This window comes from Halalkalibacter okhensis, from assembly GCF_000787375.1.
GTDB classification, from domain to species: Bacteria; Bacillota; Bacilli; order Bacillales; family Bacillaceae_D; genus Halalkalibacter; species Halalkalibacter okhensis.
Genome location: NZ_JRJU01000003.1, coordinates 115,343 through 173,013 on the forward strand (window position 1 = coordinate 115,343; position 57,671 = coordinate 173,013).

Sequence of the window (57,671 nt, forward strand, 5' to 3'; positions counted from 1 at the left end):
GTCAAGTTTTGAAATATTTTCATATAGGGGTTGATAATGAGTGTGGGGAGACTCTTTTGTGGTAAACATTTCATCAAAAAAAGTGGTTGAAACATCATAATTTTTTATCAATAGGAGCACCTGCCTTTGAAGTTTGCTATATATAATTCGACAACAAATTCCGATCCCCTTTGCAGTTTTTTGAAAATTATGTGAGATAATCACACAAACAAAAATAAAAAAGCTTTCTTTAACAAGATTCCTTTCTACTTTCTGTTAGATAAGGTAATAGAGTATCAAAAGTTGATTTTGTTAACTTATTTCACAAAAATACTCTGACTCAAGCTGACCTTATCTAGCAAAGTGAGAAGTGTTCCCATTCCTTTGATTAGGGGTCCATACAATGAACCAAATAAAGAGCAGCGAAGTCAACTTTGACCTCACTGCCCTCTCATTAAACCCTAAAGACCTTATTTCTAACTACGCAACAAAGAGGTTCCTTTACGAACGACTACACATATCATAATAATAACCTCTTTTTGCAAGTAGGTTATCATGGGATCCCTTTTCAAATAGTTGCCCTTCTTTTAACACGATAATCTGATCTGCTTCTTTAATCGTATTTAGGCGATGGGCAATGACAAAACTCGTTCGTCCTTTCATAAGCCTTTTCAGCGCTTCCTGTATATTAATTTCCGTAATGGTATCGATGCTACTTGTTGCTTCATCTAAAATTAACATAGATGGATTTGCTAGCATCACTCTCGCAATCGACAACAGTTGTTTTTGGCCTTGACTAATCCCGCTGCCATCTTGATCTAATACCGTTTCATATCCATCTGATAAGGTGGCAATAAATGAATGAGCATTTGCCTGCTTCGCCGCATCCTCTACTTCCTCATCACTTGCATCAAGTCTTCCATAACGAATATTTTCTCGAATCGATCCCTGAAACAAGTGTGTATCTTGAAGCACAAAGCCAAGATGTTGACGTAAACTTTCAATTTTCACATCAGTAATATCATGGCCATCAATCGTAATAACTCCACTTACCGGTTCATAAAACTTGGAAAGTAAATTAATGATGGTTGTTTTCCCTGCTCCAGTTGGCCCAACTAAAGCAACGGTTTCTCCTTCGTTCACCTTAAAGCTAACGTTCGAAATCGTGTTCTGATCATCCTCATATGAAAAAGACACATTTTCAAACGAAACAGTCCCTTTGATTTCGGACAGTTCCAAAGCCCGGCCTTTGTCTCTTTCTTCCTCTTCATCAATCACTTCAAACACTCGCTCTGCACCTGCAACAGCAGACAATAATGTATTAAATTGATTAGCAAGATCATTTAGTGGCCGCGTAAATTGTCTCGAGTATTCAGCAAAAATAACAATGACCCCAATTGTGATGACGTTGTTAAAAGCGAGAATCCCACCTATTCCAGCAATAAGGGCAAAGCTCATATTATTTAATACATTCATTAATTTTGGGATAAAACCAGAATATGTTTGCGCCCAAAATCCAGCTCCCCTCAATCGTTCACTTTTCCCTCTGAACGCAGCTACTACATGTTCTTCCTTAGAAAAAGCTTTTACAATTCTCTGACCAGAAATGGTTTCTTCAATATAGCCATTCACTTCTCCTAAGTGCTTTTGCTGCTCTTTGAAAAACAGGCTAGTTCTTCTCGTAATCCATTTCATTCCAAAGATCATGAGCGGGATAACCGCTAATGTGATGAGAGTTAATATCGGACTTAGCCAAATCATCACCACAATAATCCCAATAAAGGTCAGAATACTTGAGAAAATTTGAATAACAGAACTATTTAGCGTGGTGCTGACATTTTCCATATCATTAGTCAGCCTACTCATTAGTTCACCGTGTTGACGCTTATCCAAATAGGAAATTGGCAGCTTATGAAGTCGCTTGAATAATTGCGACCTCATCGCATAAACGGTCTTTTGAGCCACCCCTATCATCCAAAAGTTTTGCAACCAGATACTGATTGAATAAAAAACATAGATAAAGAATAAGAAAAATAATAGTTTCCCCAACCCAGTAACATCATGGCTGACTAAAAACTCATCAATAGCCATTCCCACAAGAAATGGTCCTAATAAACTTAATCCAGAACTAAGGACAATCATTAATATAACAAGAACGATGTATTTGTTATGAACAGCAAGGTAAGACCAAATACGTTTGATGGTACTTTTCCAATTTCTTGGCTTTGTTTTCGTTTTTAAGTATGTTTTCTCACCGGAATCAGTTAATGGAATTTTTTTATAACGAAAAGGTCTCGTCAACTGATTAGACATTTAACTCCTCCTCTCTCAACTGAGATTGAAGTATTAGCCTGTAAAGCTCACAATCTTCGAGTAGTTCTTCATGATTTCCTTTAACTACTAATTTACCTTCTTGTAATAAGATGATTTGATCTGCTTTCATCGCAGAGCTCACTTTTTGCGTAATCATAAATGTCGTACATGAATAGTTTTTTAGTGCTTGCAGAAAGCTAGCTTCCGTCTTTACATCTAAAGCACTTGTGCAATCATCTAAAAGCAATATTCTCGGTCTTCTTACCAACGCTCTGGCAATAGACAGTCTCTGCTTCTGTCCACCAGATAAATTCACACCTTTTTGTCCAATCTTCGTCTCATATTGGTCTTTGAGACTCTCAATCACTTCATGAATTTGAGCATGTTTACACGCTTCTATTATTTCATCTAAAGTTGCCTCTTCATTGCCCCATTGAATGTTTTCTCGGATCGTACCAGAGAATAGGAATACATCTTGAGGGACATAGCCAATTTGACGACGCAAGTGTTCAGAATCTATTTTGTTTGCATCTAAATCATCTATTAAAACTCGACCTTCGCTTGGCTCGTATAGCTTTGGAATAAGTTGAAATAAGGTCGTTTTTCCCGAACCGGTTGCTCCAAGCACCGCTACCATCTCTCCTGCATGTGCTTTAAAAGAGAGATCCTCTATTGCTTTATTCCGTTTAGTAGGATACCTAAAATCAACATGTTCAAATTCAATGGAACCATCTATGTGTTTTGTCAAAAGGTCACTGTCGTTTCCACGTTGTTCCACTCCATGTTCTAACACTTCGGATATCCGTTCAGCCGATGCACGTGCTCGTGAGAAGACAATAATAATCATTGAAAATACCGTTAACGCAGAGGTAATACGAGTTGCATAGTTGACGATCGCAACAACTTCCCCCACTTGCACTCCACCTGAATGAACCTCAAAGGTTCCAAACCATAAAATAGCCATAATACCCACATTCATAAGAAACAACAATACAGGCATCGCAATTTCCATCAGTCTTAGTGCCGACATTGTTTTTTCCATCAATGCTTCATTGCTCTTTTTGAATCGATTATTCTCATAGTCATGACGCACAAAAACCTTCACTAACCGCATAGCCGTTAAATTTTCACGCATCACATGATTCACACCGTCTAATTTCGCTTGAACAAGCTTAAATAAGGCTCCCCCCTTTTTCATCATCCAAATTAAAAAGATCACAATCACAGGAATGGCCACAGCTAAAATGAGGGCTAACTTAACATTGATGAAAAAAGCCATAATGGTCCCACCAATGATGAGCAAGGGAGCTCGCATCATAATTCGTAAACTCATAAAAATGGTATTTTGAATTTGAGTTACATCATTAGTCAATCTTGTAATTAATGATGAGGTTTCAAACTTTTGCAACTGGGAAAAAGTAAATTGTTGGACTTTACTATAAAGACCCGAACGCAAGTCAAACCCTGTACTTTGGCTAACATGCGCTGCGTAAAATGAGTTAATGACTCCGGCTGCAAAAGCAAGAAAAGACAAAGCAACCATCATGCCGCCCCAGCGTATAATAACAGCAACGTCCTCTTGTAATATTCCATCATCAATGATTTTAGCCAGCAATAATGGGTGGAGCAACTCCACAAAAAGTTCAACTAACATTAAGAACAACGCTATCGTAATTGGAAGTTTATATGGTTTTAAAAATGAAAATACGTTGGACACAAAAACATCCCCTATTGAAAAGTTTTTTCGATATCCGAAATAACGTTGATGAGGAGGCAAAAAAAAGCATTCTTCTCCTTTTTCATACCCTCTAGCCAACCGTTTCTTTTCATAAACTTTTTATTTAGTTGCGTTTAATTATAGCTTATTTTTTCTACTTCCACTAATATTATTTAGAATTATTTGACATATAAACATACCAATAATTGTAGACATACAAGTGGGGTAAGCTTCGTAAAGTCAAAACGTAACATTATATACTAAATGGCAAGCTAATTTGAACATTCGTTCCCTTTCCTTCTTCACTATCAATTCGCAATTTCCCACCATGTTCTTCGATAATATGATTGCTGATCATCAAACCAAGCCCTGTTCCATTTTCCTTTGTTGTATAAAATCTTTTTCCAATTTTCGCTAACTTCTCTTTTGGAATTCCTTTCCCATGGTCCATAAAAGAAATCTCAACGAATGTTTGCTGTTGAGAAACAGTAATTACAATGATTCCTTCACGCTTCATCGCTTCAATGGCATTTCGCAAAATATTAATAAAGACTTGTTTCAGTTTACTTTCATCACATTGAACATGAAGTTGCTTCAGGGAAGAATCCATCTGAAGTTCAATCTCAATATTATGAATGATCGCTTGTGTCTTCGATAAAGTAACGACCATCTCAATGATCTCAAAGAGGTTCTGGTTTTTGATCGATAATTCCTTTGGCTTTCCTAAAAAGAGCAATTCACTCACGATCATATTTATTCGTTCAATCTCAGATAACATAATTTTTGTATAGGATTTAGAACGAGTATCCGAACTATCTAACAACTGTAAAAAACCTTTTAAACTAGTAATCGGATTTCGGATTTCGTGAGCAATTCCTGTAGCGAGCTCCCCGAGTAGCGATAACTGTTCAACATGCTGTAGCTTTAATTGATTTTCTTTTTGCTCACTTATGTCTCTCAGCAATAAGAAATAATGGCCAAATTCTTCGTTCGACAGCGTTTCTTTATAAAATTCTACGTCTATTGTTTTTCCATTTTCATCTGTAACGATTCCAAGTCCACTATCACTTTTATGTTGCACCTCATTAGTAAAGGCTACATACCTTCCTATGCCTTTCCCCCTTATTTGAACCAATGATGTACCAAACATCTGTAACCCAGCCCTATTAACATAATCAATTTGGTCATTTCTTACAACAACAATGGGAAATGGCAGATGCTCAACGATTAGTTGTTCATCCTTTCTCCCATGGGCACTTTTTTTCTTATTCAATTGTAAATAAAAGAATAAAAGAACAAGACTGATCACCCCTCCTTGCAACAGTACACTTTCAATATAATGAGTGAGTAACACAATACCTATACTAACTGGTAGAATGACGAAAAGTAATTTTAAAAAGTTCTTAACCATAGCTCCCCCTTTTTAGAAACAAAAAAAGACCTAACTCTCCCTTTTACGGTTGAAGTTAGGCCATGCGAGACTTTTTAATTCCCACATTTACCTTGTTGTTCTATTGTAAAATAAAGACCATGTACGATTTGTCTTCATGCACATCCCAATCAATAAAAATATCACGCACATTCCGTGACAAGATCTCAGTAAACTTACTATAGCGATGAAAATACTCTTTTTCCAATTGATCTTTCGTGATCAATAATTCATTTTTATACCCTTTAGCTATTAACGCCTTCTCAATCTGAATTAAAATCCCATCTCTTCTTACTAACAAAATTTTATCAGATAAAGGAATGGTTTCCATTTCATCTGGGACTTTTTGAACGAGAGCACTAATACGCGCAATTTCCTTCTCAAACTCTTGGACGTTGTTAATTTTCACAAAATTTTCAGTATGGTTCAGTTCCTCCTCAAATACAAGTATAATTACTCCTGTATTATTAGGAAAATTCCAATCGTGATAATACTCGATAACATCTACGTCCAGAGATACCTGCACAACCCCTTTTAGTTCCTCTAGTACATTTGCAACAACTACCGCTCGGGCATTATCTACATCATTTGACTTGCCTTGTTGAAGAAGAACTTCTTCCATTGGTGATATAAAGCCACGTATATGTAATAATAAATATCTCTTTGAGAGTGTTCCAGAACAAGATTCAGGCCCTCTCCCAAATTTCTTTCTTAATAATTTACTCGTATAACTACTAATATGATTGACCTGATCTAAAACACCTGTCATAAAACCCCTCACTTTAAAGGGAACAGCAATCAATGTCATTAAGACATCAACCAAGCTCATTATATCACAACGCACCTACATTGGACACTAATCTAATGGCATACGTCCCTTGCTTTTAATGTCATTGAAAAATCTTCACTTTCCTATCTAGCCAATACCCTATTCAAACTAAGAATAGTATTTACTGTTCCTTTTCAAATTAAACTTAACGAATTATTTCTATTAACAAGCTTCTTCCTAAGTCGATTAAGTACTTGATCGTAGTCGTATGTTCTGCTGTTACATGACGTAAAAATGATTCTTGTGTCATTTGTAATTGTAGTCTCGTAAAGAAGGTGTTTTGAACACCAATCAATTTCACGATTTCAGCACCCCACTCAATAATGGAAGATCGATCATCCCCTCCGCCATCTAGTACGTTATTCAGTCTATTCAAATTCGCCTTTTTTTCTGTTATTATTTCATTTAAAGAGTAGTCAACATGTCCACCTACTACCTTTCTATTTGCAATAATAATTCTGTCTATCTCCTCAACAACTCTATTCAATTCTGGTCTTTTCTCCTGCAGTCTCTCCATGATCTGTACACTATACTGATATTCGTAATTCGAATAATCAACCGTTTTTAAAAAGTTATGTATATTATTCATGTTCATACTCCTATTATCTAAAAATTCAAAATCGGCTAAAAACAAAAAAACCAAAACAGAGAATCAACGTATTTCATTTCTGCTTTGGCTTATGTTTAGTGATTTATCTAAATCATTTCTACCATTATGTATTAATTTAATGTTTCTTTAAATTGTGTAGCCTAATAATAAGAAACTCAACTTTCGCAAGCTGAAATAGGCAGGCAACCCTTGATCTAGCTAGTCAGACCCACAACCCATTTCTGCAATTGACTTTTGATCACTCTTTGTATTCGTTTAGTGGTGTGTTTTAGGAGATCCTCAAGTGTGTGTTTAAAATGGACAAACTGGTGGCACCGCTATCTTCAGCGGAAGAAATGCCGCGTAGACTCCCGCGGGAACTAGAGGCAGAGCCGAGATCCACTGGCGTAGCCAGTTAGCTCGGCGCCTCCCCGCAGGACGCGGAGCGAGCATTTCTGCAGCGATCGGTCGAGCTCCGGATTCGAGCTTTTTTTGCGTGGTTCTCGTCACTCAATGAAACGTCAGGGTGAGATGTTTTTCATAGGTAACGTATTGTCAAGGAGAAAACTTTAATGTCACAAGCTCTTATATACCTTACATTAATTAGGGATTTATTGGTGCGAAAGTTGAGTAAGAAATATTTTCTTTTCTAAGTTAATTTTATTGAAAGTATACTTCATTATTTTGAAATTGTACATTTCATTTCACAAAAAAGATGAGATAATTTTTATTGCTTTCGTAATCCCACGTTACGAATAGTTGACGAATGGATTGACCAAGAATGGACTCAAATTCATCACAGTAGTCATTATAATTTTTTCTTATTTCCTGGCCCCGCTCAAGTAACAAATCTTCATATCCATTTTCAAACAGGAGACTTTCCGTTTTTATAAGAACATCATTACATTCAATGACTTGTACAACGGGGTCAGAAAGAACCCATTTTACACTAGATGGTCTTTTATGTATTCTATCACTTATAATCTTAATTTTATCAATAAAGGAGTCTTCCAACATAGTATTTGCAAAAGGGCTAGTATGAAGCGATTCATTTCCAACAAACATCATTATTCCTACATTTTTTTCATAGTCCCAATCAAAAAGTGACTTTGTAATTTCAACCCTTGTCACCTTTGTAATATCAGCTTTCACCTCTTCAATAATCGCTTTCACTAGTACAGATCGAAATTTCAAAGCAAGACTTAGCTCTTGTTTATGACAGAGGACTTCCTCAGCTGGTGTAATAAAATTGTGGATCTTTACAATTACAAGGTTATTCTTCACAACAATATTGCATTGCTCTGGTCCTTTCCCCAATCTTCGTTTCATGATCTTACAAATAAAGCTACTTAAATACGTTAAATCTTGCTGCTGATGACTCTCTTTAATCATCTGTTAAAATCCCCCTTATCCGAACAAAACTACCAAAAAAATACAAAAATGGCCTAACCTTCACACTAGTGAAAAGTTAGGCCATGATTAAGACTTCTATACCTATGTATATATTCTTTCATTTACCATTAAATATATTATTTTATAGATTATGTTTTCGACGTTGAAATAGTAATAGGTGACTACTGACAGCTAGACAGTAATCACCTAAATCGTAGCATATCCGTAGCGATAATTCAATCCATATCCACTTTTCACTATGACCGTTACTATCCCATACCCACTTCTCCCTTTTTCAAAACGTACATTTAAATCTTTTTTCAATTATTTTCTTACTTTCTTCATAGAAAAAGAGAAGATTCTCTTAAAAGAGGGCATTGAAAAAGTCATTTTTCCCTTCTCAGCGGCCTCACCTTAAAAACCTTCTCTCTTACCTATTAAGCTTTTACTACCGTGCTTCTCAATGATTCAAATCCTGAAATCTGGCATTCAACGACATCTCCCCTACGAATCACACAAGCTCCTGGTGTACCAGTCATTATGACATCACCTGGCAACAGTGTCGTTACTTTAGACAAAAAGGAAACAATATAATCAGGAGAGCAAATCATGTTTTCTACTTTATTTTCATGTTCTACAGCCCCGTTTAGGACGGTTGTCACTTGTAACGATTCGACGTTTTTCATTTCATCCTTCGTTAACATCACCGGGCCAAAAGCAAAGAAGGTATCAAAACTTTTCGCTCTTTGAATAAACCGAGGATTTTCTGCGTGGATATCAGCAGCTGTTACATCTATGGCTGTTGTATAGCCACTAATGACATCTTGGACCTCATCTACACCTACATTTTTACATTTCTTGCCTATGATGACAGCTAATTCTGCTTCGGCAGTCGTTTTCTTTGATTGACTCGGGATTTCAATTGCATCATTTTGACCAATAATACTTGTATCAGGCTTCATAAAGAACACAGGATCTGACGTGTCCACCCCACCTAGTTCAGATCTCACAGCAACATAATTCATCCCTATTCCCCAAATTTGATGAGGGGTACGGTATAGAGGAGCATACTCCACTTCATTTTCAGAGAGAAAAAACTCTCTATTTATTCGATTAGTACCGCCATTGATAACCCAGTCCTCCACTTCACCTACTTCCTCTGACTCAATAAGACCCAAAATGGACGTTGCCCAGTTTTGCTGTTCTTGTTCGTTGATATCTTCTACTAATACAATCCCCTTATCTGTTACAAGTCCAGCCACTTCTTCTCCGGCTTTTCTTATTGTTGCAAGCTTCATGCTATCACCTATCTATCTTTTATTTATTCTTATTTTTTAAACAGGTTTGCATATTCATTCACCCATTGCAATAAACGCTTATCCTGATTCGGCCCAGCAATAACTGAGAGAGCAAGTGGTGCCTCATTGTTTCCTTCAATTGGAATGGTTACTTGTGGAAGGCCATTAAGACCAGCAATACAAGAAAGTTGCATCGTTTGTGAGCGTCGCTTCTCAATCTCACTCCCTGACAAATTACAACGTGGTGCTTCACCAGGTGTCGTCGGGATCATGAGCAAGCGATCTTCTCCTAACAATTCAACCATCTTTATCCGGATGCTTTCTTTTAATTTTAGTTGTTCAGGCTTCTCTTCTTCACTTAATGTACTAGCCCATTCAAACCTTGCTGCTATATCAGGGCCAAAACTCGGTTTTATTTCTTTAATCCACTCACCATGGTTCTTCCAAATTTCTAGCCCTTGAAGTGTTCTAAAACAACTTGCCCATCTTGGCAAACCTTCTTTTGCAATCGTCACCCAAGTAGATTTTTGTGATTTCTCAAGTTGTTCTTTATATTTCACTAAAATTTCCATGCTTTTCTCATCGGCCAACTCCCAAGCGTCGGTCCCAAACATGATGGAGTTAAAAGGTTTTTCTACTAAAGAAGGTGTATTTTCATTAATTAAAACATCTCCTACTTCCACTAACAATTGTGGATCGGCTGTCATCCATCCAACGGTATCAAAACTTTCAGCCAGTGGGATAACACCATCAATAGACACGAGCCCATGAGTAGGACGGAAACCGTAAATGCCACAATAGGCTGCCGGAATACGCACCGATCCACCCGTATCTGTCCCCAATGCAAAATCTACGACTCCTGATGAGGCCGCAACAGCCGATCCACTTGATGAACCACCAGGAATATGGCCTGGTACTTTCGGATTCACCGGTGTCCCGTAGTGATAATTCTCTCCATTTAAGCTATACATCAACTCATCGGTAATCGTCGTCCCTTTTAACGTAGCGCCTTTTTGTAACAACAGATCTATAGATGAAGCGTTTTTTTTCGCCTTTGAATGTGTACGCAACCAATCGGGATTTCCCGCACTTGCTGTTACTCCTTCAATATCAAATACATCCTTTACAGCAAAGGTACGCCCTGAGAGGTTCCCTGTTTTCACTGGTTTTACCATGACTTTCTCATCAACAAACGCATTAAAACGATCCATCACAATACCCTCTCCTTTTATTACACACTCTCAATTCGTTCCTTGCTTTGGTAAACATCTAATGCTGCTTGTACTCCTTCTCCAACATTTAGTTTCACCTTATGACGCAACAGTACGGCTTCTAGTGAAGCAAGCGTTAGTAGAACATTGCGCTGCTGGCAACTGTAACCCATCGTCCCGATCCTCCAAATCTTTCCGTGTAATGGACCAAACGAACTTGCAATCTCAATTCCAAATTCCTCTAACAGCATCGACCTGACTGAATCGCCATCAACCCCTTCAGGAATGTTAACACACGTCACAGTTGGTAATTTATGATGAGGGTCCCCAAAGAGAGAGAGTCCCATCGCTTCAATTCCACGAACCAACGCTCTTTCATTAAGGCGATGTCGTTTGAAACGTTGGTCTAACCCTTCTTCAAGAATTAAGCGTAACCCTTCATAAAGTCCATATAACATCGTAGTGGCTTCTGTATGATGATTTAGCCTTGCAGGACTCCAGTAATCTTGCAATTGACTAAGATCTAAATAGTTACTACGAATTTTTCTATGGTTGTTGGAAGCTTGTTGGTCTGTTACTAATCCTTTTTCAATTGATTTTCTTTCTAATAAGATTGCTTCAATTCGATCATTGTATGTTAACGGAGCCATTCCCGCAGGAACAGATAAGCATTTCTGTGTACCGGTAATGAGTCCATCAATTTTCCACTCATCCGTTTTCACTTCCGTTCCTGCCACTGTAGCCACCGCATCTACAATGAGTAAAACATCTAGCTCACGACAAGCATGGCCTATTTCCTCTAAAGGCTGCATTCTTCCTGTCGATGTGTCACCATGAACCATTGCTACCACTTTCGGACGAACGTTTTTAATCTCAGAAATTACCTCTGCAGGGTCAAACACACTTCCCCATTCACAGTGGATCGAATGAATCTCGGCTCCGCAACGCTCGGCAATCTCCGTTAATAATCCACCAAATCGTCCAAAAGAAGGAATAAGAACTTTATCTCCAACTTCGAGAACACTGCAAAGCATCGCTTCAATCCCTGCTCTTGAAGTCCCATCTACCGGAAAAGCCCAGTGATTTTCAGTTTGCAACACTTTCCGCAGTTGGTTCATTGTTTCATTCATCAAAGATGTGAAACTAGGATCGAATTGCCCTAAAATCGATGAAGACATAGCTTGCAATACTCTTGGGTCAACCTCCACTGGTCCAGGTGTCATAATTGTTCTTGCTGGTACTTGTAATCTATTAGATAGTTGCATAGTCTCTTCCCCCATTATGTTCAACTATTTTGCTAATTTTACTAATGCCTGTAACAAAACTTGGGTACCAATGACACAGTCTTCTTGATCTGTCCATTCTTTTGGATTATGACTAATTCCATCTTTTGAACGAACAAAAATCATCCCCATCTCTGTCACTTTCGTCATCATTAAGGAATCATGTCCTGCTCCACACGGTAGTTTCATCGTCGGAATATCCAACTCGTCACATGACTCTTCAAGAATATGAACAATCGATTCGGAACAAATAGCTGGATCGACTGCTTTTTTCATATCGATTTCTGCTCCGATTTCTCTTTGTTCACCTATTTTTTTAACCGCGGTTGTGACTTCTTCCATCATTTTCGTACGTAATTCTTTGTCACCATGCCTTAAATCAATAGAAAATACAGCTCTTCCAGGAATAACATTCACTCCACCTGGTTCAACATGGATTTTCCCTACTGTACCGACTCCTTGATAAGTGGTTGAGATCCGTTCCACTTCAAGCATTACTTCAGCCATGGCGAGCGAGGCGTCTTTTCTCATATTCATCGGTGTAGCCCCAGCATGGTCTGGATAACCATTTAAGGTAACCTCTAACCAAACCGGTCCTTGAATATTTGTAACGACCCCAACAGCTAATTCGTGTTCTTCGAGAACTTTTCCTTGTTCAATATGCATTTCTAAATAAGCTTTTAATTCTTCGGGTTTCCGAATTGCTTGTTTATACTGTTTTGAATCAAAACCAGCTTGCTTGAATGCCTCTTGATATGTGATTCCATTTGCATCTTTTAATTGAAGGGTAGCTTGGTCTAAATAACCGGTCATTGCCTTACTGCCAATATAACCTGTTCCAAACCGAGTCCCTTCTTCATCTGTAAAAGAGACAACCTCAATCGAATGGCTAAGTTCAATTCCTGATTCTTTTATGGAACGAACAGCTTCGATCGCTCCTAGTACCCCTAGAGCTCCATCAAACAATCCCCCTTGATAAACCGTATCAACATGGGAGCCAGTCATCACAACGGGTGCAAACTTGTCCTTTCCTTCTAGCTTGCCAATAATATTTCCAACCACATCGACTCGAACATCTAATCCAGACTCTTCCATTAGTTCAATTATATATTGTCTTGCCTCTAAATCTTCTAAGCTAAGAGCCAGTCTTGTCACACCTTCAGCGTCATTTGAACCAGCACCGATCTTACCAAGTTCATGAATGGTCCTCCATAAACGTTGTTGATTTATTTGAGTTGTTATAATCATCTAGAATCAATCCCTCCTTGTAAATTCCAAGCTTCTAATTGGTTTTATTGTAGAGAATAGCAAGGAGTTAGTCATTGTTCATAATGTCTAAAAACGAAGTCTTTTATTGTTCGATTCAACTAATCATTTAAGGAGTTTTCTACTCTAGTCATAGGGAGAATTGATTTATGTACTTTTTTGATTGTAAGATCTTCTCTCTTTATTTTTTATCCTGTTCTATTCTTTTTCAGAACAGAATAGCAACGACCTTGCCTTTTCAAAAGGCTTGTTTGGCATACTTCGTTGTTTTTATGGGTTAGGTGAAAGAAACAGGAAAACCATTTCATAACAACATTCTTTACGAAAACAGCCTTTTAAAAAGAGGCTGCCCCAAAGGTCTGTATTGGACCATTGGGACAACCCCTTCTTTCTCCACTTTAATGAGATGGTAAAAATTCAGTTGTAAAAATCTCATTTGCATCGAACTGATCCTCTAACAACCCTAATTCATATAACTGATCAATAAGCAATTGCCAGCGCTCCTCTGACATATAACCGAAACCATGTTCTACTGCATCACCGCCATAGACAAAATCCTTTTGAGAATCTGTTTCAAATTCTAAGTCTTCAAGAGCAAGGTCTGGATTGGCTTCATGGATGACTTCGTTAATTTCATATGGAGACTCCTTATAATAATTCCAACCTTCTACAAACGCTGTTACAAAGTTCCCCACCGTCTCTTCGTTATTTTCAACAAATTCCTTTGTAGCAAATAACACGACATTATATGGATCAAAACCAGATTCAGAAACTAGTATGGTTTCAGTCTTAACCCCTTCCTTATCTAAGAAAAATGGTTCTGACGTGACGAATGCTTGACTAACAGCCTCGGGATCCTCAATGAAATTGACGTGTTGTCCAGTGTACCCCATTTCTGTTACTCCACTTAAATCATACTTATTCGTTAAGAAATCCCAATATGGAATTCCTGGTTGAATGTAAGCTGTTCGCCCATTCATATCTTCAAAATCTGTTATTTTTTCACCTTCATGAAACATTAATGCGGCTGGACTATTTTGCATAGCTGTTGCTAATGTAACTAATTCAATCCCTTCATTTCTTGCAATCACAATTTGGTCTGCATGAGCTAAACCAAATTGTGCATTTCCTGAAGCTACGATTTGAATAGAGGAAACTTGCGGCCCCCCTGCTTCAATTTCAACATCTAGGTTATGCAAAGCAAACATACCTTGTTCTTGTGCAGCAAAGACACCACCATGTTGACTTTTCGGAAACCAGTTTAGTACTAGCTTAGCTGATTCAGCGTTTTCTCCATCTGAGCTTTCCCCGCCTGATTCTTGTCCTCCACAAGCTGCAAGAACTAAAAGCAAGAACGCTCCCATCAGAATGAATATTAAATGTTTTTTCAAAATCATATTTATGAACTCCTCTCAAACATATTTTTTATTCAATGATTAGCTACCTCTATATGTACTGTATCCCCCTGGTGCTAGTAGCAACGGAACATGGTAGTGCTCCTCTTCATTTGAAACAACAAATTGAATCGGCACTATTTCTAAAAAATATGTTTCTTGCTCTAGCTTGTTTGAACGGTAGTAATCGCCAACATGAAATTGTAGTTGATAGGTTCCTTTTTCGAGTTCATTCTCATTTAAGAGTGGCTCAGAAACTCTTCCATCCGAATTTGTCCTAGCTTCTCTTATTTTCACAAGTTGATGATCTTCAATTAATTTGAAGAGTTCAATACGAACTTGCTTGGCAGGTTTTCCTACACTAATATCTAAGACATGGGTTGTGAGCTTCCCCGTTTTTATCTCAATAAGATCGTCTAACCTAAATTTAGCAATCTTGCTTACTTGTATAAGGGCTGTTTCAAACTCCTCTTCATAACTATTATGAATTCTCTCTTTCATATTGTTTTTAATTGTAAGCTTATCTTGGCCTTTTACAGCCATAATAAAAGGGAATCCAAATTTATTCGTGTACTCTTTGTTCATCATAGAGAACTCTTCAAACTCTTCTTCTGTTAATTGACTCAATCCAGCATTTTTTTGTTCGTCTCTAGATGATTCAGAAACCTCTAGCCTTGTCCCTAGATCTGGATGAGCTCTTAAAAGTGATCGTTTCAAAGATGAAGGAGCTGCATGCATTTCCTTTATCATTACATTGTACATTTGCTCGAGATGATCAAAAGGGTGGTTTTTCCAGGACCTTTCTGCAACCCAAGGAGAATGTTCAAACACAGCTCCTACAACCTCAACAAATTCTGATTGATCCATTTTATTAACGTGATCCATTGAAATGCTAATCTGAAACACCTGCTTTCCTATTTTTAACTTAATAATTATTCCTCACTATGTTATAGCCACATCATAAAATGTAAAAGCTTGCTAGTCATTGTTTACCTTAACCCAAAAACACCAGATAAATTGTTCAAACAACCTAACAAATACATTCAAGATGAACAAAAAAACAAAGCGATTTGCTCGCTACTTAATAAAAGAAAAAGTATAGAAAACTTGTTTTTCGCCACTTTTACAATAGGCCAGACATAGAAAAGGGTTTATTTCGCCTGTATTTAAAGGATGTTAGAAAACATCACCGTCAAAAACACCAAAGTTAAAAATCCGGCCGCTTTTACCTGAGCCTATTTAATCCGTTAGTAATCGTCGGTACCATTTCTCTTCCCATCCTCCGATCGATTTTCTTGAACCTATTTTGTATGAAATAACTAACTAATAGATAATTTTTGTCAGAAAACCTCACGAAAAAGTTTCAGAATTATAGATTTTCTTGTACATTGTTCACAACGATAGTTTTTTTGCGAGGAGTGAATACAATGAGGTTATTAGATATACTAAACTTACCAACGTTTAAAGAAGCTACGGTTGTGGCTGGAGAAGACGGCCTTACAAAAAACGTTCAGTCCGTCAACCTTATGGACGCTCCTGATATTATTGATTACTTAAATGATGAGCAATTGCTTTTGACAACAGCCTATTCCATTAAGAATAACCCCAATGCATTAATAGAGTTAGTTACACAAATGGCTAACCAAGGTTGTGCCGGGCTCGGACTAAAGACGAAACGCTTCATTGATGAAATTCCTGCTGATGTCATTGAAAAAGCAAATGCTTTGAACTTCCCCATTATTGAAATCCCTCTAAATTACTCTTTAGGTGAAATGTTAAATGAGGCTTTAAGCTGCATCCTAAAAGAGCGGACACATGAGTTAAACTATGCACTTACTATTCATCGTGAGTTTACCGATATTGTTGTTTCAGGCGGAGGCTTTTCTAATATCATTGAAAGTTTAGCAACCATTTTAAACTTACCTGTTATTCTATTGAATTACCGACTCGACATCATGGCCTATTCACACGATATTGATAAGGATGTTTTCTTTGATATTTATTGGTACATTCACGAAAAGATCCACCACGAAAACCTAGACACGTATAAAGTTTTAACCCTTCCAAAAGAAGGAGGAATAAATGAATTTACAGAAGTTTCCATTTATCCTATCAATACAACAAATCAGCAGAAAGGCTATATCATTATTTTTGGTACAGCATTATCAAATCAACCTTCTTTTACACTTGCCGTTGAACAAGCAGCAAATGTCATTTCTTTTGAATTTATGAAATTACATGCTCTTGAGCAACATTCGCGCAGGTTAAAAAATGAGTTTTTTGCAGACCTTGTAGAAGGGGCTATTCCAACTGAAGAGGAGATCATCAACCGGGGCAAAACATACCAATTAAATAAGTCATTACAATACATTTGCATTACTTGTAAAATGGATGACACATCTGACCTTTATCAAGATACTCATCCATTGCAAACAGAAAAAGAAATTAGCTTACGGAGAGATCGCATTTACGAACTTTTCGAATCAATCTTAACAAAGAACTTTGAGAACTGTATTGTTTTTACAAAGGGGGATTTATTCACAACCTTATTAGGTTTTGATTTCTATAATGATGATGTCGAAAAAAACGTCCTAGATTCGATTACAGACTTACAATCTGATTTGTATCAAGCCATCGACTCTTCTATGTCATTTGGAATTAGCAATTATACAGAAAACATAACGGACATACCAACGGCTTTCCAAGAAGCCGTCGATGCATTACGTGCTGGTTACCGCGAAAACAAAAAACGTTTTATCAAAACGTATCGCATTAAGGAGTTAGCAGAAATATTTAAGACGATCCCTTCTCAAAAATTAAAAGAGTTTTACCGATCTACTTTACGAGAATTAGCCTATCCGAAAGATAAAGAAAAAGAAGATCTAGTCCAAACCCTTTCTGTCTTCTTAAATCACAATTGCCAAATATCAGAAACAGCCAAAATCATGTTTATTCATCGAAACACTGTTATTTATCGAATTAAAAAGTGTGAAGAAATACTAGGCCTTGAAATCAAAGGGTCTGACGAAACCCTCACATTACGAATCGCCTTATTTATTCGATCTTTCTTTAATAATAAAATTGAACGACAAGTACTTTAATGTCTATACCTAATATAGGATAGGGGATGACTCAGCAAGTTTAGAATACCTGTTGAGTCATCCCCTTTCTTGTAATGCCCGATGATAATCTTCTGGCGTGTCAATGTCAAAGAGAATACCAGCATCATTAACGATTAACTTCACTTTTTTTACAGAACTCAATATCCCCCTTCCTCCCAAATCTCCTGTAAGCCTCGAGAAGTCCACATCCTTTATATTCCCCCAAAAAATAGGGTGACCTGGCTTCTGGTCATAGTATGGTCGGACAACAAAAGGAGCCGAATTTACTTTCACTCGCCTCCTACCCTCATTGATTACGTTCGTTACTGTGGCATTTTTGATAAAAGGTTGATCACTTAAAAAGAACACGACGGATGGACATGCAGAATCTATATGTTCGAGTCCCGTTAAAAAAGAAGTACTTTGCCCAAGTCGATAATTGGAATTATAGATCCAGCTCACCTTCTTTGATGTGATCTTCATACTTTCTTTAATTTCTTTGGACTGATGTCCAAGAACAACAACCACTTTTTCAAATGGATGAAGTAAAACTTGTTCCAGGACACGTTCTAACAAAATCTTCCCATCTATCTTTAATAGCTGTTTTGTTGTTCCCATGCGAGAAGAGGTTCCAGCAGCTAAAATAACTGCACATACCTTATGATCCACCACACTTGACCTCCCTGATCTAAATTTAATGATCCATTAAAATGTAATTGTCTTTGCATTCCCTTTTTTACGTTGCTTATTTAATACCCGCTTTTTGTTCCTCACTTTAATTAACTCACCAACTATACTTAAACTAATTTCTTCAGCTCCTTCAGCATCAATATCTACACCAATTGGAGAGTGTATCCATTTTGGGACTGGCATTGGATGCATAAGTCGTTCTGTCCGCTTTTTCGGGCCTAGAATCCCAACATATTTCGGTCGATGTTGACTAAAAAAAGCAAGAATCGATTTATCTCTAACAAAGCTATGTGTCATGATTAATATATAGCTATTTAAAGGGATTGAGCGACTTTTTAAAAAGTGTTCAGGATGCTCTTGGATGCAGTGGATGGCATCAGGAAAAAACTCAGCCTTACACCTACTTTCCCTAGGATCAATAACCACTGGTAAAAAGTTAAACTCTGCCGCTCTCTTTACTACAGGTTCAACATCAGGTCCAGCTCCAAAAATAAAAATTGTATCCTTTGATTCATGTAATTCAAATAAAAATTGGGTATTTAACTCAAGATTCATCTGATAATCAAAAATCCGATTTTCTTGATAAAACCGGATGACATCCCTGCTTAACAAACGATCTTTTTCTACTGGGCCTTGCTCGCCTAGCACCTTTCCTGCTTTCGTAAAAAAAAGTCGAGATTTCATTTTCTCCCCAGTAACCTCCCGCACTGAAATAACCTCTTCGCCCATTTCAAAAGCTTCCAATACCGGCGCCCAAGAACTACTTTTATTTGCACTTATCTCTGTCCACTCGATCGGCTCTAATAACACCTTGATCTTGCCATTACACCCGGCTCCTTGTCCCCAGCCTAGGTCATCCTCTGACTGTAAATCATATGTGATCGTTTCTGGCTTCTTATCCTTCATTACTTCATTTGCACGAATTCGTAAATCCTCCTCAAGACACCCTCCGCTAATCAACCCATATTGGTTGCCATTTGCTAAAAAAAGCATTTTCGCCCCTTCATGACGATAACTAGAACCCTCAACTTGGATCACTGTTGCTAATGCACAAGTTTGATTAGGGTGTTGTTTGATAATTTTGAGATACTCATATAGTTCTTTCATGTCAAACACCCCTTCATTTACTTGTTTTGGTGATCTGTTATTCTTCGTAACACTCTGTAAATACCACCGTATCCTGTACATCGACAGAGATTGCCCGTTAACCCATCCTTCAATTCATCCATAGTCGCTTTGGGATTCTCGTTTAATAGCGCTTTAATTGAAACAATCATACCTGGGGTACAATAGCCACATTGAAACCCCCCCTCTTCCAAAAAGGCTTGTTGAACAGGATCGATCATCTCTGTACCGATACCTTCAATTGTCTCAACCTTTTTCCCTTCACACTGATAAGCCATCGTTAAACATGAATTTTGCTGCTTTCCATCAACAAGCACCATACACGCACCGCATCTACCAATTTCACACGATATCTTTGTTCCTGTTAAGTTTAAGTCTGTTCTAATGATATCTACCAACCGACGTGAAGGATCTACCGTAAGTCGAATCGGTACTCCATTTAAGTCGAAAGAGAGAAGATCCTTCGCTTCCTGCTCAACTCCCATTAAATTACCTTTTTGACTCATTCTCATCCCCTCCTAATGGTAACTCTACTGCTCAATGAGAAAAGGCGCTTTTTGCAGCTGCTCTCGATTTACTGGTAGTTCTGTAACCCAAACACCCGTTGCCTCTTTTATCGCCGCAACAATCGCAGGGGCTAAAGCAACAGAGCCTACCTCTCCTACACCTCGAGGGCCAAAAGAGTCTCCATCAGGCAACTGTTCTATTGCCTGCACATGGTGTTCTTCTGGTACATCAAAAATAGTTGGCACTAAATACGTATCTAAGTTTTTCGTTACATATTTCCCATCATTCATCACGGCATCCTCTGTAAGGGTAAAGCCTAATGCCATGACACTTCCTCCTTCAATTTGACCAACATAGCCCATCGGATTAATAACAGGACCTGCTGCAACTGCGTGATCCATTCTCGTTACTTTAACTGAACCTGTTAGTATATTCACTTCAACCTCTGCAATAACCGACGTACTTGTATACAAATAGTGTCCACCTACAAATGGATCTGGAGTAACCGGAAAGTGAAAATCGGTTGAACATTCAAGCTCTCCTACACCACTTTTAGCAATATCTACATAGGTCATCACCTGCTTTGGCCCTTCAAAAGCATCGACCCAAATTCCGCCTGGACCCGTTTTCAACTCTTCCTTCGGATAACCTGTTAACTCATTTACTTTCGTAAACAACCCTTCTAAAAAAGGTCCTTTCAAACGATTAAGTGCTTGCCAAACCATATTTGTTGTTCTAGAGGCCGTCGATGATCCACTTGAAGGGACACGGTCCGTATCCCCAATGACAATACTCAAATCATCCTGATTGCACTGAAAGTGATCTTGCAACAAAATTTCTAATGTCGCGATTAATCCTTGGCCAAACTCTTCGTGCCCGAAAGCAACCTCAATTTTTCCATCTTGATTCAAGCGGATAAGTCCCCCTGCATGATCAGGAATCCCATACCCTAACCCTGAACCATGCATGGCCAGCGCTGCTCCGATGCCACTTTTTAACCATGGCTTTGCACTATTTTGTTTTGTCTTTTTCTTCTCCCAAAGTGGCGATTGCTTGATCGCATCCCACACTTGCTCAGGTCCATTTGTCGGAACCACCCTCTGCCCCATTGGACCGAGATCATTCAGTTTCCTTAAATTCCTTTTGCGTAATTCCCAAGGATCCATCTTCAATTTCTCCGCTAATCGATCAAGCTGACCTTCTAATGCAAAGATCACTTGATTTCCACCAAATCCACGAAACTCTCCAGATATGCCGTTATTCGTATAAACGGCTTTCCCCTTCACATCTACATGAGGAATTTGATAAGGCCCTACTGCATGTTCCGTAGCAAAGTTTAGAACAGGTCCTCCTAATGTAGAATAAGCCCCCGTATCAGACAGAATTTGAACTTGATGAGCCATCAATTCTCCGCTAGCATTTACTCCTGTTTTCATCGTAATTTTCATAGGATGCCTTTTTAACCCAGCCTTAACCGATTCCCATCTTGAATAATGCATCTTTACTGGCTGATGACAACTTAGAGCAAGCAGTGCCCCATATGGTTGCACATTGAGTTCATCTTTTCCACCGAAAGACCCTCCGATCGGACTAGAAATGACACGAACCTGCTCTTCCTCACAACCTAATATTCTTGCGAGCTGCATTCGGTCCTTATACCCGTGTTGTGTCGGAGCATAAACCGTTAGCTTCCCCTCCTGACTAGGGACAAAAATGCCTCCCTCCGTTTCAAGATACGTATGCATTTGCCTTGGGGTCTTGTAAGTTTCTTCAATCACATACTCACAATGCTTAAACCCCTCATCGATGTTCCCACGCTGATAGTCTGTCTGATGCAAGATATTTCCTTGATTGTGTAGTTTAGGTGCTTTAGGTTCGAGTGCTAGTTCGGGCGTGTCTAATGTGAGTAATGGTTCATATTCAACTCGGATAAGCGATAAAGCCTCGTCGGCAATTTCTTCTGTCGTTGCCGCTACCGCTGCAATCGCATCCCCCTCAAAACGAACAAGATCCTGACAAAAGACTGGCTGATCAGGTGTGCTAATTCCAAATCCATTTAAACCCGGAATATCACGATAGGTCAGAACAGCAACTACACCAGGGTAACTAAGTGCTACGGATGTATCTATTGAAACAATTCGAGCGTGTGGAACCGTACTTCTTAGCACTCTTCCATAAAGCATATTTGGAAACGTCATATCCGTTAAATAGCGTAGCTCCCCGGTCACTTTCTCTTGTCCATCTCGTCTTACTTTCCATTTATCACCGCTCGACTTACGATCTAACCACATTCGTCCCACCTCCCTCTTTGTTCCCTTCCCATTGTTCAAACAACTCACTGACTATTAAATTAGCAACCATTGTTTTTTTGTATCCTTCTGATGCAAAGGGGTCTGATGCGGTCTCATACTCATTCGTAATCAATGAAAAAGCTTCTTGAAATAATTGCATAGAGCAGACTTTATTCTGAAGCTCCATTTCCGTATTGGATAGCCGGAGTGGAATAGGTCCACCACTAGCAGCTAAAAAAACATCTTGAACCTCTCCTTGATGGTTCATCCTTCCCCTTCCAGCCACTGTGATTAGTGACGCCGTAAACGTTTCTCGTCGACCTACTTTTTGAAAGAAAGTGAACTGCTCGTTAAACGGCTCTTCAATCTCAATGACAATATCAACTAAAATACGTTGATCTCTTTGAAATCCATTTGCTTGTAGTTTAATCAACCACTCTTCCAATAACTGCGTCTCTATTTCCTCTCCATTAAACCAGCGTAGTTTTGCGTTGTGAACTAAGAACACAGGAATGGTATCTCCTGCTGTTGTATAGATATTTCCTCCAATGGTTGCTACATTTCGAATCGACGGAGCTGCAATTTGGCGACATGCCTCCACCAGAGGAGAAAGATGCTTAGTAATCAACGAATGACGGATGCAGTTTGCTAACGTCACTTGTGAACCAATGGAGATCTCCCTCTTCCCATAAGATAGCCTTTCTCTCACTTCGTTCATTTCTTGTATCAGTTCTAAACTGATCAAATTAGAAGGCATCTTTTTTAAACCAGCCTCCCACTGCGTCCTAAGCCATGTTCCTCCAGATACATAACAATATTCATTGGGCTGGAGAGTCTGCTGAATCTGCCATGCTTCTTTTACATTGTTTGGTCTCCAGATCTTTTTCGTTGCAATCATGACGAGACACCTCTTTCTATAACGAACTCCTGATTTAGATCACTATTAAAACAGTGACTAAATATTCAATCTATTCAAAGCGTACTATTCGATTTCCACGTCGTCATTGTACAAACTAGCTAAAAAACTCCATTGAATTTGTTAATAAAAACTAACGCAAACACTCTACCAATCGCTGAAAACCTAAGAAAAACATAGGAAATAGTGCCGTGTTGCAGATTGTTAGATTTACTTCCTAATTATTTAGAATCAGAAATGATGTTCTTTTTCTATTCACCGGTTACACTTGTTTAACATAACTGAACATGAAGATACAGAATGGTAATTCTATTTTGTACGATTTAACTAATGTTAACAGTTAGTTAGTCAGATTTTATAACTAAGAAGTTTTTTTAGTTAGGCTCAAAACAAAAACAGACCAGGTTATGTAATGTATTAAGAAGGATATAAATGGAACTAGGTAAAAATGAGTAGCGGTCAATGACTTTTATATGCAATAATTAGGGATATGTAGTATTTTTATACTATGAATTCTGGATCGAATTTTATATAGAAAAGAAGTGAAAAACATGGGGAAACTTTTTTCAAAACGAAAAACTAATGTTCAAACTAGCATATTGGCCACTATCGACCGTTCCAATAATAACGTGTGTATTGACCTTCCAAGCTCAAGTACTGTTCTTAAGCAAATAGAACTAATAGATTTGAATATTGAAGACCTTTCCATCATTCGTGCATTCCAGCCTGTTGTTCAAGAACACCTAGAAGGTATCGTTGACCAATTTTACAAAAACCTAGCTAAAGAACCATCTTTATCGTCAATTATTAACGAAAATAGCACCGTCGAACGCTTGAAGAAGACGCTTTTTACACATATCCTTGAAATGTTCAGCGGACAAATTAACGAGCAATTTATCAACAAAAGAAATACAATCGCCCATGTCCATGTAAGGATTGGGTTGCAACCAAAATGGTATATGTGCGCTTTTCAAGACCTGTTATTATCAATCTTTGAAATACTCAATCAATATACTTATAGTAAAGAGGAATTTAAAAAGGCCTCCTCTGCTGTCACTAAAATCTTAAATCTTGAACAACAATTAGTTTTAGAAGCGTACGAGTTAGAAACGGAACGAATTCGACAAATTGCTGAGGACCAACAGAATGTCTTAAAAAGAGAAGTCAAGAAAAACGCAGAGGAATTAGCGGCTGTGAGTGAGGAAACAAGCTCTTCGTTACAAAATGTAACGCAAAAAACAGAAGAAATTACAAAACTAACCGCATCAAGCTCAAATATCGCAATTCAAACGGAAGCTAAATCAAAAGATGGAAAAAATCGTTTAATAAACCTTGAACAAATCATGTTGAATACACAATCAACGATGCATAAAATTTCAAGTGAAATGGAGCAATTAGTTGAGACTTCTAAGAAAATTGAGCAAATTTCTCAAATTGTAACTTCGATTGCTGACCAAACGAATTTACTTGCGCTAAATGCTTCGATTGAGGCTGCTCGTGCTGGCGAACAAGGGAAAGGCTTTGCTGTAGTGGCTGGTGAAGTTCGTAAGCTGGCTGAAAATACGAAAGCAACCGTTTCTGAAGTGTCCAATTTAGTTAACGAGATCAATCGCTCCACAGCGACTATGTCTGAGTCAATCACGCAAAACAATCTTTCCATTGAAAATGGCACAAATGAATCGAGCCAGACCAATCAATTTTTTGATGAGATTCTCCATTCAATGGAAACGATGAAAAAACAAAACATGATGATCGCCACGGAGATGAAGAGCCTAACAGAAATTTTCTCAGAGATTAATCATGCAGCGGAACATGTCGCCGCTTCTTCTGATAACTTAACAAACATAACGACATCATTATAAATCGTTGGAAAAGATGCTCAAAACTGTCTTTTAGTTCTGAGCATCTTTCCTTTCCCCTTTATTTTTGACATTGATCACAATAAAAAGTTTTTCTTGAGGAAATTTTGTCTTTAATAATCCCCTTCCCACAACGTTTACACGGTTCTCCCTCTAGGTCATATACATAACAATGCTTATTATATCCACCAGTCAGTTGATCTCCATTGTATACAGGAATGTCCATGTAACCACCTAGTTGAATTCCTCGTTTTAATACAGTTTGAATGCTATTGTAAAGTCTTATTTTATCCTCTTTAGTTAATTCATTCGTCTGCTTCATTGGCAGTAATTGTGCATGATAGCAAATTTCATCTGAATAAAGGTTCCCAATCCCAGCTATAAATTTTTGATTTACTAAGGATGTTTTTAGCGCTCCCCTTTTCTTATCCATTCGTTCAAGAAATGTTTCTACTGTAAGAGAAGGCGCTAAAGGCTCCGGCCCTAAATCACTTAACGTCTCTTCTAATTGTTCTGCAGTAAGTAAATGCAAATAGCCGAGTCGAAGTCCGATGAAATGTAACTTTTTCTTCCCAAAAGTAATGGTGACTTGTTTTGTCCGGCTTATATCCTCTCCATTTTCAAAAATGTACATGAGTCCACCAAGCATGAGATGGAGCAACAAACTTTTTCCTGTATCAAGTTTGAAAATAAGAAACTTAGCACGACGCTCAATTGCTACAACCGTTCGGGTCTGTACTTCTTGGATAAACGATTCAACAGGTAGATTCACTGTCTTTTCTCTCGTCACTTCAACATCGGTAACTCTTTGACCAGCCAACTTTTCACTAAGAAGACGTCTATACGTTTCCATCTCAGGTAATTCCGGCATATGAAGCCTCCTTTTCTTCTCATTGTTTGTCTTAAATTTTCAATCATGAATAACTAATAAAAGAGAGTGGCAACCCAATAAAAATACGGGATTCCAAACACTAAATTAAACGGCAACGTTAAACCGAGAGCTGATCCTAGGTAAATACCTGAGTTCGCTTCTGGAATCGCTTGAGCAACTGCTGCCGGTGCTGCGATATAGGAGGCGCTCCCTGTTAACACCGCAAAAATAAAAGCTCCCCCCATCGAAAGTCCAATCAACTGTCCTGTTACGATTCCAATTGTCCCTCCAATGACTGGCAGGATAAACGCAAACAAAAAAGAAGCAATGTTTATATTGTTCATTTGTTTGATACTTTGTGTCGCAATCATCCCCATATGCAACAAGAAAATACATAACACCCCATAGAACAAATCGCCGAAGAGAGGTTTAATTAAAAGAAGTCCATCTTCATGAGCTACAAAACCAATAAAAATGCCACCTAATAGCAAGAATATACTTTTTCCAAAGAACGCTTCTTTCACAACATGTTTCATGCTTGCATTTGGATTGATCTCCTCTTGCCCTTTCTTTTGCAAATAGAGCTTGTACATAATAATGGCCACGATAATTGCGGGGCCTTCCATAATGACTAAAATAGCAGACATGTAAGCTTCATAATAGATTCCTACCTTATCAAGAAAAGCTAATCCGGCTATAAACGTAACGGCACTAACCGAACCATAATGAGCGGCAACAGCCCATGAATCGATCACCGAAAAGGAAAAAAGCTTTTGGATAAGAAAATAGGTCATATACAACATAAAAATACTTAATATAACAGCAGCAATAATGGAAGGAACCATCTCCCATAAGGAAACATTCCTAAGCTCTACCCCTCCCTTTATTCCAATCGTAAACAAAATAATCATCGTATACCCTGTATAAAATGCTGTTGGCACTTTCAAATCAGAGTTTACAACAACCGCAAAAATCCCAATAAGGAAGAACAATATCATCGGTGATAACAAATTAGCGTAGGCAATTTCAAGCATTTGATTCATGACAACACCTCAATATGTAATTTAAATAAACGTTTGTTTAATACAGTTGAACAAACGTTTATTTAAACATCTTTCCGCTTTTCATCTAACATCCGCGGTTCAGAAGGACGATTTTTCAACAGAACGAGAGGACCCCTAATCATGAGATCTAACCACTCTTCAAACTTATATGGGGCAAATGGTGACGTATAATAGCTGCCAAAACTTCTTAACCCGACCAAATGAATATTAATTAAAATATAAACGATAACAATCCCAAATAAGCCAAACATAGCCGCAGCAACCATTACGCCAAACCGCAATAATCGAAAGGTTATACTGACGTTGTAAGCCGGAATAGCAAAGGAAGCAATCGCTGTAATGGCTACGATAATGACCATAACTGGACTGACTATCCCCGCTCTTACAGCTGCATCTCCAATCACAAGCCCGCCAACGATGCCAATGGTCTGGCCAATGGCCCTAGGCAAACGGATTCCAGCTTCCCTTAACAGCTCAAACGTTAATTCCATCAAAAATGCTTCAACAAACCCAGGAAACGGAACCCCTTCACGAGTTCCAGCAATCGATAAGGCAAAAACGGTAGGAATCATCCCTTGGTGATAGGAAACCATCGCGATATACAACCCTGGCAAAAATACAGCCATAAATGCAGCGAAATAACGAAGCAAACGAATAAAACTACTAATTTGCCAGCGATCGTAATTGTCTTCAGTTGATTTTAATAAATCGCTAAACGTTATAGGTGCCATTAGAATAAAAGGAGTACCATCCACTACAATAATCACTTTTCCATTGGTTAGAGCATGAATCGTTTTATCTGGCCTTTCGGTTCGCAATACTTGTGGAAAAGGAGATAGGACGTTTTCTTCGATATATTGCTCTATTACCCCTGTCTCTGATAGCAGATCAAGGTCAATACAAGAAAGCCGGTAACGAACTTCCTCCACTAGATCTTGATTCGTAATTCCCTTTAAATAGACAATGGCAAAGTCCGTTTTCGACCTTCTTCCAAGCTGGCCAAATTGAACCGTTAAATTTGGGTCACGTAACCGCCTACGGATTAACATTACATTTGTATGAAGAACTTCATTAAATCCATCTCGCGGTCCACGAACAATGACCTCACTTTCAGGCTCTTCTATTCCTCGTTGATTAAACTGCCTCGTTTCAAACAAAAGCAATTTATCAACCCCATCGATGACAAGAAGTGTTTCTCCTGAAAGAAGAGCAAGAATCGCTTCATCAATCGTTGGAACTTCCTTTGCTTCAATAAAAGTGATCACTTCCGTTAACAAGTAATCAACGAATTGTTTCGTTGTGCGCTCTTCATCGATTTTTGCAAAATAGATTAATGGCCGGATAATTCGATCTTCAATGCCAGAATCAAAGACTAGACCATCAACAAAGAACAAGCTCGCTTTTACCTTTGATCCAATTTTAAAGTCCCTTTGGATAATATCATCACTTTCGCCAACAACATTATGAATGGAGTCAACCATTGACCCAAGATCCTTGGAAAGTCTGATTGGAAATTCATCATCTTTACGTACCTTCTGTTCATTTAGTTTTCGTAAAAGCCTTCTATACATATACTCACCTCAATTCTTCTGTAACTCTTCTTGTGTCATATGGTGACGTATTTTCACTTTTACATCTATCTCAATCTCTGCATCACGGAAAACTCCATCCTCACCGTCCCAATTTTCTTTTACTTTTTCCCAATAAGAAAAGTTATGGATTCTAACCTCATCATGAAATCCGAAAATATCTGTAAAAAATTCCGTTTGCATTTTTTCAATTATTTTCTCTGCCTGACGTTTAATTTCTTCCTCAACAGCTTTCTCTAGTTTTACTAACGTATCAGCAGAGTTCAACTCTAACTCCGTAATCCAATCTTCCCCAAAGAACCCTTCAGCTTTAATCGTAATTCGAAAGACATCTTTTCCATTTTCATGTTGATAATCTATTTCTGCATCCGAAAAGTCGTTTTCATAAGCAAATGGAATTTCATTCGGTCCATAAAATGCCTCTAGAACTTCATTCTCTACATTTCCAATGAGCCAGTTATACCCTTGAATATCATATACGCCAAGCCAACCTAGCATTAAATTATCTGGTCCCCTAAAAACAGCTGCACCAGCCATTTTGAATTCATTTTTTGTCTTTATAATCCTCGGAATAATATAGCTATTTTGATCAATTACATTATTGATTAACTCGCCTACTTCCATTGGTTTGGGAATACTGTGGCTTCTTGATTCATTCTCACTAATCATGTCAATTGATAAGGCAGGCATCATCTCTAAAGGCATTTTTCTCTCAAGAATTTCATACCCATTGCCTTCAGATATTAAGACGATCTTATCTCTCCTCATTTCATGATCACGAGCAAAAAAGTCGACTAGTTCCTTTATAATCCCTTTGCGAGCTAATTTTTCATTTATAATAAGTACCTTTAAATGTTCCGTGTTCATCGTTCTACTTCTTCTTGTTGTAAAGTTTCGGTTTGCTTTAATAATGGTCATCGCAACAGAACGAATGTTAAAAAATGGTCCTTCTGCTTGCCCCCCAGCCTCTTCTCCCCCTGCTTCTATTTGTCCAGGGATGACAACCTGATAGTTCAGTTGAATCATTTCTTTAGGCAATGGCCTACCCGTTTCTTGCAAATACGTTTCTTTAATTTCTTCATCATCGTCTACTGGGTCTAATGCAACAGCAAGAGCAAAGCCAATTTCCTCAATCTCATTTAAATCCCAACACCCTGTTAAAAGGAATACACACATTAACATCAAAAACACTCGTTTGAATTTCAATATCATTTAGCTATCTCCTTGCCACGCTGTTGGCTCTTTTTCCCCACCTTCTGTAACCACACTTTCAAATACCCAATCATAAGTGAAAGAACAATAAGTGAGGCCCCTGCATAACTGACCCAATCGCCCATGGTAAAAACCTCTTGATTTGAGTTTGGTATAAACGCCGTGATATAGGTTAAAAACATAACGGCAGCCAATACCCATGTTTCTTTCTTTACATTAAAAAGCTCTTTTTTAATGATTTGAACAGCCAAAATTTGAATAATTGTCATCGTATTAAATATCGCCATAATCCAAATGACTATCATGATAGGCTCAAACCGCTCAATTAATCCCTCCACAATTTCAACTTCTTTTGCTAACGCAACGGTAGGAAACACCGTATTCATTGCCCCAGTTACAGACAAAGTCATATAAGAGACTAAAACAATCATCACATACAAAAGGGTGACAAAAAAAATGCCGATGTTTAATGGCAATGCACGTAAATTACTTGTTTTCGTATAAGCAAGCCAAAAAAAGAGCAATTCAATCCCTAAATACGAAAACATCGTTGGCTCTAGGGAAGGAACTAATGACATCACACCTTTTGGCAGTACCGGGCGAATTTCAGTGAATGACATATTCTCTAAATTGAAAATCATCAAGATAAAATAGACAAAGAGGATAAATGGAACAAACATTAGATTCAAGTGGACAATACCTTGTACTCCTTTTGTCACTGCGTATGTTGTCGTTAACAAAATAATAGCGATGGTGATTTCTGGAGGGGTTCGATCAAGTAAGTACATCCTGACAATAATCGTAAGCACTCGTGCTTCATAAGCTAAATAAGGAATGAAATAAAGAACAAACATTAACCCTAAAAGCTTGGCGACTACTTTGCCTACCCTCTTGTCCCCGATAAATTCGAGGAGATTCTGGCCTGGAAATTGTTTTTGAAGGTTGACAATTAAATACACAAGCCCCATCACCAGAAAGCCGCTCACAAGAACGGAAATCCACCCATCACCGGTATCTAAGGTTTCCGCTAATGTGCGAGGTAGAGTTAACACGCCAATTGCTAATAACATGGCAATAAGCGTAACCGACATCTCTACTGGAGAAATTCGATAATAGTCTTGATTGTTCACTCTTTTCACCCCTCTCTTCTATTTTTGATTTTCATTCCTCTGCTTTTGCAAAATTTGCCGCCTTTGTTGCTGGTTTTCTTCTTTCATCCAAGGAAGTTTTAATAGTTCGTTTATCTTTGAAATGATATAGTGAAAAACGACAATAAACAAAGACGTTCCTACAGCTGTCCAAAATACGCCTCTTTGTGGCAAAAAACCGAAAAATCGATCTAATATTTCTTCCATATCATCACCCATATTTTAGTGAACTTGGTTTTTTTAGCTTTTGCGTTCTTTTTTAAAATTATGTTTCATTTTTATAGAAACAAAAAAGAGAAGAAGAACCTCACTTTTCGGTTCCTGCTTCTCTTTCAATCTATTGCAATATGCTGTCTTCAATTTGCTTAAGTTGGTAAAAATATCCTTTGGACCTCATCAGCTTAGAGTAGCTTCCGACTTCAACGAGCCTTCCTTGATCTATCACAATGATTTGGTCCATCTTCTCTAATCCAACAAATCGATGGCTAACGAGTATCACTGTATCCTCTTTTGCTTGATTAAAAAATAGGTCGTACAAGCATTGTTCTGTTGAAGAGTCTAAGGAAGAGGTCGGTTCGTCAAGAAGCCATAATTGACCCTTCTTTGCTAAAGCACGAGCCATGGCCAATCGCTGTTTTTCACCACCAGAAAGGTTTTGACCTTTCTCTAGAACTAGATCATTTAGTTTCAAATAAGGTAATTGCACATCTATTAATAATTGTTGCAGTTGATCTTCCGTCAAATTCGGATCCGACAATAATAAATTGTCTTTAACTGTACCATAGAAAAAATGATTTTCCTGCAAAATGACCTTAGCTTTCTCCCAGAGCATCTCTTGATCGAGTTGCTTTAGTGGAGTCGTACCAAAGAAAATCTCTCCCTTTGCCTCATATTGCTTAAGAATCAGCTTCAATAAGGTTGATTTTCCCGAACCACTTGGCCCTACAATCGCTGTTTTTGAACCTGCAGGAAAACTTACAGATATGTCTGATAACGTGTTACGACTGTCTCCAACAAATGCAAAGCTTATATCTTTTAGGTGAACAGAAGGGGCTTTACCTTCGTTTAGGTTTAGGTCTTGATCTTGCTTAACCAATCGTGCTTGAGTTAGTTGTTTATTATCAGCTACTGAATACAACCTGCTAGCCGCCCTTTCACTTTCTTCATAATGAATCGGAAATAGCGCCATAGGGACCAACTGTTCAAAAACAATGAAGCTAATCATCACTAGCATAGCTAGAAAAAGTCCATTCAACTCTCCACTTGCTACTAAAAATGCTCCAACAGCAAGAACGAGCCAAGAGACAAGCAACGAAACCGCCATATTAATCGATTGATAAGATATTGACTGAATCCCCGCTTGTTCTTGCTCTTTAATATAACGGTTTGAAGACGAAACAAGATCCTGCTCTTTCTCTTTTCGTTTTTGATGGATCGTTAACTCCCTGAAGCCATAAAACCATTCTGCTACATCAATAGATAATCGTGACCGTTCCTCCAGAATTTGGCTACTTGCTTTTTTTTGTCTTTTTGAAAACCAAGCTGGAATAATGACTGCCGTTAACAGAAGGCCAACAAGTAAACAAAGAACAATGGCCATTGAATAAAAAGAGACGAAGATCATCGTACTTAAGAACACTAATGCCATTACAATTGGTGGATATAAAACCCTCAAGAAAAAATTTTGAAGACTTTCAACATCTCCTACTATACGAGAAAGCAGATCCCCACTACGATGCTTCTGAAACAGAGCAGGGCCTATCTGCTCTATTTTTTCATAAAAATATACACGCAAATTACTTAACATCGTAAATGTTGCTCTGTGCGAATAATAACGTTCAGCGTAGCGACTGAGAGCACGAATGAAACTTCCAATTTTCACAACTGCAACCATTGCGATAAGGACATATAACGGGGGCTCAAGAGCCGCTTGGGAGATTAAGTATCCGTTCGCTGCAAATAACCCCACCGCTGTAATCCCTGCTAAAAAGCCAAAGAATATCGATCGTACGACGTCTTTTTTGTCCTGGATCATCTGTTTAACGATATGGGTAAGCTCACTCATTGCCGCTCCTCCTTGCCTTGTAGATTAAACAAGGTGCGATAATACTCTGATGTTGCCAATAGTTCATTATGTGTTCCTTCCCCTACCAGCTTTCCTTGATCAAGCAACAAAATATGATCTGCGCCCTTAATCGTCTGTACACGGTGTGCAACCGTAATAACGAGCGACGTCTTTGTCAACTTCTGAATGGATTCATGAAGGTATTGCTCTGTCTTTAAGTCTAATCCGGTCGTCGGTTCATCGAACAGAACAACCGAGGGTTTCTTCAAAAAGGCACGAGCAAGTGCAACTCTTTGCTTCTCGCCTCCCGAAAGTCCTCTACCCCCTTCACCTATGGTCGTATTGTCTCCGTTAGGCAAGGTGGCGATTAACTCTGTCAGTCCAGCTTGATTTGATGCTTTTTCGATTTCCTCTTTTGTTGCTGAAACACCAAGAGAAATGTTTTCTGCAATCGTTCCTGTAAATAAATAAGGATGTTGTGTAATATAACCAATTTGTGAGAACCAATCTTGCTCTTTGTATTCGTAGAGTTTAGACTCATTGACCATCACATCACCGCTTGTCGGCTGAAGTAGACCAGCTATGACGTTTAATAATGTGGTCTTTCCTGATCCACTCTTACCAACAATCGCCACTTGACCGATTGCAGGAAGGTCACTTTGTATGCCTAAAAGCCGAAAATCACTTGATTCATAGAAATATTCTAGATTGTTCAGCTTGACCGCAACGGGCTTTACTAATGTACGAGTCCCCCACTGTTGTCCCTTCACTTCCTGTTTTAGTTCCTTTTCAATCTTTTCTGCAGCACCTGAACTGCTGCGCCCAGAATGAAAAGCACTACCTAGCTCTTTCAATGAATTAAAAAACTCAGGTACTAATAACAAAATAAAAAAAGCTGTAAAAAAGGTGATTTCATTAAAAACAACGAGACGTAAGCCCAGCTCTAGTGCAACAAGCCCGATGCTTAACATCGAAATAAACTCAAGCATTAACGACGATGTGAAGGCCACCTTTAAAATTCCCATTGTCGTATCACGAAAGTTCTCACTACTTTTTTGGATCGTGTCTTTGAAGTGCTTAGATCGCCCATATAATTTTAGGCTTTCAAGACCTTGAATCGTATCAAGGAACCGTCCAGAAAAAGCTTTTAAACTATCTAATTTTTCTTCTGACTTTCGCTGTGTCATGTTACCGACAATAGCCATAAACATCGGAATAAATGGAGCTGTCAGCAAAATAATTAAGCCTGAATATACATGTTGACTAAAAACGACTAGTAAGATCATAAGTGGGACAACCGTTGTGATGATCCTCTGCGGCACATATTTACTAAAGAAACTATCTAATTCATCAACCGCATCCAACATCACACTCATCTTTGAGCCAACCTGTCCTTTCGCAGATGCCAAAAGAGAGTGATTTCCATATGCATCTAATAATCGCTCTCTATATTTCGCTTTCACCCTTGCGGCCATTTTCACACCAAGCTTGCCACTTAAATAGGATAAAGATGCCCTAAGAATTAGGACACCTAATAGCACAAATAACAGCGGTACAATTTGATCAAACGTTTGTTTATTTAAAAATAAATCATCAACGATCGTAACGATTAAATACGCTTGTGAGATCACAACGATGCCAAGAACCATGGCAATCACATATAAAGCGTAATACCGGCCTCTTTCAAGAGATGCTAGCTTCTGAAGTGACTTCATCGGTTATTCCTCATACTTCGTGCTTTTCGTTGCTACGAAAAAGGAAATAACCATGGCCAGCACGACAATAAGCAGCGGTGCATAGAACAACAAAAAGTTGTGCATTTTTACTTCCTCCTTATTTGCCACTTTGAATATATGGCTTATTCATAATAAACAATTTAAACACTAGATAGAGAGACGGAATTAATAGCATCAAACCTAAAATAAATACGGTAATGAGCGCATAGGCCATCGTTTCATTCGTAAAGCTATCATAGATCGTTAAGTGTGGATATAGTAAATACGGATACCTTGATACGCCATAAGCATAAAAAGCTAATGCAAACTGAAGCACAACAAAAAGAAAGGACCAGCCATAGTTTCTCGTTTTTAACAGCCATAAGCTGAGCAAGAAACAAATAAACGATAAGGCAAACAGCCACCAAAGCGATAGAAGTCCTTCAAAGTGAGCTGGATTGTGCCATTTCATCTCAATAATAATCCCTAAAGCTGTCACAATCGTAGGGAAGCTCCAAATCCATGTATATTTCTTAAAAAGTTTCAAAGCCTTTTTATCTTGAGCAACAGACGAGTAGTAAGCTAGGAAACTAGCTGAAATAAATAAGACACTCACAAGACTCAGCACAACGATCGACCAAGCAAAAGGACTCGTAAATAAAGCCGTATAGTCTAATTCAATTCGTCCGGTTGCTGTCTCACGAATAAATCCCCCTTGTGAAACAATTAGTGCTGTTGAAAGAGATGCCGGGATCAAGACACCGGTCACTCCGTACATAAGGGTGTAACCGACATGTCCTTTTGTCCCATATGTTCCAAATGCATAATAACTTCCGCGCAGTGCAAGCAAAATGATCGATATGCTAATCGGAATTAACAGCACTGTTCCAAAGTAATAAGCCGTCTGCGGGAAAAACCCAATCATTCCAACAAAAAAGAATACTAGAAATACATTCGTAATTTCCCAAACAGGCGATAAATAGCGCTGAATTACGGTATTAACAATATGGTGCTTTCCTGTAACGATCGTCGATGCATTAAAGAATCCGGCACCGAAATCAATCGATGCTACGATGACATAGCCAAATAGGAACAACCATAATACTGATATTCCTATCACCTCAATTGTCATTTCGCAACACTCCTTTGTTCATCTGCAAGCTTTTCAAGTTCTCGCTCTACTGGATTCTTTTTAAACATTCGTGTTAACACAACAGCTGTACCAATCATGAGGATGATATACAGAATCGCAAAGGCAATAAACATCATCCAGACATATGGCGAATCTGTTGCCCCTTCTGCCGTACTCATAAATCCACGCATGATCCATGGCTGACGACCAACCTCTGTGAACCACCAACCAGCTTCAATCGCAATCATCGCTAATGGACCCGATGCCACCAGAAGGATGCGGAATAGACGCGATTTAATCACTGTCCATCCACGCCATAGAGCTAGCCAATAAAACAATGCTAAAACCGTAAGCCCAATTCCAATTGTCACCATAATATCAAAGAAATAATGGATGACATAAGGAGGATGATACTCTTGTGGAATATCATTTAACCCTGTAACAACCCCAAATGGGTTACTGTGCACAAGCATACTAAGCGCATATGGAATTCGAATCGCATATTTTACTTCATTTGTTTCGGTTAACACACCATATAAAACGAGAGGAGCTTCTCCCTCTGTTTCAAAATGCCACTCCGCTGCAGCAAGTTTTTCTGGTTGATACTCAGCTAAAAACTTCCCTGACAAATCACCAACAAGTGCCGTTGCAATCGAGAAAATAAGCGCAATTTTCATCGTTAACGCAAGAGCTTTCCGGTGATATTCATGGCGGTTTCCTTTTAACAAGTGATACGCTGCAATCGACGCCAACACAAAGGCAGTTGTCATATAGGCAGACGTTAACACATGTGCCACTTTCGTAGGCATCGCTGGGTTAAACATCGCCACTAGCGGCTGGATATTCGTTAATTGACCATCCACTAATGTAAACCCTTGTGGTGTATTCATAAACGCATTGACTGACGTAATAAATAATGCTGACATAGCTGAACCTAATACAACGGGAGCTAATAAATAAAAATGGTGCTTTGGATTTTTGAATCGATCCCAAGTATATAAATAGATTCCAAGAAAGATCGCCTCAAAGAAAAACGCAAATGTCTCCATAAATAATGGAAGAGCCACAAGCTGCCCCGCAAACTCCATAAAACGCGGCCACAATAGTGCTAACTGCAACGCAATGGCTGTCCCTGTTACAACACCGACAGCAACCGTGATGACATAGCCACGTGCCCAACGTTTTGCTAATAAAAGATAATGCTCATCCTGCTTTTTTAACCCTAGCCAGTGAGCAATTGTTATCATAATCGGAACACCGACACCGAGTGTGGCAAAAATAACATGCACAGACAATGTCAGCATCGTTAAATATCGACTAAATTCAACCGAATCCATCTTTCTCCTCCTCTTCATGTTACTAATGTGAAGATATTGTTATTGTATAAGCAAAATGTATGTGAATTACATCACAAATTGAACGATTTCGTTACAGAAGAGTGATGAATTTATGACATTTGCATTTTTTACAACACGAAACAACCTTAAGATTTTGCTCTTAAGGTTGTCGTTATTAGCTGTTTTTTATTGATCTAGTAGGAAATTACCTTCTTTTTTATTTTGCTAAAGCTTGACTTGTAATGGTTTCAGTCATGGCGGCTAATGCCTTATCCTCATCTGGACCAGATGTCGTAATTTTAATTTCGGCCCCTTCTGGTATCCCTAAAGACATAACCCCCATAATCGATTTTAAATTTACGCTTTTCCCGTTATACTCTAGTTCCACTGTTGCTTCAAAATTTCCAGCTTCTTTGACCAGAACCGTCGCTGGTCGAGCATGAATCCCCGTCTTGTCAATAATTGTAAATGTTTTGTTTGGCATCATTATTCACCTCTTATTAATGTTAGAACGTTATTTGTCTATCTTATAAGTCTTCTTATTTACTTTAGCGCTTTAAATTTGTTAACAACATTTTCTACTGTAAATCCGTACTCCTCAAATAGCTTAGTTGCTGGAGCAGATGCACCGAAATGATCAATCGTAATTTTATCGCCACGATCACCAATGTATTCTCTCCAACCAAGCGAAGCGCCTAGTTCAATTGCTAAACGTCTTGGTAGATGACTTGGTAATACACTTTCCCGATATTCAGCTGTTTGTTGTTCAAATCGATCCCAGCTTGGCATACTGACAACAGAAACAAAGATTCCCTCTTTCTCTAGTTCCTTCTGTGCAGCAATAGCTAGTGAAACTTCAGATCCAGTAGCCAACAATAATCCTTCAGCCTCTTCCTTTGCTTGAGCTACAACATACGCTCCATTCTTAACGCCTTCATATGCTTGCTTTTGATCCATACCTAATGTCGGTAAGTCTTGACGTGTAAGAACTAAGGCTGTTGGGGTGTCTATACTCTCAAGCGCTATCCTCCATGCCGCAACCGTTTCTTTTGCATCAGCTGGACGAATAACAGATAATCCTGGCATTGCTCGTAATGATGCCAGCTGTTCAATCGGCTCATGAGTAGGACCATCTTCTCCAACCGCAACACTATCATGTGTGAAGACATATGTAACTGGTAGCTGCATTAAGGCAGCAAGCCTCATGGCTGGACGTAGATAATCAGAAAAGACAAAGAATGTTGCTCCAAAAACTTTGATTCCTCCATGAAGAGCCATTCCATTTAAAGCAGCACCCATCGCAAACTCACGAACGCCAAACCAAATATTCCTTGAGGCATAACGATCTATTCCATAATTTTGTTCAGATGAAATCAGTGTTTTGTTTGATCCAGCTAAATCAGCAGAACCACCAATCAACTGAGGAATTGCGCTTGCGGCTGCATTTAATGTTTTTCCAGAAGAAGCTCTTGTTGCCAATGCTGTTCCAGCTTCGAAATCTGGCAAACTTGCTTCCCATTTTTCAGGAAGCTCTCCATTCATTGCAGCCTCAAACTTCGTTGCTAATTCTGGATAGGCTTTTTGATATTGCTCAAACATTTGGTTCCATTCCGTTTCTTTCTGCGCTCCTAAATCAGCAAGCTCTTTGAAATGACTCACGACTTCTTCTGGAACGTAAAAATCTTCTTCATAATTCCAACCATACGCCTTTTTTGTTAATTTTGTTTCCTCTAAACCAAGCGGGGCACCGTGTGAAGCCGATTTCCCAGACTTACTCGGAGCTCCAAAACCAATCGTCGTTTTAACTTCAATTAATGTAGGTCGCACTTTGTCTGACTTTGCAAGTTGAATGGCTTTGTGCAAATCATTTATATCATTTCCATCATCCACACGAATCACTTGCCAACCATACGCTTTAAAACGCTCTTCAACACTTTCAGAGAAAGAAAGGTGTAAGTCACCATCTAGAGAGATATCATTAGAATCATACAAGACTACTAAACGGCCTAATTTAAGATGGCCTGCCAATGACGCCGCCTCTGCTGACACCCCTTCCATCAGATCGCCATCTCCACATATGCTGTAAGTGAAGTGGTCAACAAGATTGAACTGCCCCTGATTATAAGTTTCTGCTAGATGACGTTCAGCCATAGCCATCCCAACTGCCATAGCAACACCTTGCCCTAATGGACCTGTGGTTGCTTCCACTCCTGGGGTATGACCAACTTCAGGATGTCCGGGTGTTCTACTCCCCCATTGACGGAAATTTTTCAAATCATTCATTGTCACATCATACCCAAATAAATGTAGAAGACTATAAAGCAACATCGAACCATGACCAGCAGATAAGACAAATCGGTCCCGGTTATACCATTTCGGGTTCCTAGGATTATGATTCATCTCCTTAGCCCATAATGTGTAAGCCATTGGAGCTGCCCCCATCGGCATGCCTGGGTGACCAGAATTGGCTTTTTCTATTGCATCAATGGAAAGAGTTCGAATTGCATTCACGGCTAATTCGCTAACACTTTGATTAACAACTGCACTCATGTCATACACTCCTTATTTTCTATAGCATTAACTAATAAATAAGCAAACAGAGGATTAAACTAATAGATTAATCCTCCTTGCTATTTGCTATCTCTCTTCGTTCCAAAAGAAATATATCAATAGAGTTCACACATACGTACATTTGAGAATAGCAACATCCATAGTTTAAGCTTAATTGGTCTCTGCTGTCTTTTTTCTTTTTCCAGAGAATAATTTATAGACGGCTACCGCGACTATAACCGTATTAATCGGAAACTGATACTGCAAATAAAGATCGCTCAAGAATCTACCATGTGGACCTAATGCATAATCTACAAAATGTTCAACCATATGATCACCCTATTTTCATATTTTTCTTATTGAAAAGTTGCGCTTGCTATAATAAAGTTTTAGTATGTTGATCGAGTAGGAAAGAAAATAACTTCTTGGCAGAGGGTCATTTCTTCTTTTTTACTCGTTTTTTTTATGTTTGTGGTACTTCGTATTCTCTATTAGTTAAAGATCGCAAATACTTTCCAAATTACCCAGTTAATCAAGTTTCCACCTTGGTCCAGGCTGGATACTAAATTTGTCCCTTCAGGCAAATTAAATTGACCATTCACAGCCATTTCTGTATGAATAACTGCAATATCTGTCGCCATATATAATGTTAAAGCAATTAAAACAGACCCTACAATAACAGAATGAACGATGTTTCCTCTTGCAGCACCCACGATAAAGGCTACAATAAATGGAATTGTTGCTAAGTCACCAAATGGTAATACATTGTTTCCTGGTAAAATAACTGCTAGTGCAACTGTAATTGGTACTAGAATTAAAGCAGTTGAAATAACTGATGGATGACCGATTGCTACTGCTGCATCTAACCCAATATAAATATCTTTTTGACCAAACTTCTTTTTCAAAAATTCACGTGCCGATTCTGAAACAGGTGTTAGACCTTCCATTAATATCTTAACCATACGAGGCATTAAAACCATTACCCCAGCCATTGCCATACCAATTTGAATCGTCTCTCCAATTGGGTAGCCTGCTAAAAGTCCTAATCCAATCCCTAGAATTAACCCCATGAAAATCGATTCACCGAACACTCCAAATCTTCTTTGAATCGATTCTGGATCCGCATTCCAATTTTTAATAACCGGTGTTTTTTGCAATAGTTTAACTAACGGAATCCCAAGCGGTGCGTAAGATACGGTACTACCCGTTGCAACAGATACACCTGGTAGATCAAAATAATCTCGTAGCATAGGTGCAGTCCAGTCTGCAATTTTCAAACAAGCTATTTGGAAAAGAACTGCAGCAATCAACCCTTGAATCATGCTACCTGAGATTGTATAAACAATCGCTCCTGTAAAAGTAAAATGCCAAAAATTCCAAATATCTACATTCATCGTTTTCGTTGTATTTGTTGCAAGCATAATCACGTTAATTAATAAGCCTAAAGGAATAATAAATGCTGCAATCGGAGAAGCCCAAGACATGGATGCAGCCCCTGGCCACCCAACATCAATTACATTTAATTCAATCCCAAATCGGTCCACCATTCCATTTGCTGCAGGTCCTAGGTTACTAACTAGTAGATCTACAACAAGGAAAATCCCAACAAATGCAACCCCAATCGTTAAACCTGATCGGAAAGCCTTTCCAATTTTTTGTCCAAATGCAATACCGATTAAGAAGATAGCAACTGGCAAAATAACTGTTGGGCCTAGTGCCAAAAAGGATTGTAGAAATTCAACCATACGATCCATAAACGGATTCCCCTTTATTTCTAATTTTTTCTCGATTCCTCATTTTAAGGCTGAACTAAAAAACTCGGAACCGAGAATGTTTTTATGAAAAATAATTTTATTACTTTTGAAGTTGTTCTAGAATTTCTGCTTTTGCTTCATCTAGTCCAATTCCTGTTAAAAACGCTCTAGCATTGATTACTGGGAATGGGTATTCTTTTTGTACGATTGTTGTACTTACTAATAAGTCAGCTGTATCTACATAACCACCAACTTCAGTGATTTTAATTTGTACTAGGTTAGCGTTAATACCATTTTCTTTACACATTGATTCAATTGCATCATTAACAATTGTAGAAGTAGCAATTCCAGCTCCACAAGCGATTAAAATTTGTTTCTTTTTCATTCTTACTCACCCCCTTTCAATTGAAAGTTTAATAAGTTTACAAGTGAATCTTTTATTTTCTTTTTTGACTCTGCATGTGCCAACGAATTTAACGTTTCATCATCTTGGAAGATTTGCATCAACCTTTGGAGTAGTTCTAGCTGTGAATGACTTTCATCCATTGCTAACATGAAGACTAACTTTACAGGAGTTGTTTCACTGTCTTCTCCCATAATGACAAAATCAACCGGATCTTTTAGAATAGCCACACTAATAGCTTTTTCGTTAACATGCTCTTTGTCAGTATGAGGAATAGCCACTGAATATCCTTTTGTTGGCAACCCTGTTGCAAAGTTTTTTTCACGTTCTACAATCGCTTCAATGTAACTTTCCTTTACAATTCCTCTTTCAAACAAATTCCCTGCCATTAAGCGAATGGCCTCTTCGGCATTAGCTGCCTCTATATCTTTTAAAATCAATGTTTCATCAATTAACATATCTGATGTCCTCCTTAGTTGTACAATGATCTATTTAGTCGTTCTATAAATACTAAATTGGATTAAGAATGGGAGATAAATTTGCTAAGATAACCATTTTAGTGGGATTGATTACTGTAGATGAAACCAACAAACCCTCTTTTACTTGATTACCTAGCAGGCTTTATCGCCTTTCTATATTTTTATAGTATCATCTGAGCTACCTAAAATGTATCCGTTTTCATCCCCATTCATTGATTAGGATTTGTACAACATTGTGATGATCTAATTTACTCTTTCACCCTCATTAAAAAGCAAAAGACGGCCCAGCACTCACTGCTAGAAACCATCTTTTCTTCTATACATTTCATTACCTTTTTATTGCATCTATCCTCGTATTCCCCCTTCACTGCAACTGGTTTTTATGTTCATAATCGATCACTTTATCAATTCGATTAACATGACGCCCACCTTCAAATTCAGTAAAGAGCCATACCTTTACAATTTCACTGGCAAGCCCTGGACCAATCACTCGCTCTCCCATTGCTAACATATTGCTATTATTATGAAGTCGGGTGGCCTTAGCACTAAATACGTCATGGACAAGTGCACAGCGAATACCTGTAACTTTATTTGCTGCTATTGACATCCCAATTCCCGTACCACAAATAACGATCCCTCGATCTACTTCGCCATTTCTCACCATTTCTGCGACAGGGATTGCATAGTCAGGATAATCTACTGATTCAACACATTCACAGCCTACATCGATATATTTAATGTTATGTTCAAGAAGTGTACGCTTCACTTCTTCCTTTAAAATCCGACCACCATGATCACAGCCAATAGCTACCTTCATTCTTCTCAGCCTTTCTAAAAGACATTTCGTCATGAATATTTTCTTAACTAGAGATTGTTGTTTCATCTACCATTCTATCTTATCATGGGTATAGGTATGTTTTTTTAGCATTTCTCCCAGTTATTGTTAACCACTTTGTACGGCGTAGTGATGAGAAAAACAAAAAACACTTTACAAAATCAGTAAAGTGTTTTCATATTCATACTATTACAAATAATCAAGACTCAATGATGACTTTAATTTCATTTCCGCCCATAACAGCTTCGAATCCTGTACGCCATTCATCTAACGAAACAACTTTGGTAATCATTTTATCAACATCAATCTTATGTTCTTCTAGGAGTTTTAGTGCAATATGCCAAGAGCTAGGCTTTTGAGAACGCGTTCCAATATAGTTGATTTCTCTTTGAACAATAGACTCTTGATCTAATGGATTCATATTTTTGGCGAAGATGCCCACTTGAACAAATGTGCCCTTTTTCTTCACTAAAGGGAGACCTTGATTAAGAGCTGGAACTGCACCTGAACATTCAAATACTTTATCCACTCCATAACCTTCTGTATGTTTTAAAACGACTTCTCTTAAATCTTCTTCTAGCACGTCAACGATAACATCCACCCCTAATGACTTCGCTAATTCCAGACGTTCTCTATCTTTGGTAATCCCTGCAAGAATCACAAATGCTCCTTGAGATTTAGCCACTTGACATTGCAATAAACCAATAGGACCAGGTCCAAATACAAGAACTTTATCTCCTTGTTCAATGGTTGTTTTTTCAAGTCCTGCATGGACACAGCAAGCAAGTGGTTCAGTTAGTGCTGCTGCTTTTAGACTAATAGATTCAGCTAACACATGAACACTTTCTTCTCGAGAAATGACATATTCAGCCATGCTTCCATTTACTTGTGTACCAATCCCTTTTCGATTTGAACAAAGATTGTAGTCTTTTTCTAGACAATACTCACATTCTCCACAAGTCGTAAAAGTGGTTTCACTTGTAACACGATCCCCAACTTTTACATTCTGTACGTTCGGTCCAACATCTGTAACGATCCCTGAAAATTCATGCCCAAGTACAACGGGAGTTCTTGAATTAGCATACTCGCCCGTAAACGTATGAATATCCGTTCCACAAATCCCTGTATAGGCGACCTTGATTTTCACTAAATCACCTTTAACTTCTGGTTCAGATATGGCTTCTAAAGACATATTGTCATGACCAGGATTCACTTTCATTACTGCTTTCATTTCAATTCACTCCTTGTTTGGAATAATTAATACTTTTCCATATGTTTCGGTTCGATTAATCATTAAGTCAAAAGCCTGTTGAGTTTCTTCTAATGGAAAACGATGAGAGATTAACTCTTTCAGCTTGATTCGGCCTTTTAAAATAAAATCAATACTCTTCGTCCACTCCTCACCTGGGAACGGGGCAGAATAACAATTCCAAAACCCTTTTAGCGTTAGCTCATTCCTGAATATATTTTCAAACGCTTTTTCTGAGAGAACAACATCAGAATAAGCAATTCCCAAATAGCCGATTTTTCCTTTTTTTCGTGTGATTAATAAACATTGCTCTTGCGTGACTTTTGAGCCTGCACATTCAAACGCTATATCAACACCTTGGCCATTGGTATATTCTTTGATCTTTCCCATCAAGTCTTCATTAATGGGGTTAATCGTTCTTTCACAACCCATTTCTTTAGCTTCTGCTAGCTTTTCATCTGAGATATCGATGGCAATAATTTCTTTTACTCCAGCAATTTTTAACCATTGAATAGCCAAAATCCCGATTGTCCCTACTCCAAATACGGCAGCTACATCTCCCAACCTAGGTTGAATATTCAATACTCCATGCAGTGCAACAGCGAGTGGTTCAATCATTGCTGCTTCCTCAAAATCCATCTCACCTATTGGGAGAACATTTGATGCTTTCACATTGACGAATTCAGCAAAGCCTCCATACGATTTTGATCCTAGCATTCCATGGTTTTCACATAATGAGAACATACCACTTGTGCAATATTCACATGTATGGCAAGGGAAAAAAGGAATCGCTGCAACACGATCACCAATCTCCACATTCGTTACTTCACTTCCCTTTTCAACAATGTATCCAGCAAATTCGTGCCCCATGATTGCTGGTAATGGGTATTTCCACTTACTAACCATTTTGTGTATGTCTGAACCACAAATCCCTGCTGCCATCACTTTAATTTTCACTTCATCCTTTTGACAGTTATCAATCGCAATATCTTGGTAAACAAAGTGATTTTCAGAATGTAAAACAGCTGCTTTCATAAGACTCTCCTTATCGTTTATTCATTTTTTAAATAAGTCAGAATTTCTTGATCCAACTCTTCCATTCCAACACCTGTAATATAGGATGTAGCTATTAAACTAGGGATTTTATACGATGTTGGAAGGATCGTTGTTGAAATAATTAAAGTCGCTCCGTCTTGTAGAGTTGAAACTTCAGAAATCATACATTGAACAATTTGGGCTCTTACGTTATTCTCTTTTAATAGGTTCTCTACGCGTTCACACACGATAGTTGAAGTCGCTATACCTGCTCCACACGCAACAAGGACAGTAGGTATGTTCATTTATTTTCTCTCCTTTTATAAAATTAATTAACAGACGCAGCAATCAGGTTATAAAGCTCCCTAGCGTTAGGAGCTTCCGTCATTTCAGCTAACACCTTATTCATCTCAGCTATTTTCATAAGCTGTAATAAGGCATGTAAGTGCTGATTTTTATCGACCGCAGCGATCACAACGACAAAATGAATCTTTTGATCTTGAAACGCCAGCCCCTCTTTAATTCTCAGTAAGCTCATTCCTACTTTTTCAACACCATCATCAGGGCGCGCATGTGGAATGGCAATATTTAATCTTAGAACGATGTTGGGTGTCATTTCTGAGTATTGAATTTTCATCGCTTTAACGTAGTTCTCCGTAATGTTTCCTCTTTCTAGTAAAGGTTTGGAAGCTATAGATACTGCCTCCTCCCAGCTTTCCACAGAGTCTTTTAATAGGATCGTCTCAGGGATGATGAAGTCCGTTAAGTTATTCTCTTTCTTCTGCTTTTCCTCGCTTTTAAATTGGAAAGAGAAATAGTCTTGCAATGCTTTTTCTAAGGCTACCTTCTCTTCAATTTTTGCATGCTTCTCTATGACATTTAACAACTGATCAATTTTCACAACAGATGAATTTAAACCAAATATGGCTTGCATGACCCGTTGGCGCAATTGAGTTTTTTCAAAATCACTAATAAATTGATCAACGATAAACAAATGTTTATCCGTTTGTACAGGCACTGGTGAGAAAACGATATCAAAATCTAAATCGGTTCTTCGGTCAAACTCGCGGATAGAAAACGCTTGATAAAAGTAAAACTCAGGAAACAAATCCCGCAATGTATTTTCCATTAATCTTGAAATTGAAACCCCATTGGGACAAACAACAACCGCTTTTTTCTTAAACGATATCGTCTCCCCGCTATTGATAAGATGTCCGCCAATGAAAATGGTAATAAACATAATTTCACTTTCTGGAACTGGACTTCCTATATACTCCTCAAACGGCTTTATCGAATCCTTCACAATAAAATGAATCGCCTCAAACTCTTCACTTACCTTTTCAAGAATCGAATAGTTCGTTGTTAACGAATATTTGATTCGATAATATGCTGGCTTCATGTGTAAGACTAACCTTTCTAAAAGTGCTTCTTTTTCTTTAAAAAGGATGCATGCCTTTTTCTCAAAAAGCTCTAAACTAGCTTTCAAAGAGTTTTTTAGTTGAGGTAGTTCTGATTTGGTTAGAAATTGCGATGTTAGCACATTCGAAGTTAATAACTGTAACGTTATAAACAAACGCTCTTCTTTAGGGATACTTTCTAAGTCTTGAACCAATATTTCTGCTGCTTCAAACTCTTTTGTATCTGACAATTCATCATAATCAATGTGGTACGAGCCTTTCAGTAAGTTCCCTTTTTTTATTCTTTTTAACAGTGCCGCTATAATATAGGGAAGAATTCTAATTCTTTCATCAATAAACGTCAGGTTTAATCGTCTTTCTACTTCTTCCATTTGCATTTTTAACCTATCAATTTCATCAACTGATATTTGTGCAAACTTCTGAATATAGTTTTCACCTTTATAAATATCGAAAATTTTTCTGAGAACATCGATTAACAGCCTTCTTTTATCCCATTCACTACCTGCTACTTCATAACCGTGCATTCTAGAATAGACAATTTCTAACTTGTACTCGCTTACAATACTTTGAGAAAGCTTCATATCTCTAAGAATTGTATTTTTGCTGACTTGTAACGCACTAGAAAAATGAACTAAAGATAATTCCTCTTCGCTACTTAAAAGCATCAACAGAATAAATTCTGCCCGTTCTTTTTCTGAGGGAATATATTTAGTCATGGAAGAATCTGAATTTGTCTTTTCAGCAAATAAATCGATTAACACCGAACTTACTATGAACTTCCCACCATTTGTCCTTGAAATAACTGGGTAGTTTTTTTCTTTTAACCAATCGTTTATTTTTGTGAAGCTATAACTAATTTGTCTACGGGATAATTGAAACTTATTCTCCAACTGTTTATTGGATATATCCGGATTACCCACAACCTCTTTTAGTATTAAGTTGCTTCTCTCATCTAGATACATAAGCTATTCCCCCTTACTTGTATTTATAATAACAGCAAATAGATCGAGTTTGATTACGCTTTCATACACATTTGTTGACTGTCTATTGTTCAACATGATGTTTGTCTTCGTACGAATAAATCCCATACCTTATCCTAAATTAATCCCATACGGTTAACTACCAAGAAAAAATATGCATTTGTTCTCTTAATTGTTGCCATTTTTTGATAAGTCAAATTAAATAAAAAAACCCCTTGTATGCCAAGAGGGCACTGACAAGGGGGTTCGTATTTAAAATTCAATTTTCTCCAAATATAGCCCATTTGCATCAGCAAATCCTGCTAAACTTCGATCGTTTGACTGTAAGATCGTTTGTATTTCTTCAGGCTGTAATTCTCCTAAGCCAACATGAATTAAGCTTCCAACCATTTTTCTTACCATATTATAAAGGAAACCGTTCCCGCGAATTCGTATATTAATAAAGCCAACCTCTTCATCAATCGTAATAGCAAAAATATGACGTACGCTCGATTTTTTCTTCGATTTAGCGTTTGAAAAAGCTGTAAAATCATGTTCACCGACAAAAAAACGAGCGGCTTCTCTTACTTTTTTTACATCTAGCTTCTTCTCTACATGCAGACTATGTTTACGCATAAAAGGATTCGGATAGCTTTCATTCCAAATTTTATAAACATACGTTTTTTCTTTAGCATTGTATCTCGCATGAAAACGATCGTGAACCGAAGACACTTCTGTCACACTAATGTCCTGTGGTAAATATTTGTTTAAATAATTTTGGATGTCAAGTTCTGCCATCCTTTCACTCAGCTTAACATTGGCGACTTGAGCAAGAGCATGTACCCCAGCATCCGTTCGACTAGAACCAATAATCTCAATCGGTCTCCCTACCATTTCAGATAGTACATATTCAATCTTCCCCTGTATCGTATTTTCCGTATTTCCTAAACGCTGCCATCCTTTATATCGTCCACCATCATATTGAATTATTAATTTGTAGTTATTCATTCATTTCCCTTTCATGATTCGTACAGTAGTATTTTTTAAAGGCACAGGAAAAGAATATTTTCCTGTGCCTCGTCCTATTGTCTCCCTTTTTCTCCCATCTGTATTCACGCTTTACTTCCACGAGCCCACCTAATGTTTTCATTATGCTTTAACAGCATTAATAATACGATTAGAAACGCTGAAAAAACCGCCATTTTTTCCTCATAGCCTATATATTGATAAGGTACAATTAAGATTGCAGCGATCCCTGACCATAAAATATATTTCTTAAAAGCTAAGCCTAGTAACCAAAGCAAGCCAATAAATAGCAAAGCCATTGGCTCTGTCGCTAAAAAGATCCCCAAGCTTGTAGCAATACCTTTACCTCCGGTGAAATTTAAAAAAACAGATTTCAAGTTTCCTATAATTACGCATAAGGCTACGAGCATCGTTTGACCACCATTAAAATACTGTGCAGCAAACGCAACCATCAAGAAGGCTTTTCCAACATCACCGATTAAAACAATGAATGCCACCTTTTTACCTAAGTTCAAATACACATTGCTTGCTCCTATATTTTTTGTTCCGACTTCTTGAATATCTATACCATTGCATTTTGCTACTAATTTCCCAGTAGGAATCGATCCAATAACGTAAGCGATCACACAAACTATTAGTAGTACTATCATTTGTTACCTCTTCCCTGATAGGTAAAGCTGTCCACTCTAGAACAACCTCTCTTAGTTTTACTATTTTAGTATAAACGAATACATAAACTTTAGAAAGGGTGATAACCTGTAAGCAACACCTTTATCCACTAAGTTATGAAAATATTGTAAACATACATCAAATACCTATCATTCCATAAAAAAAAACCTTACCAACGTTTGATAAGGTCTTTCTTATTACTAATTATACATTTAATATTTTTCTCTTTAAGACCATTTCTAAATAACGACGAAACTCTTCTTTTAGTTCATCATTGTTTAACGCAAATTCAACTGTCGTTTTTATAAATCCTAATTTTTCCCCCACGTCATATCGAGTCCCTTCAAAGTCATAAGCAAATACCGATTGTATTTGATTTAATTTTTTTATTGCATCCGTCAGTTGAATTTCATTGCCTGCTCCTTTTTCATGTCTACTTAAAAACTCGAAGATTTTAGGGGTTAGTACATACCTTCCCATAATTGCTAAGTTCGATGGAGGATTTTGTTTAGGCTTTTCAACTAAATCGATAATCTCATGCATTTGTCCATTATTGTTTATTGGATCAATAATCCCATATCGGCTCGTTTCTTCATATGGAACTTTTTGAACCCCTATCACAGACGATCCTACTTGTTCAAATTGTTCAATTAATTGCTGTAAACATGGTTTTTTTGCTTGAACGATATCATCACCAAGCAAGACGGCAAAAGGCTCATTTCCTATAAAGTTGCGAGCACACCATACTGCATGCCCAAGACCCATCGGTTGTTTTTGACGTATATAATGTATGTCAACAATATTTGTACTATATTGAACCTTTTCTAATAGTTCAAATTTTTGTTTTTGAATCAATGTGTTCTCAAGAGAAACGTTATGATCAAAGTGGTCTTCAATCGCTCTTTTCCCTTGACCAGTAACAATAATAATATCCTCGATCCCCGATTCGATCGCTTCTTCCACAATATATTGAATCGTTGGTTTATCAATGATAGGCAGCATCTCTTTAGGCATAGCCTTTGTAGCTGGTAGAAACCTTGTACCTAAACCTGCAGCAGGAATAATTGCTTTTCTCACTTTTTTCATCATAATCCTCCTCAAATTTATTGAACTATACAATGATTGCTAATCATTTGTTCTTAATTAAGAACTTATTTAAATTCATTATATAGAACAAACCATTACATATCAACTTCTTTTTTTATCATTTGACCTTAATATAAATACCCCATCTTCAACCTCCACGATTCACTTATATCATTAAGAATCACATTATATTCATTGACATTTATACAAACAAAGCATTTTATTACCTAAACACATATTTTTTCTTTATAAAGAACATTTACAAAAAAAACTATTTACAAATTTCCACTTACTTATTATTATCAATTTATACCGTTCCTTATATAGAACAGATAATGATGTTTTATTCGTTCATTTCTTCAAAATACAAAAGGGCAGGAAAAAGTTCATTTTGACCAGGAGGGAAAATCGTTGGAAAAGTTACTTGAAGCTGAAAGTCCGCAAAAGCAAACGCATGAGCATCACAATCGATTACTTACGACTAACATCTTTGATATTCCAGGGGTAAAGAATTCTTATATGCATCCGCGAATTGTTGCTTTTATCCCAGCACATAATGAGGAGAAGTCTATATTTGATTGTCTTGCAGGAATAGGAGATCAGGTACTTCCAAAAGGGGTAGAGCTTGATGTCATTGTCATCGCTGATAATTGTAGTGACCGTACCGAGGAAGTAGCCATTGAAGCTGGTAAAGAATTTAATTTAAACTTGGTTGTCCTAAAAACAAAAAACAATAAGCAGCGAAAAGTAGGAGCATTGAATCAAGCTTGGAAAAACATCTATGGAGATAACCTTGACATTTATTTTCGGGAATTAACACCCTTTCAAGAACTCTATAAGCAATCCATTAAGGCTATCCTTGGAATGGATGCAGACTCAAGACTCGCACCGAACGCCTTAACTCAATTATGGGATGGGCTCATGAGTTCAAGGAACATTGGCGGAGTTATGGCCAAATATACAATGAGAATGCCCAAAAAGAAAAGCTTAATCTCCAAAAATGATATCAATTATGAAGAGAAGCTTGCTAGCGGAGACTACGGTGGACCACTAGCAAGGTGGTGGACTCACCAACAGAAGCAAGATATGGCAAGTTGGCTGTTAGACCTTCAATATAACGGAGGAAGCACTTATGTTCTAGGAGGTCAAGCGACATTATTTCGTCCCGAAGCCCTTCAAGATATTGTAGATGATAATAAGCTAGATGGCCCTTGGCAAGATGAGAGTGACGTAGAAGACATGCTCCTCACTTGGCAGCTGCAAAAGTCAAAATGGAAAACGCTAATTAGTCCGAAAGCCAGATGTTTTGTAGATTCCATGAAATCGTACCACACCTTTCGACAACAACGTAATAAATGGCAGTCAGGAACGGTTAATCTCCTAACAAGTAGTGACATCGGTGTGAAGACTAGACATAAAGGGAAGCTTTGGCGCTCCCAAGCAAAATCTTTTATGGATTTAACAGTTCGACTCTTATTTGTTATGTTACTAACGGTTTCCCTAGCGACAGATCAATTTTTCTGGTCTTGGATTTGGATTATCCCTATCGGCTTAGCATCCATACTAAACACCATTCTCGCGCTTAAAACACCTATGCACAGACCAATAGATGTTGTATTTGCCGCCTTGTTGATTAGTCCGGAAATCTATTTATGGGCTAATTTAATTACTTTCCTTCAAGTTTGGATCGATCGGCTGTCTTCTAGTAAAAAAGACGGATGGGCCAATCAATACAATGCTGAAAATGGCAAAACCAGCAGTAAACTGATCCATGGCATCATTACGATGATGCTATTCATCACTCTTATCGTATTCTTGTGCATACATTATCGAGAATTTTTAACAAGCGAGCCTGTTCAATTAGCTCTTCACCCTTACTTGATGACTGGTTGGATTACCTTAACATACTTAACCATTTTTGCTTCTATTCTAATGGTTTACCAAATTTGGACATTACGCGCAAAACACACCGCTTAAGATTATTTACCTCCTTGAGAGTTATCGCAGCTTGGCGATAACTCTTTTTCTTTTTCCTGCCCTGATCATTAAAAGAAATATAAGTATGCTTTTTATCGATCTTTTTTCATAAACCTCTTTACACGAATCGATACATACGATACAACCGTTTGTTCAAACAATGACTTGTGATACAATATTGTCTATTACAACTGTATTATGGAAAAAATATAATACACCATATATAGATGAAAGGGTGAAAAATATGGAGCATAGTTCTTCTAACTTTATTAGAAATATTATAAAAGAAGACTTAGAATCAGGTAAGCGAAATCATGTAATTACTCGATTCCCACCAGAACCTAATGGATACTTACATATCGGTCATGCCAAATCGATTGTTATTAACTTTGATTTAGCAGACGAGTTTAAAGGAAAAACAAACTTACGCTTTGATGATACCAACCCATTGAAGGAAGACTCTGAGTATGTTCATGCAATCAAAGAGGATGTCCATTGGCTTGGTTATGAATGGGATGGGCTATTCTTTGCTTCGGATTACTTTCAAGAAATGTACGAAAGAGCAGTCCTACTTATAAAGAAGGGAAAAGCCTATGTCGACGATTTATCGCCTGATGAAATCCGTGAATACCGTGGTACGTTAACAGAGCCAGGTAAGGATAGCCCTTACCGCGATCGTTCGATTGAGGAAAACTTAGACTTATTCGAACGTATGCGCAAAGGCGAGTTTGAAAACGGTAAAAAAGTATTGCGAGCAAAAATCGATATGAGTTCTCCTAATATTAACCTACGCGATCCTGTTATTTACCGAATTTCTCACGCAGAACATCATAACACAGGAGACCAATGGTGTATTTATCCAATGTACGCATTTGCCCATCCATTAGAGGATGCCATTGAAGATGTCACACATTCCATTTGTACAACGGAATTTGAAGATCAACGTCCCCTTTATAACTGGATCGTAGAAGAATGTGAAATGGAGAGCACACCACAACAAATTGAATTCGGTCGTTTGAACATTACCAATGCTGTCATGAGTAAACGTAAATTAAAACAATTAGTCGATGGAGGGTTGGTTGATGGGTGGGATGATCCACGCATGCCAACGATTTCAGGTTTACGAAGAAGAGGATACACACCAGATGCCATCCGTACGTTCGTACGTGAAACAGGTGTATCTAAAGGGTCTGGTCATGTAGACTCTCAAATGTTGGACTACTTTGTACGAGAAGACTTAAAAATGAAAGCACCTCGTACGATGGGGATCCTTCGTCCATTAAAAGTCGTGATTACAAACTACCCAGAGGGCCAAGTAGAAATGCTTGATGCCGAAATCAATCCTGAGAATCCAGAAATGGGTACAAGACAAATTCCTTTCTCAAGAGAGATTTATATTGAACAAGAAGATTTCATGGAAAATCCACCAAAGAAGTATTTCCGTCTCTTCCCTGGGAACGAGGTTCGCTTAAAACATGCTTATTTCATTAAGTGTGAAGATGTCATTAAAGATGAAGACGGCAATGTTGTCGAAATCCATTGTACGTATGACCCTGAGACGAAGAGCGGAACAGGATTCACTGGTCGTAAAGTAAAAGGAACCCTACACTGGGTGGAAGCAACACAAGCGGTTCCAGCTGAATTCCGATTATATGAACCACTTCTTACCACTGACAACCCAGAAGAGTTAGAAGAGGAAACAGTTAAAACATTTTTAGATCAAGTAAACCCTAACTCTCTCCAAGCATTAAAGGGTTATGTAGAACCAAATATGAAAGATGTATCTGCACAAGATAAATTTCAATTCTTTAGACACGGTTACTTTAATGTCGATCCAAAAGACACGACACGAGAAAACCTTGTGTTTAACTTAATTGTTTCATTAAAGAGTTCGTTTAAACTATAAGGAAATAATGAAAGGACCTGTAATATTTTTTACAGGTCCCTATATTAATTCCGAAGCATATTTATTTAACTCTTTGCTCATTCTCTGAATTTCATCAATAAAGGAGGCAATTTCTTGAGTTGATGAGGATTGCTCTGCCCCAACAGCAACAACTCTTTCAATAGAGAGAGTGATTTCATCTATTGAACTTTGAATATTTGCAAGCGTATTCCGAATTCTTTCAGTAGAAGAAACCGTATCATGTGAAAGTTTTCTGATTTCTTCAGCAACAACTTTAAAGCCTCTTCCCACGTCCCCTGCACGGGCAGCTTCTATAGAAGCATTTAACCCTAATATATTTGTTTGATCGGCAATCTTCTTAATAAATGTCAGTACTTCATCTGTATGCTTAACCGATTCTTTTGCCTTTTGAGATTGAACAGCAAGAGTATCAGTAGCCCTCTCAAGTTCTTCCGCACCATCTGCAATCGTTGTAACCCCTTCATTTGCCTGAGTTAGGGCAGAAACCATTGTCTCCGATATACCTAATAATAGCTTCTCATTTTGTTCCTGTAGTTGTATTGCAATTGCACCAACAACTTCATCCCCTTCTAATATAGGTGTTGCCAACCCGGTAAATGGAAATCCAAAAAATTCAGGATCCACCTCAGTTCTTATTGACTTATTATACTTGATGCAATCCGCCAGGGGTTCCTTCGGGTTTATTCCATCGCCAGCTTTTACCCCTAAATCAATTTTACGTCCTGGATAATAAGCAATCCACTCTTTCCGGTTTGTGAGGCCTATTGCGATATCTGGTAGCATGGACTGTATGAATGGAATAACCTCAGTAAATGAAGTTAGTTTATCAACTTTACTCATAGTTATTTCTTCTTTTTGTATATTGAGATCCATAGTGGTCTCCTTTCTTCTAGTTTAGTTTGTATAATTCAAGTATATATTTTGTACAATATTTTAACAACAATAAGGAATCGGAATCTTAGGGGAATCATAGGGGCAGGTTCCTTGTCCTATTTTTTACCCTTCTTTACTCTAAAACTAATAATTGGTGATGCTAATACATACAAAAAGTAATGTTTTTCTGCTTATCTGTATCCTGAAATCTCGTGACCAATAGAGTTCTTTTTTTAATATACAATAAAAAACTACCTGTCTAAATCAATATATTAGACAGGTAGTCATACTTCCCTTATTTAAGCTCTTACTTTGCCAAGCGGATCACATTCCATGAAAGCTTCGGTAGGTTGGCTTCTAATTTTCCCCCATCCACTTTCGCATCTCCATTATTATGTGGAACAACATTTGTGCGATTATACTGATTTGTTGCCTTAACCTCATCATTCTCAAGAATAAGATGTTCAACCACTTGATAGCCCTCAAAACTTCTAACATCAGCATCCAGTGATAATACATCCGTTTGGTGTTTATTCACTGCAAAAATGGTGACTGTTTCACTTTCTTCATTATAAACAGATACTGTATCTAAATAAGGAACATCGGTAAAGTCTTTACTATCATACTTAGGAGAAGATACCAAGGCATGTAAGGCAACCCCTCTACCATATACAGAGGCGTGCATGTATGGATAGAAGATCGTTTGTTTCCAAGCCTCGCCACCATTTTCTGTCATAATCGGAGCGATGACATTCACAAGCTGAGCCAAACACGCAATCTTCACACGGTCTGCACGTTTGAGTAAGGAGATTAGCATACTACCAACTAGAAGCGCATCTTCAAACGTATAAATATCTTCAAGTTGAGGAGGAGCAACCGTCCATGGCTCAAGTTTCTTATCCGCTTCATTTGAATGAAACCAAACATTCCACTCATCAAATGATAGATTAATGGTTTTCTTACTGCGCTTTTTCGCTTTAATATAATCGGCAATTGAAATCACCGAATAAATAAATTGATCCATATCAAGAGATTGAGCTAAATAGTTTGCTAAATCTTCATCACGGTTGCCATAGTACGTGTGCAATGAGATAAATTCAACGTGATCATACGTATGTTCAAGAACAGTCGCCTCCCATTCAGCAAATGTTGGCATAAGTCGATTCGAGCTACCGCAAGCGACTAATTCGATGGAAGGGTCAACCCACTTCATAGCTTTTGCCGTTTCGGCAGCAATACGACCATACTCATCAGCTGTACGGTGACCAATTTGCCAAGGACCATCCATTTCATTTCCTAAGCACCAGGTTTTAATTTTATGCGGTTCCTTATAACCATGCTTCATACGAAGGTCACTCCAGTAGGATCCGGACGGATGATTGCAATATTCAACTAAGTTACGAGCAGCATCAATGCCTCTTGTTCCAAGGTTTACGGCCATATTTACTTCCGCATTAACCTTTTTGGCCCAATCCATAAATTCATTTGTTCCAATTTCATTGGTCTCTGTGGTTCTCCATGCTAAGTCTAAACGACGGGGCCGTTCTGCTACAGGACCTACTCCATCTTCCCAGTTGTACCCAGAGACAAAGTTTCCACCTGGGTAACGAACGAGCGGCACCTTTAATTGTTTAACAAGTTCAATTACATCTTTGCGAAACCCTTGCTCATCCGCTTCTGGATGGTCTGGTTCATAAATCCCCCCGTACACGGCTCTCCCTAAATGTTCAATAAAAGATCCATATATTCGATCATCAATCTCCCCAATTTTAAACTCTTTATCAATCGTCATTGTCGCTTTCATGGTTCTAATCTCTCCCTTCCTAATTCACCCTTATTTCTACCATTTAGCTGCACCAGGCATAGGGCAGCTTTTATTTTTTCGTTTGGCTTTATAGCTGATGAGCACCCCTGAATACTTACATGTCGAACCATATTGCAAAGAGGTGCAATCAAGGCATAACTGAACGCGCTTACTATACAGTTCTTCATGAACAAACTCATCATCCTCTTCAATACTCGAATCGGAATAATAGATAAGAGGTTCATCTGTCACGCTGACATTCCTTTGACATCCCTTGCACTCATTACTGTATTTCATCATCAACT

At 38.0% G+C, this 57,671-nt stretch carries 50 protein-coding genes (1 of these 50 cut by a window edge); 4 read left to right on the top strand and 46 right to left on the bottom strand.

Annotated features, from left to right (window positions below; all coding sequences use genetic code 11):
* The 13 genes from LQ50_RS03590 to uraD all read right to left on the bottom strand — a co-directional run.
* Positions 1-111, bottom strand: the start of a protein-coding gene (locus LQ50_RS03590; RefSeq protein ID WP_034626269.1) for a circularly permuted type 2 ATP-grasp protein. The gene continues 1,320 nt to the left of window position 1, outside the view; the window shows 111 of its 1,431 coding nt (coding positions 1-111); the start codon lies at positions 109-111; its stop codon lies off the left edge, out of view.
* A 369-nt stretch (positions 112-480) separates the two neighbouring features.
* On the bottom strand, positions 481-2,292 hold the full coding sequence (locus LQ50_RS03595) for an ABC transporter ATP-binding protein (protein WP_034626270.1): 1,812 nt from the start codon (positions 2,290-2,292) through the stop codon (positions 481-483).
* Positions 2,285-4,009 carry an ABC transporter ATP-binding protein gene (locus tag LQ50_RS03600; protein ID WP_034626271.1) on the bottom strand — a complete coding sequence of 575 codons (1,725 nt, stop codon included), beginning with the start codon at positions 4,007-4,009 and terminating at the stop codon, positions 2,285-2,287. The genes LQ50_RS03595 and LQ50_RS03600 overlap by 8 nt, the downstream gene beginning before the upstream one ends.
* Before the next feature lie 253 nt (positions 4,010-4,262).
* Positions 4,263-5,420: an ATP-binding protein gene (locus LQ50_RS03605; protein WP_052144566.1), complete on the bottom strand. Its 1,158-nt coding sequence runs from the start codon at positions 5,418-5,420 to the stop codon at positions 4,263-4,265.
* 100 nt (positions 5,421-5,520) lie between these two features.
* Positions 5,521-6,267: a Na-translocating system protein MpsC family protein gene (locus tag LQ50_RS03610; protein WP_237563637.1), complete on the bottom strand. Its 747-nt coding sequence runs from the start codon at positions 6,265-6,267 to the stop codon at positions 5,521-5,523.
* Between the two features lie 145 nt (positions 6,268-6,412).
* Positions 6,413-6,856 (bottom strand): hypothetical protein, encoded by a 444-nt coding sequence (locus LQ50_RS03615; RefSeq protein ID WP_034626273.1) that lies wholly within the window; start codon positions 6,854-6,856, stop codon positions 6,413-6,415.
* A 699-nt stretch (positions 6,857-7,555) separates the two neighbouring features.
* Positions 7,556-8,248, bottom strand: a complete 693-nt coding sequence (locus LQ50_RS03620; RefSeq protein ID WP_034626274.1) for a Na-translocating system protein MpsC family protein — start codon at positions 8,246-8,248, stop codon at positions 7,556-7,558.
* Positions 8,249-8,685: 437 nt separating this feature from the next.
* Positions 8,686-9,546: a fumarylacetoacetate hydrolase family protein gene (locus LQ50_RS03625; RefSeq protein WP_034626276.1), complete on the bottom strand. Its 861-nt coding sequence runs from the start codon at positions 9,544-9,546 to the stop codon at positions 8,686-8,688.
* Positions 9,547-9,575: 29 nt separating this feature from the next.
* Positions 9,576-10,757 (bottom strand): amidase, encoded by a 1,182-nt coding sequence (locus LQ50_RS03630; protein WP_034626277.1) that lies wholly within the window; start codon positions 10,755-10,757, stop codon positions 9,576-9,578.
* A gap of 20 nt (positions 10,758-10,777) precedes the next feature.
* Complete coding sequence (locus tag LQ50_RS03635) at positions 10,778-12,022, bottom strand: pyridoxal-phosphate-dependent aminotransferase family protein (RefSeq protein ID WP_034626279.1); 1,245 nt, start codon at positions 12,020-12,022, stop codon at positions 10,778-10,780.
* Positions 12,023-12,046: 24 nt separating this feature from the next.
* A complete protein-coding gene (locus LQ50_RS03640) occupies positions 12,047-13,288 on the bottom strand; it encodes a Zn-dependent hydrolase (RefSeq protein WP_034626280.1) in 1,242 nt (413 codons plus the stop codon).
* Positions 13,289-13,704: 416 nt separating this feature from the next.
* Complete coding sequence (locus LQ50_RS03645) at positions 13,705-14,703, bottom strand: ABC transporter substrate-binding protein (RefSeq protein WP_034626281.1); 999 nt, start codon at positions 14,701-14,703, stop codon at positions 13,705-13,707.
* 39 nt (positions 14,704-14,742) lie between these two features.
* Positions 14,743-15,606 carry a 2-oxo-4-hydroxy-4-carboxy-5-ureidoimidazoline decarboxylase gene (gene uraD, locus LQ50_RS26580; RefSeq protein ID WP_052144567.1) on the bottom strand — a complete coding sequence of 288 codons (864 nt, stop codon included), beginning with the start codon at positions 15,604-15,606 and terminating at the stop codon, positions 14,743-14,745.
* 521 nt (positions 15,607-16,127) lie between these two features.
* Between uraD and LQ50_RS03655 the strand changes: the two genes are divergently transcribed.
* Complete coding sequence (locus LQ50_RS03655) at positions 16,128-17,801, top strand: PucR family transcriptional regulator (protein WP_052144568.1); 1,674 nt, start codon at positions 16,128-16,130, stop codon at positions 17,799-17,801.
* A gap of 57 nt (positions 17,802-17,858) precedes the next feature.
* Here the strand turns inward: LQ50_RS03655 and LQ50_RS03660 are convergent, their stop codons facing one another.
* From LQ50_RS03660 to LQ50_RS03680, 5 genes are read right to left on the bottom strand one after another with little or no spacing between them, the layout of a single operon-like run.
* A complete protein-coding gene (locus LQ50_RS03660; protein WP_152608146.1) occupies positions 17,859-18,470 on the bottom strand; it encodes a nucleotidyltransferase family protein in 612 nt (203 codons plus the stop codon).
* Positions 18,471-18,506: 36 nt separating this feature from the next.
* Entirely contained in the window at positions 18,507-19,598 is a 1,092-nt protein-coding gene (locus tag LQ50_RS03665; protein WP_034626284.1) for an XdhC family protein, read from the bottom strand.
* 17 nt (positions 19,599-19,615) lie between these two features.
* Positions 19,616-20,122 (bottom strand): (2Fe-2S)-binding protein, encoded by a 507-nt coding sequence (locus LQ50_RS03670; protein WP_237563638.1) that lies wholly within the window; start codon positions 20,120-20,122, stop codon positions 19,616-19,618.
* 24 nt (positions 20,123-20,146) lie between these two features.
* The gene (pucD, locus tag LQ50_RS03675; protein ID WP_034626287.1) at positions 20,147-22,414 is read right to left on the bottom strand and encodes a xanthine dehydrogenase subunit D; all 2,268 of its coding nucleotides are present in this window, start codon (positions 22,412-22,414) and stop codon (positions 20,147-20,149) included.
* A complete protein-coding gene (locus LQ50_RS03680; RefSeq protein ID WP_034626289.1) occupies positions 22,398-23,312 on the bottom strand; it encodes an FAD binding domain-containing protein in 915 nt (304 codons plus the stop codon). Before LQ50_RS03680 ends, pucD begins: the two co-directional genes overlap by 17 nt.
* Positions 23,313-23,881: 569 nt before the next feature.
* On the opposite strand from LQ50_RS03680, the gene LQ50_RS03685 reads away from it, so the two are divergent.
* Positions 23,882-25,192, top strand: a complete 1,311-nt coding sequence (locus LQ50_RS03685; RefSeq protein ID WP_034626290.1) for a globin-coupled sensor protein — start codon at positions 23,882-23,884, stop codon at positions 25,190-25,192.
* Positions 25,193-25,250: 58 nt separating this feature from the next.
* Here LQ50_RS03685 and mutM read toward each other — a convergent pair whose 3' ends face one another.
* From mutM to galU, 25 genes are all read right to left on the bottom strand, one after another.
* The gene (mutM, locus tag LQ50_RS03690) at positions 25,251-26,060 is read right to left on the bottom strand and encodes a bifunctional DNA-formamidopyrimidine glycosylase/DNA-(apurinic or apyrimidinic site) lyase (RefSeq protein ID WP_034626292.1); all 810 of its coding nucleotides are present in this window, start codon (positions 26,058-26,060) and stop codon (positions 25,251-25,253) included.
* Positions 26,061-26,113: 53 nt separating this feature from the next.
* Positions 26,114-27,103 carry a sodium-dependent bicarbonate transport family permease gene (locus LQ50_RS03695; protein WP_034626293.1) on the bottom strand — a complete coding sequence of 330 codons (990 nt, stop codon included), beginning with the start codon at positions 27,101-27,103 and terminating at the stop codon, positions 26,114-26,116.
* 62 nt (positions 27,104-27,165) lie between these two features.
* Complete coding sequence (locus tag LQ50_RS03700) at positions 27,166-28,695, bottom strand: spore germination protein (protein WP_034626294.1); 1,530 nt, start codon at positions 28,693-28,695, stop codon at positions 27,166-27,168.
* Between the two features lie 9 nt (positions 28,696-28,704).
* Positions 28,705-29,925 (bottom strand): Ger(x)C family spore germination protein, encoded by a 1,221-nt coding sequence (locus LQ50_RS03705; RefSeq protein ID WP_034626295.1) that lies wholly within the window; start codon positions 29,923-29,925, stop codon positions 28,705-28,707.
* Complete coding sequence (locus tag LQ50_RS03710; protein WP_070808111.1) at positions 29,922-31,055, bottom strand: GerAB/ArcD/ProY family transporter; 1,134 nt, start codon at positions 31,053-31,055, stop codon at positions 29,922-29,924. Before LQ50_RS03710 ends, LQ50_RS03705 begins: the two co-directional genes overlap by 4 nt.
* 18 nt (positions 31,056-31,073) lie before the next feature.
* Positions 31,074-31,280, bottom strand: a complete 207-nt coding sequence (locus LQ50_RS03715) for a hypothetical protein (protein WP_034626296.1) — start codon at positions 31,278-31,280, stop codon at positions 31,074-31,076.
* A 130-nt stretch (positions 31,281-31,410) separates the two neighbouring features.
* Positions 31,411-33,138 (bottom strand): thiol reductant ABC exporter subunit CydC, encoded by a 1,728-nt coding sequence (cydC, locus tag LQ50_RS03720; RefSeq protein WP_034626297.1) that lies wholly within the window; start codon positions 33,136-33,138, stop codon positions 31,411-31,413.
* On the bottom strand, positions 33,135-34,853 hold the full coding sequence (gene cydD, locus LQ50_RS03725) for a thiol reductant ABC exporter subunit CydD (RefSeq protein WP_034626299.1): 1,719 nt from the start codon (positions 34,851-34,853) through the stop codon (positions 33,135-33,137). The genes cydC and cydD overlap by 4 nt, the downstream gene beginning before the upstream one ends.
* 3 nt (positions 34,854-34,856) lie before the next feature.
* Entirely contained in the window at positions 34,857-34,958 is a 102-nt protein-coding gene (cydS, locus tag LQ50_RS26495) for a cytochrome bd oxidase small subunit CydS family protein (protein ID WP_373279163.1), read from the bottom strand.
* Between the two features lie 13 nt (positions 34,959-34,971).
* The gene (locus LQ50_RS03730) at positions 34,972-35,985 is read right to left on the bottom strand and encodes a cytochrome d ubiquinol oxidase subunit II (RefSeq protein WP_034626300.1); all 1,014 of its coding nucleotides are present in this window, start codon (positions 35,983-35,985) and stop codon (positions 34,972-34,974) included.
* Positions 35,982-37,322 (bottom strand): cytochrome ubiquinol oxidase subunit I, encoded by a 1,341-nt coding sequence (locus LQ50_RS03735; protein WP_034626302.1) that lies wholly within the window; start codon positions 37,320-37,322, stop codon positions 35,982-35,984. Before LQ50_RS03735 ends, LQ50_RS03730 begins: the two co-directional genes overlap by 4 nt.
* Positions 37,323-37,539: 217 nt before the next feature.
* Positions 37,540-37,806, bottom strand: a complete 267-nt coding sequence (locus LQ50_RS03740; RefSeq protein WP_034626505.1) for a phosphocarrier protein HPr — start codon at positions 37,804-37,806, stop codon at positions 37,540-37,542.
* 59 nt (positions 37,807-37,865) lie between these two features.
* Positions 37,866-39,872: a transketolase gene (gene tkt / locus LQ50_RS03745; protein WP_034626304.1), complete on the bottom strand. Its 2,007-nt coding sequence runs from the start codon at positions 39,870-39,872 to the stop codon at positions 37,866-37,868.
* Between the two features lie 171 nt (positions 39,873-40,043).
* On the bottom strand, positions 40,044-40,202 hold the full coding sequence (locus tag LQ50_RS25310; RefSeq protein ID WP_161784651.1) for a hypothetical protein: 159 nt from the start codon (positions 40,200-40,202) through the stop codon (positions 40,044-40,046).
* A 161-nt stretch (positions 40,203-40,363) separates the two neighbouring features.
* Positions 40,364-41,626 carry a galactitol-specific PTS transporter subunit IIC gene (locus LQ50_RS03750; RefSeq protein WP_034626305.1) on the bottom strand — a complete coding sequence of 421 codons (1,263 nt, stop codon included), beginning with the start codon at positions 41,624-41,626 and terminating at the stop codon, positions 40,364-40,366.
* A 100-nt stretch (positions 41,627-41,726) separates the two neighbouring features.
* Positions 41,727-42,011: a PTS sugar transporter subunit IIB gene (locus tag LQ50_RS03755; RefSeq protein WP_034626307.1), complete on the bottom strand. Its 285-nt coding sequence runs from the start codon at positions 42,009-42,011 to the stop codon at positions 41,727-41,729.
* A 2-nt stretch (positions 42,012-42,013) separates the two neighbouring features.
* Positions 42,014-42,487 carry a PTS sugar transporter subunit IIA gene (locus tag LQ50_RS03760; RefSeq protein ID WP_034626309.1) on the bottom strand — a complete coding sequence of 158 codons (474 nt, stop codon included), beginning with the start codon at positions 42,485-42,487 and terminating at the stop codon, positions 42,014-42,016.
* A 385-nt stretch (positions 42,488-42,872) separates the two neighbouring features.
* Positions 42,873-43,325 (bottom strand): ribose 5-phosphate isomerase B, encoded by a 453-nt coding sequence (rpiB, locus tag LQ50_RS03765; RefSeq protein ID WP_034626311.1) that lies wholly within the window; start codon positions 43,323-43,325, stop codon positions 42,873-42,875.
* A 217-nt stretch (positions 43,326-43,542) separates the two neighbouring features.
* On the bottom strand, positions 43,543-44,574 hold the full coding sequence (locus LQ50_RS03770; protein ID WP_034626312.1) for a zinc-binding dehydrogenase: 1,032 nt from the start codon (positions 44,572-44,574) through the stop codon (positions 43,543-43,545).
* A 6-nt stretch (positions 44,575-44,580) separates the two neighbouring features.
* The gene (locus LQ50_RS03775) at positions 44,581-45,627 is read right to left on the bottom strand and encodes a galactitol-1-phosphate 5-dehydrogenase (RefSeq protein WP_034626314.1); all 1,047 of its coding nucleotides are present in this window, start codon (positions 45,625-45,627) and stop codon (positions 44,581-44,583) included.
* A 17-nt stretch (positions 45,628-45,644) separates the two neighbouring features.
* A complete protein-coding gene (locus tag LQ50_RS03780) occupies positions 45,645-45,932 on the bottom strand; it encodes a PTS sugar transporter subunit IIB (protein WP_034626316.1) in 288 nt (95 codons plus the stop codon).
* A gap of 23 nt (positions 45,933-45,955) precedes the next feature.
* A complete protein-coding gene (locus tag LQ50_RS03785; protein WP_034626317.1) occupies positions 45,956-48,007 on the bottom strand; it encodes a BglG family transcription antiterminator in 2,052 nt (683 codons plus the stop codon).
* Between the two features lie 270 nt (positions 48,008-48,277).
* The gene (gene truA / locus LQ50_RS03790; RefSeq protein ID WP_034626319.1) at positions 48,278-49,012 is read right to left on the bottom strand and encodes a tRNA pseudouridine(38-40) synthase TruA; all 735 of its coding nucleotides are present in this window, start codon (positions 49,010-49,012) and stop codon (positions 48,278-48,280) included.
* A gap of 104 nt (positions 49,013-49,116) precedes the next feature.
* A complete protein-coding gene (locus LQ50_RS03795) occupies positions 49,117-49,680 on the bottom strand; it encodes a glycerol-3-phosphate acyltransferase (protein WP_034626507.1) in 564 nt (187 codons plus the stop codon).
* Positions 49,681-49,903: 223 nt separating this feature from the next.
* On the bottom strand, positions 49,904-50,785 hold the full coding sequence (gene galU, locus LQ50_RS03800; RefSeq protein WP_034626320.1) for a UTP--glucose-1-phosphate uridylyltransferase GalU: 882 nt from the start codon (positions 50,783-50,785) through the stop codon (positions 49,904-49,906).
* A 519-nt stretch (positions 50,786-51,304) separates the two neighbouring features.
* Between galU and LQ50_RS03805 the strand changes: the two genes are divergently transcribed.
* The gene (locus LQ50_RS03805) at positions 51,305-52,762 is read left to right on the top strand and encodes a glycosyltransferase family 2 protein (RefSeq protein ID WP_084138622.1); all 1,458 of its coding nucleotides are present in this window, start codon (positions 51,305-51,307) and stop codon (positions 52,760-52,762) included.
* Positions 52,763-53,006: 244 nt separating this feature from the next.
* Positions 53,007-54,668, top strand: a complete 1,662-nt coding sequence (locus LQ50_RS03810; RefSeq protein ID WP_034626322.1) for a glutamine--tRNA ligase/YqeY domain fusion protein — start codon at positions 53,007-53,009, stop codon at positions 54,666-54,668.
* Positions 54,669-54,707: 39 nt separating this feature from the next.
* On the opposite strand, the gene LQ50_RS26205 is transcribed toward LQ50_RS03810, so the two are convergent.
* The 3 genes from LQ50_RS26205 to LQ50_RS03825 all read right to left on the bottom strand — a co-directional run bounded on the left by LQ50_RS26205 (position 54,708) and on the right by LQ50_RS03825 (position 57,666).
* Positions 54,708-55,562 (bottom strand): methyl-accepting chemotaxis protein, encoded by an 855-nt coding sequence (locus LQ50_RS26205; protein ID WP_034626324.1) that lies wholly within the window; start codon positions 55,560-55,562, stop codon positions 54,708-54,710.
* A gap of 307 nt (positions 55,563-55,869) precedes the next feature.
* Complete coding sequence (arfA, locus tag LQ50_RS03820; protein ID WP_152608148.1) at positions 55,870-57,375, bottom strand: arabinosylfuranosidase ArfA; 1,506 nt, start codon at positions 57,373-57,375, stop codon at positions 55,870-55,872.
* A gap of 27 nt (positions 57,376-57,402) precedes the next feature.
* A complete protein-coding gene (locus LQ50_RS03825; protein ID WP_084138617.1) occupies positions 57,403-57,666 on the bottom strand; it encodes a hypothetical protein in 264 nt (87 codons plus the stop codon).
* Positions 57,667-57,671: the final 5 nt, after the last annotated feature.

Excerpts from the sequence above, each read along its gene's own strand:
- cydD (WP_034626299.1), bottom strand. The coding sequence starts at position 34,853 with ATGAAGTCACTTCAGAAGCTAGCATCTCTTGAAAGAGGCCGGTATTAC.
- LQ50_RS03610 (WP_237563637.1), bottom strand. The coding sequence starts at position 6,267 with ATGAGCTTGGTTGATGTCTTAATGACATTGATTGCTGTTCCCTTTAAA.
- LQ50_RS03750 (WP_034626305.1), bottom strand. The coding sequence starts at position 41,626 with ATGGATCGTATGGTTGAATTTCTACAATCCTTTTTGGCACTAGGCCCA.
- LQ50_RS03810 (WP_034626322.1), top strand. The coding sequence starts at position 53,007 with ATGGAGCATAGTTCTTCTAACTTTATTAGAAATATTATAAAAGAAGAC.
- LQ50_RS03655 (WP_052144568.1), top strand. The coding sequence starts at position 16,128 with ATGAGGTTATTAGATATACTAAACTTACCAACGTTTAAAGAAGCTACG.
- LQ50_RS03700 (WP_034626294.1), bottom strand. The coding sequence starts at position 28,695 with ATGTATAGAAGGCTTTTACGAAAACTAAATGAACAGAAGGTACGTAAA.
- LQ50_RS03730 (WP_034626300.1), bottom strand. The coding sequence starts at position 35,985 with ATGACAATTGAGGTGATAGGAATATCAGTATTATGGTTGTTCCTATTT.
- cydS (WP_373279163.1), bottom strand. The coding sequence starts at position 34,958 with ATGCACAACTTTTTGTTGTTCTATGCACCGCTGCTTATTGTCGTGCTG.
- LQ50_RS03760 (WP_034626309.1), bottom strand. The coding sequence starts at position 42,487 with ATGTTAATTGATGAAACATTGATTTTAAAAGATATAGAGGCAGCTAAT.
- LQ50_RS03635 (WP_034626279.1), bottom strand. The coding sequence starts at position 12,022 with ATGCAACTATCTAATAGATTACAAGTACCAGCAAGAACAATTATGACA.
- LQ50_RS03670 (WP_237563638.1), bottom strand. The coding sequence starts at position 20,122 with ATGAGTCAAAAAGGTAATTTAATGGGAGTTGAGCAGGAAGCGAAGGAT.
- LQ50_RS03755 (WP_034626307.1), bottom strand. The coding sequence starts at position 42,011 with ATGAAAAAGAAACAAATTTTAATCGCTTGTGGAGCTGGAATTGCTACT.
- LQ50_RS03605 (WP_052144566.1), bottom strand. The coding sequence starts at position 5,420 with ATGGTTAAGAACTTTTTAAAATTACTTTTCGTCATTCTACCAGTTAGT.
- LQ50_RS03705 (WP_034626295.1), bottom strand. The coding sequence starts at position 29,925 with ATGATATTGAAATTCAAACGAGTGTTTTTGATGTTAATGTGTGTATTC.
- LQ50_RS03665 (WP_034626284.1), bottom strand. The coding sequence starts at position 19,598 with ATGAAAGAACTATATGAGTATCTCAAAATTATCAAACAACACCCTAAT.
- LQ50_RS03595 (WP_034626270.1), bottom strand. The coding sequence starts at position 2,292 with ATGTCTAATCAGTTGACGAGACCTTTTCGTTATAAAAAAATTCCATTA.
- LQ50_RS03715 (WP_034626296.1), bottom strand. The coding sequence starts at position 31,280 with ATGGAAGAAATATTAGATCGATTTTTCGGTTTTTTGCCACAAAGAGGC.
- LQ50_RS03680 (WP_034626289.1), bottom strand. The coding sequence starts at position 23,312 with ATGATTGCAACGAAAAAGATCTGGAGACCAAACAATGTAAAAGAAGCA.
- tkt (WP_034626304.1), bottom strand. The coding sequence starts at position 39,872 with ATGAGTGCAGTTGTTAATCAAAGTGTTAGCGAATTAGCCGTGAATGCA.
- LQ50_RS03780 (WP_034626316.1), bottom strand. The coding sequence starts at position 45,932 with ATGAACATACCTACTGTCCTTGTTGCGTGTGGAGCAGGTATAGCGACT.
- LQ50_RS03645 (WP_034626281.1), bottom strand. The coding sequence starts at position 14,703 with ATGATTTTGAAAAAACATTTAATATTCATTCTGATGGGAGCGTTCTTG.
- LQ50_RS03685 (WP_034626290.1), top strand. The coding sequence starts at position 23,882 with ATGGGGAAACTTTTTTCAAAACGAAAAACTAATGTTCAAACTAGCATA.
- LQ50_RS03775 (WP_034626314.1), bottom strand. The coding sequence starts at position 45,627 with ATGAAAGCAGCTGTTTTACATTCTGAAAATCACTTTGTTTACCAAGAT.
- LQ50_RS03695 (WP_034626293.1), bottom strand. The coding sequence starts at position 27,103 with ATGAATCAAATGCTTGAAATTGCCTACGCTAATTTGTTATCACCGATG.
- LQ50_RS03630 (WP_034626277.1), bottom strand. The coding sequence starts at position 10,757 with ATGGATCGTTTTAATGCGTTTGTTGATGAGAAAGTCATGGTAAAACCA.
- galU (WP_034626320.1), bottom strand. The coding sequence starts at position 50,785 with ATGAAAAAAGTGAGAAAAGCAATTATTCCTGCTGCAGGTTTAGGTACA.
- LQ50_RS03640 (WP_034626280.1), bottom strand. The coding sequence starts at position 13,288 with ATGATTATAACAACTCAAATAAATCAACAACGTTTATGGAGGACCATT.
- cydC (WP_034626297.1), bottom strand. The coding sequence starts at position 33,138 with ATGAGTGAGCTTACCCATATCGTTAAACAGATGATCCAGGACAAAAAA.
- LQ50_RS03770 (WP_034626312.1), bottom strand. The coding sequence starts at position 44,574 with ATGAAAGCAGTAATGAAAGTGAATCCTGGTCATGACAATATGTCTTTA.
- LQ50_RS03795 (WP_034626507.1), bottom strand. The coding sequence starts at position 49,680 with ATGATAGTACTACTAATAGTTTGTGTGATCGCTTACGTTATTGGATCG.
- LQ50_RS03735 (WP_034626302.1), bottom strand. The coding sequence starts at position 37,322 with ATGGATTCGGTTGAATTTAGTCGATATTTAACGATGCTGACATTGTCT.
- LQ50_RS03785 (WP_034626317.1), bottom strand. The coding sequence starts at position 48,007 with ATGTATCTAGATGAGAGAAGCAACTTAATACTAAAAGAGGTTGTGGGT.
- LQ50_RS03825 (WP_084138617.1), bottom strand. The coding sequence starts at position 57,666 with ATGATGAAATACAGTAATGAGTGCAAGGGATGTCAAAGGAATGTCAGC.
- LQ50_RS03625 (WP_034626276.1), bottom strand. The coding sequence starts at position 9,546 with ATGAAGCTTGCAACAATAAGAAAAGCCGGAGAAGAAGTGGCTGGACTT.
- LQ50_RS26205 (WP_034626324.1), bottom strand. The coding sequence starts at position 55,562 with ATGGATCTCAATATACAAAAAGAAGAAATAACTATGAGTAAAGTTGAT.
- LQ50_RS03615 (WP_034626273.1), bottom strand. The coding sequence starts at position 6,856 with ATGAATAATATACATAACTTTTTAAAAACGGTTGATTATTCGAATTAC.
- LQ50_RS25310 (WP_161784651.1), bottom strand. The coding sequence starts at position 40,202 with ATGGTTGAACATTTTGTAGATTATGCATTAGGTCCACATGGTAGATTC.
- truA (WP_034626319.1), bottom strand. The coding sequence starts at position 49,012 with ATGAATAACTACAAATTAATAATTCAATATGATGGTGGACGATATAAA.
- LQ50_RS03805 (WP_084138622.1), top strand. The coding sequence starts at position 51,305 with ATGCATCCGCGAATTGTTGCTTTTATCCCAGCACATAATGAGGAGAAG.
- LQ50_RS03620 (WP_034626274.1), bottom strand. The coding sequence starts at position 8,248 with ATGATTAAAGAGAGTCATCAGCAGCAAGATTTAACGTATTTAAGTAGC.
- LQ50_RS03740 (WP_034626505.1), bottom strand. The coding sequence starts at position 37,806 with ATGCCAAACAAAACATTTACAATTATTGACAAGACGGGGATTCATGCT.
- mutM (WP_034626292.1), bottom strand. The coding sequence starts at position 26,060 with ATGCCGGAATTACCTGAGATGGAAACGTATAGACGTCTTCTTAGTGAA.
- pucD (WP_034626287.1), bottom strand. The coding sequence starts at position 22,414 with ATGTGGTTAGATCGTAAGTCGAGCGGTGATAAATGGAAAGTAAGACGA.
- rpiB (WP_034626311.1), bottom strand. The coding sequence starts at position 43,325 with ATGAAGGTAGCTATTGGCTGTGATCATGGTGGTCGGATTTTAAAGGAA.